The 55,953-nt window shown below is 62.2% G+C and carries 58 protein-coding genes and 4 pseudogenes (1 of these 62 only partly in view); 28 read left to right on the top strand and 34 right to left on the bottom strand.

All coding sequences use genetic code 11. The features are described 5' to 3' along the window. The 5 genes in view from ppk2 to PV375_RS02885 are tightly spaced (at most 38 nt apart) and all read right to left on the bottom strand, a layout consistent with a single transcriptional unit that may run on beyond the window. Positions 1-190: the beginning of a polyphosphate kinase 2 gene (gene ppk2 / locus PV375_RS02905; protein ID WP_201518369.1), read on the bottom strand. 710 nt of this gene lie to the left of the window's left edge; 190 of the gene's 900 nt are visible here — the first part of the coding sequence; its start codon is at positions 188-190; its stop codon lies off the left edge, out of view. Between the two features lie 38 nt (positions 191-228). Further along, positions 229-1,023, bottom strand: coding sequence for an alpha/beta fold hydrolase (locus PV375_RS02900; RefSeq protein WP_332106055.1), 795 nt, complete (start codon positions 1,021-1,023; stop codon positions 229-231). A 30-nt stretch (positions 1,024-1,053) separates the two neighbouring features. After that, on the bottom strand, positions 1,054-1,833 hold the full coding sequence (locus PV375_RS02895) for a class I SAM-dependent methyltransferase (protein WP_332106054.1): 780 nt from the start codon (positions 1,831-1,833) through the stop codon (positions 1,054-1,056). Between the two features lie 26 nt (positions 1,834-1,859). After that, positions 1,860-3,926, bottom strand: a complete 2,067-nt coding sequence (locus PV375_RS02890) for a chorismate-binding protein (RefSeq protein WP_332106053.1) — start codon at positions 3,924-3,926, stop codon at positions 1,860-1,862. Continuing rightward, positions 3,923-4,606, bottom strand: a complete 684-nt coding sequence (locus PV375_RS02885; protein ID WP_332106052.1) for a hypothetical protein — start codon at positions 4,604-4,606, stop codon at positions 3,923-3,925. The genes PV375_RS02890 and PV375_RS02885 overlap by 4 nt, the downstream gene beginning before the upstream one ends. Here PV375_RS02885 and PV375_RS02880 point away from each other — a divergent pair. Together PV375_RS02880 and PV375_RS02875 are read left to right on the top strand one after the other, a co-directional pair. Continuing rightward, entirely contained in the window at positions 4,581-4,817 is a 237-nt protein-coding gene (locus tag PV375_RS02880) for a hypothetical protein (RefSeq protein ID WP_332106051.1), read from the top strand. The genes PV375_RS02885 and PV375_RS02880 overlap by 26 nt on opposite strands. Before the next feature lie 169 nt (positions 4,818-4,986). Then, positions 4,987-5,427 carry a DUF6892 domain-containing protein gene (locus PV375_RS02875; protein WP_201518374.1) on the top strand — a complete coding sequence of 147 codons (441 nt, stop codon included), beginning with the start codon at positions 4,987-4,989 and terminating at the stop codon, positions 5,425-5,427. Between the two features lie 16 nt (positions 5,428-5,443). Here the strand turns inward: PV375_RS02875 and PV375_RS02870 are convergent, their stop codons facing one another. Then, complete coding sequence (locus PV375_RS02870; protein WP_332106050.1) at positions 5,444-6,139, bottom strand: MOSC domain-containing protein; 696 nt, start codon at positions 6,137-6,139, stop codon at positions 5,444-5,446. A gap of 49 nt (positions 6,140-6,188) precedes the next feature. Continuing rightward, positions 6,189-7,799 carry a polysaccharide deacetylase family protein gene (locus tag PV375_RS02865; RefSeq protein ID WP_332106049.1) on the bottom strand — a complete coding sequence of 537 codons (1,611 nt, stop codon included), beginning with the start codon at positions 7,797-7,799 and terminating at the stop codon, positions 6,189-6,191. A gap of 129 nt (positions 7,800-7,928) precedes the next feature. Here PV375_RS02865 and PV375_RS02860 point away from each other — a divergent pair, with 129 nt between their 5' ends. Then, positions 7,929-9,074, top strand: a complete 1,146-nt coding sequence (locus PV375_RS02860) for a serine/threonine-protein kinase (RefSeq protein ID WP_332106048.1) — start codon at positions 7,929-7,931, stop codon at positions 9,072-9,074. A gap of 26 nt (positions 9,075-9,100) precedes the next feature. Here PV375_RS02860 and PV375_RS02855 read toward each other — a convergent pair whose 3' ends face one another. Then, positions 9,101-10,954, bottom strand: a complete 1,854-nt coding sequence (locus PV375_RS02855; RefSeq protein ID WP_332106047.1) for a vWA domain-containing protein — start codon at positions 10,952-10,954, stop codon at positions 9,101-9,103. Positions 10,955-11,034: 80 nt separating this feature from the next. Between PV375_RS02855 and PV375_RS02850 the strand changes: the two genes are divergently transcribed. Then, entirely contained in the window at positions 11,035-11,583 is a 549-nt protein-coding gene (locus PV375_RS02850; RefSeq protein WP_332106046.1) for a hypothetical protein, read from the top strand. A 117-nt stretch (positions 11,584-11,700) separates the two neighbouring features. Then, positions 11,701-13,053 (top strand): magnesium transporter, encoded by a 1,353-nt coding sequence (gene mgtE / locus PV375_RS02845; RefSeq protein WP_332106045.1) that lies wholly within the window; start codon positions 11,701-11,703, stop codon positions 13,051-13,053. Here the strand turns inward: mgtE and PV375_RS02840 are convergent. Together PV375_RS02840 and PV375_RS02835 are read right to left on the bottom strand one after the other, a co-directional pair. After that, entirely contained in the window at positions 13,042-13,404 is a 363-nt protein-coding gene (locus PV375_RS02840; RefSeq protein ID WP_332106044.1) for a DUF488 domain-containing protein, read from the bottom strand. The two genes, mgtE and PV375_RS02840, sit on opposite strands and share 12 nt — an antisense overlap. A 189-nt stretch (positions 13,405-13,593) precedes the next feature. Further along, entirely contained in the window at positions 13,594-14,175 is a 582-nt protein-coding gene (locus tag PV375_RS02835; protein ID WP_332106043.1) for a GNAT family N-acetyltransferase, read from the bottom strand. A 170-nt stretch (positions 14,176-14,345) separates the two neighbouring features. On the opposite strand from PV375_RS02835, the gene PV375_RS02830 reads away from it, so the two are divergent. Next, the gene (locus PV375_RS02830) at positions 14,346-15,968 is read left to right on the top strand and encodes an ABC-F family ATP-binding cassette domain-containing protein (protein ID WP_332106042.1); all 1,623 of its coding nucleotides are present in this window, start codon (positions 14,346-14,348) and stop codon (positions 15,966-15,968) included. 58 nt (positions 15,969-16,026) lie between these two features. Continuing rightward, positions 16,027-16,350, top strand: a complete 324-nt coding sequence (locus PV375_RS02825) for a putative quinol monooxygenase (protein ID WP_332106041.1) — start codon at positions 16,027-16,029, stop codon at positions 16,348-16,350. Between the two features lie 63 nt (positions 16,351-16,413). On the opposite strand, the gene pcp is transcribed toward PV375_RS02825, so the two are convergent. Beyond that, on the bottom strand, positions 16,414-17,052 hold the full coding sequence (gene pcp, locus PV375_RS02820; RefSeq protein ID WP_332106040.1) for a pyroglutamyl-peptidase I: 639 nt from the start codon (positions 17,050-17,052) through the stop codon (positions 16,414-16,416). Positions 17,053-17,152: 100 nt separating this feature from the next. On the opposite strand from pcp, the gene relB reads away from it, so the two are divergent. Next, positions 17,153-17,365, top strand: a complete 213-nt coding sequence (relB, locus tag PV375_RS02815) for a type II toxin-antitoxin system RelB family antitoxin (protein ID WP_201518385.1) — start codon at positions 17,153-17,155, stop codon at positions 17,363-17,365. Positions 17,366-17,517: 152 nt separating this feature from the next. Here the strand turns inward: relB and PV375_RS02810 are convergent, their stop codons facing one another. The 3 genes from PV375_RS02810 to PV375_RS02800 all read right to left on the bottom strand — a co-directional run bounded on the left by PV375_RS02810 (position 17,518) and on the right by PV375_RS02800 (position 19,275). Next, entirely contained in the window at positions 17,518-18,042 is a 525-nt protein-coding gene (locus PV375_RS02810) for a GNAT family N-acetyltransferase (protein WP_201521282.1), read from the bottom strand. Between the two features lie 565 nt (positions 18,043-18,607). Further along, a complete protein-coding gene (locus tag PV375_RS02805) occupies positions 18,608-19,045 on the bottom strand; it encodes a type II toxin-antitoxin system VapC family toxin (protein WP_201518387.1) in 438 nt (145 codons plus the stop codon). After that, complete coding sequence (locus PV375_RS02800; RefSeq protein WP_201521284.1) at positions 19,042-19,275, bottom strand: FitA-like ribbon-helix-helix domain-containing protein; 234 nt, start codon at positions 19,273-19,275, stop codon at positions 19,042-19,044. Before PV375_RS02800 ends, PV375_RS02805 begins: the two co-directional genes overlap by 4 nt. A gap of 174 nt (positions 19,276-19,449) precedes the next feature. Between PV375_RS02800 and PV375_RS02795 the strand changes: the two genes are divergently transcribed. Then, on the top strand, positions 19,450-19,878 hold the full coding sequence (locus PV375_RS02795) for a GNAT family N-acetyltransferase (protein WP_201518389.1): 429 nt from the start codon (positions 19,450-19,452) through the stop codon (positions 19,876-19,878). 75 nt (positions 19,879-19,953) lie between these two features. Here the strand turns inward: PV375_RS02795 and PV375_RS02790 are convergent, their stop codons facing one another. Further along, entirely contained in the window at positions 19,954-20,328 is a 375-nt protein-coding gene (locus PV375_RS02790) for an SMI1/KNR4 family protein (protein WP_201518390.1), read from the bottom strand. Between the two features lie 197 nt (positions 20,329-20,525). Between PV375_RS02790 and PV375_RS02785 the strand changes: the two genes are divergently transcribed. Both PV375_RS02785 and PV375_RS02780 read left to right on the top strand, forming a co-directional pair. Next, positions 20,526-21,890, top strand: coding sequence for an SWIM zinc finger family protein (locus PV375_RS02785; protein ID WP_201518391.1), 1,365 nt, complete (start codon positions 20,526-20,528; stop codon positions 21,888-21,890). 47 nt (positions 21,891-21,937) lie between these two features. Then, the gene (locus PV375_RS02780; RefSeq protein ID WP_332106039.1) at positions 21,938-25,210 is read left to right on the top strand and encodes a hypothetical protein; all 3,273 of its coding nucleotides are present in this window, start codon (positions 21,938-21,940) and stop codon (positions 25,208-25,210) included. Positions 25,211-25,259: 49 nt separating this feature from the next. Here PV375_RS02780 and PV375_RS02775 read toward each other — a convergent pair whose 3' ends face one another. Both PV375_RS02775 and PV375_RS02770 read right to left on the bottom strand, forming a co-directional pair. Further along, positions 25,260-26,291: an LLM class flavin-dependent oxidoreductase gene (locus PV375_RS02775; RefSeq protein WP_201518393.1), complete on the bottom strand. Its 1,032-nt coding sequence runs from the start codon at positions 26,289-26,291 to the stop codon at positions 25,260-25,262. Positions 26,292-26,370: 79 nt separating this feature from the next. Then, positions 26,371-26,853 (bottom strand): hypothetical protein, encoded by a 483-nt coding sequence (locus PV375_RS02770; RefSeq protein ID WP_201518394.1) that lies wholly within the window; start codon positions 26,851-26,853, stop codon positions 26,371-26,373. A 218-nt stretch (positions 26,854-27,071) separates the two neighbouring features. Between PV375_RS02770 and PV375_RS02765 the strand changes: the two genes are divergently transcribed. Beyond that, complete coding sequence (locus PV375_RS02765) at positions 27,072-27,215, top strand: CopG family transcriptional regulator (RefSeq protein ID WP_201518395.1); 144 nt, start codon at positions 27,072-27,074, stop codon at positions 27,213-27,215. After that, complete coding sequence (locus PV375_RS02760; protein WP_201518396.1) at positions 27,212-27,784, top strand: hypothetical protein; 573 nt, start codon at positions 27,212-27,214, stop codon at positions 27,782-27,784. The genes PV375_RS02765 and PV375_RS02760 overlap by 4 nt, the downstream gene beginning before the upstream one ends. An 80-nt stretch (positions 27,785-27,864) precedes the next feature. Here the strand turns inward: PV375_RS02760 and PV375_RS02755 are convergent, their stop codons facing one another. Continuing rightward, positions 27,865-28,410, bottom strand: coding sequence for an alpha/beta fold hydrolase (locus PV375_RS02755; RefSeq protein ID WP_230972604.1), 546 nt, complete (start codon positions 28,408-28,410; stop codon positions 27,865-27,867). A gap of 272 nt (positions 28,411-28,682) precedes the next feature. On the opposite strand from PV375_RS02755, the gene PV375_RS02750 reads away from it, so the two are divergent. After that, positions 28,683-29,639, top strand: coding sequence for a DUF1963 domain-containing protein (locus PV375_RS02750; RefSeq protein ID WP_201518397.1), 957 nt, complete (start codon positions 28,683-28,685; stop codon positions 29,637-29,639). 26 nt (positions 29,640-29,665) lie between these two features. Here PV375_RS02750 and PV375_RS02745 read toward each other — a convergent pair whose 3' ends face one another. Then, a complete protein-coding gene (locus PV375_RS02745) occupies positions 29,666-31,363 on the bottom strand; it encodes a hypothetical protein (protein ID WP_201518398.1) in 1,698 nt (565 codons plus the stop codon). A gap of 306 nt (positions 31,364-31,669) precedes the next feature. Continuing rightward, positions 31,670-32,299, bottom strand: coding sequence for a DUF2625 family protein (locus tag PV375_RS02740; RefSeq protein ID WP_201518399.1), 630 nt, complete (start codon positions 32,297-32,299; stop codon positions 31,670-31,672). Positions 32,300-32,662: 363 nt separating this feature from the next. Here PV375_RS02740 and PV375_RS02735 point away from each other — a divergent pair, with 363 nt between their 5' ends. Continuing rightward, positions 32,663-33,082, top strand: coding sequence for an Imm44 family immunity protein (locus tag PV375_RS02735; RefSeq protein WP_201521296.1), 420 nt, complete (start codon positions 32,663-32,665; stop codon positions 33,080-33,082). A gap of 119 nt (positions 33,083-33,201) precedes the next feature. Here the strand turns inward: PV375_RS02735 and PV375_RS02730 are convergent, their stop codons facing one another. The 3 genes from PV375_RS02730 to PV375_RS02720 all read right to left on the bottom strand — a co-directional run bounded on the left by PV375_RS02730 (position 33,202) and on the right by PV375_RS02720 (position 34,623). After that, a complete protein-coding gene (locus PV375_RS02730; protein ID WP_230972874.1) occupies positions 33,202-33,510 on the bottom strand; it encodes a nucleotidyltransferase family protein in 309 nt (102 codons plus the stop codon). Positions 33,511-33,561: 51 nt separating this feature from the next. After that, the gene (locus tag PV375_RS02725) at positions 33,562-33,828 is read right to left on the bottom strand and encodes a HigA family addiction module antitoxin (RefSeq protein ID WP_201518426.1); all 267 of its coding nucleotides are present in this window, start codon (positions 33,826-33,828) and stop codon (positions 33,562-33,564) included. 288 nt (positions 33,829-34,116) lie between these two features. Then, positions 34,117-34,623: a hypothetical protein gene (locus tag PV375_RS02720; protein ID WP_332106038.1), complete on the bottom strand. Its 507-nt coding sequence runs from the start codon at positions 34,621-34,623 to the stop codon at positions 34,117-34,119. Between PV375_RS02720 and PV375_RS02715 the strand changes: the two genes are divergently transcribed. Further along, positions 34,622-35,038 (top strand): hypothetical protein, encoded by a 417-nt coding sequence (locus tag PV375_RS02715; RefSeq protein WP_332106037.1) that lies wholly within the window; start codon positions 34,622-34,624, stop codon positions 35,036-35,038. The genes PV375_RS02720 and PV375_RS02715 overlap by 2 nt on opposite strands. Here the strand turns inward: PV375_RS02715 and PV375_RS10525 are convergent. The 7 genes and pseudogenes from PV375_RS10525 to PV375_RS02685 form a co-directional block, all read right to left on the bottom strand. Next, on the bottom strand, positions 34,979-35,218 hold the full coding sequence (locus PV375_RS10525; protein WP_442903920.1) for a HepT-like ribonuclease domain-containing protein: 240 nt from the start codon (positions 35,216-35,218) through the stop codon (positions 34,979-34,981). The two genes, PV375_RS02715 and PV375_RS10525, sit on opposite strands and share 60 nt — an antisense overlap. Then, positions 35,215-35,544, bottom strand: coding sequence for a nucleotidyltransferase family protein (locus tag PV375_RS02710; protein WP_201518403.1), 330 nt, complete (start codon positions 35,542-35,544; stop codon positions 35,215-35,217). Before PV375_RS02710 ends, PV375_RS10525 begins: the two co-directional genes overlap by 4 nt. A gap of 352 nt (positions 35,545-35,896) precedes the next feature. Then, positions 35,897-36,582: pseudogene (locus tag PV375_RS02705) on the bottom strand (DUF305 domain-containing protein). 48 nt (positions 36,583-36,630) lie between these two features. Next, positions 36,631-38,660 (bottom strand): annotated as a pseudogene (locus tag PV375_RS02700) (copper-translocating P-type ATPase). A 261-nt stretch (positions 38,661-38,921) separates the two neighbouring features. After that, positions 38,922-39,248 carry a heavy-metal-associated domain-containing protein gene (locus PV375_RS02695; protein WP_332106036.1) on the bottom strand — a complete coding sequence of 109 codons (327 nt, stop codon included), beginning with the start codon at positions 39,246-39,248 and terminating at the stop codon, positions 38,922-38,924. Positions 39,249-39,350: 102 nt separating this feature from the next. Further along, positions 39,351-40,462: pseudogene (locus PV375_RS02690) on the bottom strand (sensor histidine kinase). Beyond that, complete coding sequence (locus PV375_RS02685) at positions 40,459-41,181, bottom strand: response regulator transcription factor (RefSeq protein WP_332106035.1); 723 nt, start codon at positions 41,179-41,181, stop codon at positions 40,459-40,461. The pseudogene PV375_RS02690 and the gene PV375_RS02685 overlap by 4 nt, the downstream one beginning before the upstream one ends. A gap of 403 nt (positions 41,182-41,584) precedes the next feature. Between PV375_RS02685 and PV375_RS02680 the strand changes: the two genes are divergently transcribed. From PV375_RS02680 to PV375_RS02660, 4 genes and pseudogenes are all read left to right on the top strand, one after another. After that, the gene (locus tag PV375_RS02680; RefSeq protein ID WP_230972875.1) at positions 41,585-42,160 is read left to right on the top strand and encodes a CueP family metal-binding protein; all 576 of its coding nucleotides are present in this window, start codon (positions 41,585-41,587) and stop codon (positions 42,158-42,160) included. Between the two features lie 70 nt (positions 42,161-42,230). Then, a pseudogene (locus PV375_RS02675) lies at positions 42,231-42,844 on the top strand (multicopper oxidase domain-containing protein); the annotation flags it as partial. A gap of 265 nt (positions 42,845-43,109) precedes the next feature. After that, positions 43,110-43,469 carry a Cd(II)/Pb(II)-sensing metalloregulatory transcriptional regulator CmtR gene (gene cmtR, locus PV375_RS02665; RefSeq protein ID WP_201518407.1) on the top strand — a complete coding sequence of 120 codons (360 nt, stop codon included), beginning with the start codon at positions 43,110-43,112 and terminating at the stop codon, positions 43,467-43,469. Next, the gene (locus PV375_RS02660; protein WP_332106034.1) at positions 43,466-45,358 is read left to right on the top strand and encodes a heavy metal translocating P-type ATPase; all 1,893 of its coding nucleotides are present in this window, start codon (positions 43,466-43,468) and stop codon (positions 45,356-45,358) included. Before cmtR ends, PV375_RS02660 begins: the two co-directional genes overlap by 4 nt. A gap of 350 nt (positions 45,359-45,708) precedes the next feature. Here the strand turns inward: PV375_RS02660 and PV375_RS02655 are convergent, their stop codons facing one another. Next, positions 45,709-46,197: an HXXEE domain-containing protein gene (locus PV375_RS02655; protein ID WP_070586044.1), complete on the bottom strand. Its 489-nt coding sequence runs from the start codon at positions 46,195-46,197 to the stop codon at positions 45,709-45,711. Positions 46,198-46,527: 330 nt separating this feature from the next. Here PV375_RS02655 and PV375_RS10520 point away from each other — a divergent pair, with 330 nt between their 5' ends. Beyond that, positions 46,528-46,656, top strand: a complete 129-nt coding sequence (locus tag PV375_RS10520) for a monooxygenase (protein WP_005293248.1) — start codon at positions 46,528-46,530, stop codon at positions 46,654-46,656. Between the two features lie 43 nt (positions 46,657-46,699). Here the strand turns inward: PV375_RS10520 and PV375_RS02645 are convergent, their stop codons facing one another. Then, positions 46,700-47,089 (bottom strand): heavy metal-responsive transcriptional regulator, encoded by a 390-nt coding sequence (locus PV375_RS02645; protein WP_005290994.1) that lies wholly within the window; start codon positions 47,087-47,089, stop codon positions 46,700-46,702. Between the two features lie 98 nt (positions 47,090-47,187). Here PV375_RS02645 and merA point away from each other — a divergent pair, with 98 nt between their 5' ends. Then, positions 47,188-48,609: a mercury(II) reductase gene (gene merA / locus PV375_RS02640; protein ID WP_332106033.1), complete on the top strand. Its 1,422-nt coding sequence runs from the start codon at positions 47,188-47,190 to the stop codon at positions 48,607-48,609. Continuing rightward, the gene (locus tag PV375_RS02635; protein WP_005291003.1) at positions 48,606-48,956 is read left to right on the top strand and encodes a hypothetical protein; all 351 of its coding nucleotides are present in this window, start codon (positions 48,606-48,608) and stop codon (positions 48,954-48,956) included. Before merA ends, PV375_RS02635 begins: the two co-directional genes overlap by 4 nt. A gap of 86 nt (positions 48,957-49,042) precedes the next feature. Here PV375_RS02635 and PV375_RS02630 read toward each other — a convergent pair whose 3' ends face one another. Continuing rightward, positions 49,043-49,357 carry a hypothetical protein gene (locus PV375_RS02630; protein ID WP_012359882.1) on the bottom strand — a complete coding sequence of 105 codons (315 nt, stop codon included), beginning with the start codon at positions 49,355-49,357 and terminating at the stop codon, positions 49,043-49,045. A gap of 183 nt (positions 49,358-49,540) precedes the next feature. Further along, positions 49,541-50,614: a redox-regulated ATPase YchF gene (gene ychF / locus PV375_RS02625; RefSeq protein ID WP_332106032.1), complete on the bottom strand. Its 1,074-nt coding sequence runs from the start codon at positions 50,612-50,614 to the stop codon at positions 49,541-49,543. A 73-nt stretch (positions 50,615-50,687) separates the two neighbouring features. On the opposite strand from ychF, the gene PV375_RS02620 reads away from it, so the two are divergent. The 5 genes from PV375_RS02620 (at position 50,688) to PV375_RS02600 (ending at position 55,709) form a co-directional block, all read left to right on the top strand. Continuing rightward, a complete protein-coding gene (locus tag PV375_RS02620) occupies positions 50,688-51,299 on the top strand; it encodes a 3'-5' exonuclease (protein ID WP_332106031.1) in 612 nt (203 codons plus the stop codon). An 87-nt stretch (positions 51,300-51,386) separates the two neighbouring features. Next, a complete protein-coding gene (locus PV375_RS02615) occupies positions 51,387-52,613 on the top strand; it encodes a hypothetical protein (RefSeq protein WP_332106030.1) in 1,227 nt (408 codons plus the stop codon). Positions 52,614-52,713: 100 nt separating this feature from the next. After that, positions 52,714-53,124, top strand: a complete 411-nt coding sequence (locus PV375_RS02610; RefSeq protein WP_332106029.1) for a DUF1648 domain-containing protein — start codon at positions 52,714-52,716, stop codon at positions 53,122-53,124. Positions 53,125-53,272: 148 nt separating this feature from the next. Further along, entirely contained in the window at positions 53,273-54,415 is a 1,143-nt protein-coding gene (locus PV375_RS02605) for a DNA recombination protein RmuC (protein ID WP_332106028.1), read from the top strand. A 595-nt stretch (positions 54,416-55,010) separates the two neighbouring features. Continuing rightward, positions 55,011-55,709: an endonuclease domain-containing protein gene (locus PV375_RS02600; protein ID WP_332106027.1), complete on the top strand. Its 699-nt coding sequence runs from the start codon at positions 55,011-55,013 to the stop codon at positions 55,707-55,709. Positions 55,710-55,953 lie beyond the last annotated feature (244 nt).

Below are 55,953 nucleotides of genomic sequence, written 5' to 3'. Positions count from 1 at the left end.
GCTGGTATTTTTCACGCTCGTAGGTTTCGCGGTCGAGCAGCTCATCGTAGGGATAGTTTTCACGCCAGGTTTCGACGGCGCTGCCATCGGGGGCGATCAGCACCGGGTCTTCTTCTTCGGCGCCGGAGACGCTATATCCCTCGGTGCGCAGCTTGTCGATATAGTCGCGGAGTTTCATTTTCTGAACCATGGCATCTTCTCCTTTTTCAAACGGTGATCGGCCACCTGCTAGCCGGCAAGGATGAGGAATTGTCGCAAAATCGAGACGAAGCGCTCGGGCTGATCGGCGTGCACCCAGTGCCCGGCATCGTGAAACGTCAAGCGGCGCACAGCCGGAAATAGTTCGCGCATCAGGGGAAGATCTTCGCGGCGCACATAGTGTGAATTACCGCCCGCGACCCAAAGCGTGGGGTTCGGGAAGGGCGGTTCGCTCAGCATCGGAAAACCAACCACCGCGCTGAGATCCCGCAGCAGCACGTGCACATTTGCTTGCCAGTAATAACCACCGTCGGCGCGCCGACGCAGATTTTGCATCAAAAAGCCGCGCATCTGCGGGTCGGGTACCGATTTGGCGAGTTCAGCATCCACTTCAGCGCGGCCGCTCGCTGCCGTCGGGTCGATTGCGGCCACACTGCCAATCAGGTGATTGAACTGGTTGCCGGTGGTTGCCGAGTTAACCGGGGCGATGTCTTCAATAACCAGCCCTTGCACGAGCTGCGGGTGCCGCAGCGCCAGCACCATCGCAATTTTTCCGCCCATCGAGTGCCCCACCAGGTGCACCGGGCCGCCGTAGGCAAAATCGCGGCTGAGGTATTCGGCGATCGTATCGGCAAGTTCGATATAGCTGAAGTGGTCAGTCCATCCCGATTCACCGTGGTTGGGCACGTCGATCAGCAGGCTCGAATATTCGTCACCGAGTCGATCCGCGATCGTATAAAAATTACGCCCACGCCCCATCAGACCGTGCAAAAAGACGACCCGTTGCGGGCCGCTGCCCACCTGTTGAGATGCAATCGCGACCATACTTCGAGACTACTTGAACCCGGCGCAAGATCACCTGCGTGCGGTGATGATCACATAGTCAGTTTCGGTTACGACTTCGCCGGTTTCCGGGCTGGCATATTCACGCAGGTGCTGCTCAAGTGCTTCCAGCAGCGCCGTCTGACGGTCGCCGGCAAGTTTCACCAGATAGGCCGTCGGTGGACTGCCTTCGAGGTAGTAGCGCATCCCGTCTGCCACCGAGTTGAAATTCCAAGTTGTCGAGTGCCGCTCAAATGCGATGTCGTCGAACCCGACCGATTGCAGGCGATCTCGTGCCACGGCTTCGTCACCCCAACGCATATGGGCAGGGAGTGCAGATCCAGGCATAAACACCCGCTGTGCCACGAGTGTCATCTCTGCCAAAAACCCGGTCACTCCCCAGGCACTCATGATGAGTGAGCCACCGGGCCGCAGAATCCGCCACCACTCGCGCGGGCCCGCTTCCGGGTCGCAAAACATCGACCCGAAATTGCTCGCAATAGCGCCGACGCTCTGGCCGGGAAGTGAAGTTGACTCACCCGTAGCGGCAACCCACTGGATGCGGTCGCCGAATCGTTTGATCCCGATGTCTCGCATCCGGGCAACGGGTTCGATGGCCACCACATGGCGAGAATCGGGTTGTAACTCGGCAGCGAGGTGTCCGTGTCCGGCACCGAGATCAACAACGGTGTCGTCCGGCGTGGTCGCGTTCAGGGCACGCCGCGCAATGTCGACAGCGATGGGTGCCAGCCGGTCGGCGGTCGGCGCGTAATCGCTGCTCGCCCACACCGCTTCGATTTCGTTCGACGCCACGAGACTCCCCTTCGCCAGTCAACAGATTAACGATATCCATTCTCATCAATTGCTGGCTGTGTATCGCCTTGGCGCGAAACAGGAATCGGCGCTGACAGCTTGAGCAGCATTTCGTCAAGCTCACCCTGCGGCGTTGAATCGAGAACAACCGCTCCCCCAGCACTCACCGACAGCGTGCCCTCGCTGAAGATGAGCGAGCGGATCACAATACTGAGATCGACATTGCCATTTCCACTGAAAAAGCCAAGCACTCCCGAATAGAGACCCCGCGGATGCCCTTCGAGCTGCGAGATCAGACTCATGGTGCGTTCTTTCGGCGCACCGGTCATCGAACCACCCGGGAACGTAGCCGCAAGCAGGTCGATACCGTCAACTCCACCAGCGAGCGTGCCAGTGATACGTGACATGAGCTGATGCACGGTAGCGAATGATTCCACTCGCATCACCTCGGGAGTGGCGACAGTGCCGGGAACGCAAACACGCGCGAGATCGTTGCGCAGCAGATCAGTGATCATGAGCAGTTCGGCACCGGTTTTCGCGTCGCTGAGTAACAGAGCTCGCTGTCTTGCATCCATTGCGGCATCCGAAGCTCGTGCCGTTGTGCCCTTGATGGGTTTTGTCTCGACCCGACCAGCCTCCACCCGCAAAAAACGTTCTGGTGAAGAGCTCAGTACGGCGGTGTCAAATACCCGAACGTAGGCCGCATACGGCGCCGGGTTTGCCTCGCGTTGACGCAAATACAGCTCGGTGAGTTCATCCGTGCTGGGCCTGATCTCGATCTCGGCACGGGTCGTCAGGCACACCTCATAGGTTTCGCCAGCTCGCAAATATTCGTGCACTTGGCGCACCCGGGCGCGGTACTCGTTGTCGCTGATGCGTCGATGGTCGGGCAGCGACGCGAGCGCAGTCTCAAGTTCGGTCGACAACGGCATGCGTTCATTTGGGCTTGCCTGAGCCAGCTGCGCGGAGGTTTCCCGCAACCAGTGAGATTCATGACCGTCGATTTCAGCAACCAGCCAGGCTCGGTCGGTGTGATGATCGATGGCAAGATAGCGTCCTGCGCGCATCCAGATTGCCTCTGGCTCGGCGACTTCCCACGGCACTTCGAAACCCAGTTCGCGGCGCGCTTCATAGCCGTGCACGCCAATCCAGCCGCCCTGCAATGGCAACGATACGGCGACCGGCTCGATCACTTCGGTGGTGAATGAGTGGGAACGCAGCGCAGCGAGCATGCCGCCCGGAAGATGCTCCTGGATGTTTCCGCAGTGGTCGTATCGGCGCACTTCACGCGCGTCCGCGATCAGCGCTTCAGTGCCAGCACCAAGGAATGACCACTGGCGCTCGCCGGCGGTGCCCACCACACTGTCAAGCCAGAACGCAAACGGAGCCCCATCACTGAGCAGCCGGAATGCGCCGGCCGCATCCGGCACTGCAATTTCTACGGCACGCAATTGCACGCGGGATTTTTCGAGGCGCGGAGGCTCGGATGCGTCACGAATCGGTTCAGGTGCCGAAACAATCGGCAAACCAACCAGCTGCGCCCACGACCGGATGATCGCGACACCGTTGTCGGTACGCACCGATTCGGGATGGAACTGCACACCCCACCAGGGCCGGTCGCTGGCATGGATGGCCTGAATCACGCCGTCTTCCGCGACCGCATCGATGATCAACCGATCACCGGGCTCGTTAATCGCCAGCGAGTGATAGCGCACCACCCGCATTCCGTTCGTTACCAGTGCGGGGCCACCATGCTGCAGCGCCAGTGTCGACAGCTGGCCGTGACACGGCTTAACTCGAGCCACCGTGGCACCGCTCAGCAGCGCCAAAATCTCATGCCCGAGACAGACGCCGAGCACCGGTACCGATGAGCGGGCTACGAGCTCGGGCACCGCGCCCACATCGCTCGCACGGTTCGGGTCACCGGGACCCGGCGACAGGATGAGCGCATCATATGCTGCGATGAGCTTGCCCCCCACATCGGGGTCGTCGTAGCGAACAACGTCCGGCAACACCCCGATCGCACGAAAGACCAGATCGCGCAGGTTGTAGGTGAATGAGTCGTGAAAATCGATGAGCAAAATGCGGGTCACAGAAGTGGCTCCGCATCCGTCAACCACCGTGCTCGCCACTGTGCTGCCTGCTGCACTGCGGCTCGGCTCGGTGCACTGCCGGCCACCACCATCGGTCGCACTCCGTGCAACGCATTGAGCGCAAACACGCTCCCCTCGGCCATAGCCCGGTAGAGCTCGACCGCTTCAATGCGGCGCGAATGAACTGGCCCGATCACCTGCGAAAACCAGTGGAGGGTGGTCGATCTCAGTGCCGGAGCATCCGGGCCAACGAAACCGGTTTCGGTGAGCAGCACGATCGCTGCGGTTGTGGTTTCGGCCACCGCACCTCGCCGCACAAGCACCACTTCACCGTCGCTGGCCGCATCCTGCAGCCAGTTGAGCTCGGGTCCCTTGAGCTCAGGCCATTGCCGCTCGTCAACAACCGGTTCGCGTTGCACTTCAAGCACCGTTCCCTGCGCGGGAGCTGGGCGATCGACCAGGGTCACACCGCTTACGGTCGCTTCAAGTCTGGGAAAACGCCGGCCCGAAGTCACTCGTGAACCCAGCTGCGCGTACAACCTTTCAGCTTCCGCGGCACGTGTCTCGTCATAGCAATTGCGCACGGCGGTAACGAAACGCTGTTGATGCACGGGAATATCGGTTGCGCGGCCGTCGACGACAAGGAACGAGTCGATGATTCGCGGCACCGAAATACACATAGCCGACAGCTTAGGGGTTCCCGGGTTTTCGGGCGACCCGGTCACTTTTGATTTTGCGGACGGCTGTCTGGTTGAAATCGAAGTGACTGACAAGCCCATTGCCAGTGGCGGGTTCGAGCGCGAGTTCGAGCTCGAAATCTCGCGGCGGGTTGATGAAACCGGTGCACCCGTTGAGGGTCAGACCCCGAAGTGTGGTTTCACCGTTTCCTAATCCCTGATTGGTTCGCTCGCTCCGGCTAGGAGCCTGGGCGCGCGAACTCGTTTACAGTCGGCGCAGGTCGAGAGCAGGGTGTTGGGCAAGCGCTCGGTGCCACGAATTATTCACGACGCGTTCATTGGAATACGTACTAGCTTGCTACTGAAACGCGAAGGGAATCACCATGGAATTTGTTGACTTTAACGTCAAGCTCTTGGTCCTCGAAGAACTCATTGCTGAAGACATCATCGACCCACCTCACGCCACCGGTCACGATTGGCTTATGGCGGCACGCAATATTGATTGGGATGCGGCAGAAGAGCTGCTGTATGACGATCTTTTCGAAAAGTTGATCCCGGAAGCCGCCGAATGGGCACGCAACATCGAACTCACACAGGAACAGCTCAACACCATTGAATATTTGGGATTCGATGGCGGCAACGAGATCTATGGCTTGCTTGCCCCGTCGTGGAGCGGTGAGGATGATCTATTCATCCCGGAAACCTGGGTTGATGTCACACCCGAACGTTTCCCAAACCTGAATGAACTGGTCTATGTCGGTGACATCGAGCCCGAGGTGCGCGAACGCCTCGAGGCTGCCGATGTCGAGATTGAAGAGTTCTAGCAGCTCACACAACCATTCACGTGCGTTTGTGTCCGGGCGACAAGCGGTCGCCAATTGTCACCGATCCCGGCGCAACCACATCGGCATAGATCGCGGCGCACATGTCGCGGTCTTGAGCCAGCGACTTCAACCATTTGTGTTCGGCAGCTGCACCGTCCTGCGGCACATCGACCATGCGGCAGCGGGGCACGCGTTTCACCGCCCGCAGTCGAACCCCGCCAACCACCAGTTCTGACCCAACCCAGCTTTCTTCTTCGAACGGTTCATCGGTCTCGACCACGATATTGGCCCGCAGCCGTCGCGGATCGGCATCGATCCCCCGCTGCCGCCACCACTCAAGCGTCGCAGTGCCGATCAGCGAAACCGATCCCTCATCGAAGTGGGATGCATCCGCATCCTCGACCACCCGCATCGGTTCGCCCATCAGCTCGGTTAGCCGACCAGCCAGTTCGGGGCTGGTGGCGGGCCAGGATGCATCCCCGTGCTGCACCCGCACCTCGCCACCCGTCGTTGTGGCTCGAAATTCAAAAATTTCATCGTGCCGTCGAAAACGTTTCGAGTTCTTTCCCGACACGAGGTGGTCACCCGCGTCGCGAACCGCATAGCGACGGTCGCCGACCAAACCGCGGGCGTTGAGTTCGATGCTCGTGAGCGCCTCGCCTCCCATGGATTTAACCGGGTAGCGGCGCAGCTGTTCAACGTTGAATGGCATTGCTGAAGCGTATCGGGCCGGGCACCGATAGCGCGAACCGGCAGCACCGCTAACAACTTGGCAGTGCCAGCACCACGTATCCCTCCGAGTCGAGCCGATTGAGAATCTTGTCGAGCGCGGCCACCGACTGCTCGCGCGAACCACCGCCGTCATGCATGAGCACCACCGAGCCGGGACCCACATCGCCCAGCACGCGGTCGACAATTTTGTCGACGCCGAGCCGTTTCCAGTCTTCAGAATCGACCGTCCACAGCGCCTGCGATTTTTCCATTGAGCTCAGCACATCGCGAACGCGCCCATCTGTGGCGCCGTAGGGCGGCCGCACACATCGCGCACCGCCAATTGCGTCATCGGTCTGCGTAATCTGTGCGCGCAGCTCGTTATCGTTCAGTTCGGTGAAATCGGGATGCGACCAGCTGTGGTTGCCAACCGTATGCCCGGCATCGCGCACGCGCTGCACCATGGCCGGCTGGTTGGCAGCCTGCGCGCCGATCATAAAAAACGTCGCGTGGGCATTGTGTTTGGCCAGCAACTCGAGCACCTGCGGGGTGTACTCGCTCGGGCCATCATCAAAAGTCAGGTACACAACCGGCCGGCCGCTGTCGTCGTAGCTCGCAAGATTGTCGAGCGCGCTCGGCATCGACGGCAGTGGATCGGGAATAACCGAAACAAGAACATCCATCATGGTGACCGGCGCGTGGTCGCTGCCAAGCCGCACCCGCGCATCCCCCATCACCGACACTTCACCAAACTCATCGGGATGCTGTAGCTGCCCCTGCTCGTCAACTACGGTGATCGCGGGATCGCTAATGGGTTCGCCCGATTTATTGGTGATGCTGAGGCTGTGGGTTTCGGGCACGTGCACACTGATTTCCACCGGCTGCCCAAATCGCAGCGGGCCGGTGGCATGAAACGTGGGCGCATCGGTGCGGCTTTCGGCGCGGGCCTGGCCGATCTCGGCGGCGCGATCAGCGGGCATTCCGGTGGCGCTCTCGCCGAGTTTTTCGAGCTGTACCTGCAGCTCGCCGGCTTCGTTGGTCAAAATCGTTTCTTCGAACGGCCGCGCTTCGCCGGGGTTATCGCCGGCGGCAGCCACTGAATTTGCGGTGGTGACCGCGCCGGTGATCCGCACCTGATCTCCGCTAGCTTTGGGCGCATCCAGTTGCAGGTCGGTGCCAATAAACGCGCCACCGGTTATCTGCGCGTCGCCTTCAGGCTGCGTGAGTGCCGCCACCGCAAAAAAGTCGCGCGAGTCGGCATCCTGCACCGAATAAATGCCGAGATAGTCGCCTCGGTCATCGCCGTTGAGATCGACTTCGACGCCCTGTTCGCGGCGCAGTGACCGGGCAGCCGCGAGTTCGCCATCGCTCGGGGATGCACCGATCTGGTCGAACACGGTTTTTACGACCGCGGCGGGGTCGGTGGAGAGGGCCTCAGTGAGCGTGTCTTGAGCTGACTTTGGCGCGAGCGCAAAAATCCCGCTGATTTTGCCGCTCCATAGCGCGTAGACGCCACCGGCGACCAGGGCGACCACTGCCAGCACCGCCGCGATCGCGTAGCTGCGGTTACGGCGGGAGCGCCGGGTGCGGCCTTCCTGGTGGCGTGCCGAAGTCATACTGAACGAATCCTTATTGCGGTGTGGTGTGACATTTGAGCTCATAGCCAGTCTGCTTGAACCCGGCCCTATCGAGCGTGAGCGGCGCCGAAGCGAAACCAAGGTGTTATGCGAGTGTTTATGGCCCTGGCGTGTATATTTCAGCGTTTTTAAAGCCATCTAGACTGTCCCCCGATGTTTCCCACCGATCCCGCCGCATCCCACTCGGCCGACGCTCGCCCATCCGGGCCGCGCGTGCTCGCTTCGCGTTTTGAGCTGCGCGAACAGATCGGTTCGGGTGGCGCCAGTTCGGTGTGGCGGGCGTTCGACCGCAAGACCGGCCGTGAGGTGGCAGTTAAACAGCTGCGCGCTCACGATGCGGGGATGCTGCTGCGCTTTGTGCGCGAGCAGGCGCTGCGTTTTCATCACCCGCATATTGCCGCGCCCAGCGGCTGGGCAGCCGACGACGACATCGTGGTGTTGAGCATGGATTTGGTGCGCGGCGGTTCGGTTGAAACGCTGGTGCGCGACCACGGCGCGCTGCCCGATTCGTTCGCCGCGGTGCTGCTGCAGCAGCTGCTGCTGGCGCTGGCTGAGATTCACGATCACGGAGTGGTGCATCGCGATATCAAGCCCGCGAACCTGCTGCTCGAGGCGACCGGATCGGGGCGCCCCGTGCTGAGGGTGGCTGATTTCGGAATCGCAGTGGTGCGCGATGAGCCGCGACTCACTGAGACCCGGATGAGCATCGGCACCCCCGGATATCTTGCCCCGGATGCGGCCGCTGGCGCCGAACCTGCCCCGCATCACGATCTTTACGCGGCCGGGGTGGTGGGTAAGCGGCTGATCACCGGGATGCGACCGAGCGAGTTCCCGGCAGAGCATGTTTCGCGACTGTGGCCGGTTTTGGAATGGCTCACCGACGCCGATCCGCAGCGGCGCCCGCACACCGTCCACGAGGTGCTGCAGCGGCTCGCAGCCGAACGCCTGGTTCCCGATAGTGCACCCTGGCAGGGTGAGGAAGACGCGCCGTTCGTGTTTGATCAGTTTGACAGCGGCGCGGCACCCGCAGGTTTGGATACGCGCGCCGGCGATGCCCAAATGGCCGGCTACGAAATGACCAAGCGTTTTGCTGCACCGGATGCGCAAACCGTGGCGTTCACCACAACCGAACCGGACACAACAGCACCGGCCACAACCGATGACGAGACCAACGATGGTCCCGCTGCGGATGCATCCACAACCACCGACCGCGAACGCAAGCTGCGCGTGGTCGCAATCGTTTCGATCACGATGGCGACGCTATTGGCAGCCGCGTCCGCGGTCGTAGCGCTGTTGTAGTTCTCGATTCGTTGCCGGGCTGACCGCTAGATTCCGGCGTTCCTTTTCCGCAGTAGGACGATTGCGATCACACCAACTGCCGCGCACAGCAGGGCACCGCCGCCCAGCCCGCCGATAAGCGGCCAGTTCGGCCCGTCTTCGGCTGCCTGAGTTTTTTTGTCGCGCTTATCGGTGTCGCCTGCCGCGGAGGTCTCGCTGGGCGCGTCGGTGGTTGGCGCGGTCATTTCGGCATATTCGGGTGCACCGTCGCCGGCCTCGCCAACAACGTTGATCTGCATCGTGCCCTTCCACTCTTCTTGCTTGGTGTCGATCGCGTCTGGATCGCCACCCGATACGAGGATGTAGTAGCGGCCGGGCAGCGCGTTTTCACCCGCCGCGCCGATCTTGCCGCGGTTGTTGTAGCGAATATCCGTCGTGGTGGCTTTCATCGATACCGACCCCTGGTTGGACGAGTTGTAGCTGTCGGTTTCGAGGGTGGCGGCTTCTACACCCAGGGGTGAGATCAGTTCGGTGCTCCAGTAGACGCTGCTGCGGTCGCCCAGTTTGAGGTCGGTTTGCACCTGCAGGCGCTGCCCCCAGTCGAGGTCAACCGCGTAGATTTGCGCTTCGCCCTCGGTGAGCGCCAACGAGTGGCTACCCGGCTCGAGCACCGGGGCATCGCCGAAATTGGCGGCGCCGTACTGTACCTCGCCCGTTGCCGAGGCGGGCGGCATCTCTTCCCACTTGGGGTCCTCTGCCGGCTCGGGCAGGCTGTCGGCGTTGAGTGCCGGGGCTTCTTCGATCAGCGTGAGCCGGAACGGCAGTTCTTTCGCGCTCTCGAGCTCGAGGTTGACGCTCAACAGCAGTTCAGACGCCGATTCACACTCGGTGCTGGCGAGGCTCACGGCGTGCAGCCTTACCGGGCTGATGCCGGCGGTCGAGCCGGCTTCGCTGGCACACTTTCCGCCCGTTGCTGGGTCAACAAAAGTCAGTTGCAGAGAATTAATGCTCGCGACGGCACGTTCGGCCTGAATCAGCGCGCCGGCCCAGATGGTTGAGTCGTCGGCTGTTTTCGGGATGCGGTACCAGCGGTCTTTGCCGTCCTGCAGGGTGTCGGTGTAAACGTCTGGTTTTGCCTCAGGTGCGCTTCCCTCCTGGTCTCCGCCGGTGATGGGTTTGCCGTCCTGCGCGAAGTGCTGGCCGCTGCGCATCGCCGCATCGTTGATCGCGTTTTCGAGTTCGTCAGCGTTTTCAGCGTCGAAGTAGGTGCCGTTACCGTGATCGGCGATGCACTGCAGCTGTTCACGGGCCTTGCCGTCGACGTTCAGGCCGACCACATTGATTTTTAGGTTGATGCCCTTTGCGGCAAGTTTGTCGGCAACCGGGCAGGGGTCGGGCACGCAGGTTTCTTCGCCGTCTGATACGAGCACGATGGTGTGCTCTTCGTTCTCCCCTGGGCTGCCGATATCTTCACCGGCCTGTTCGAGGGCGTACGAAATCGGGGTCCAGCCAACCGGCGTGTATTTGTCGATTTCTTTACGCAGTGCATCCCGGTTGCCGGTGCCGATCGGTACGACGAGTTTTGAGTCGCGGCACGACTCTTCGCTGCCTTCGGCGGTTGCGGAGCTGCCGTATACGCGCAGACCCAGCTGGGTGTCTTCGGGGGCGGTGTCGACCAGCGAATTCAGCGCGTCTTTTGCCGCGTCGATTCGGGTTTTGCCGCCGCCGGTGGGTTCGGCCATTGAACCCGACGAGTCCATGACGAGGTGCACCTTTTGCACCTTCTGTTGTTCGATTTGTGGCGCGGGTGGCGCGGCTGACGCAGCACCGACCGCGAGTGTCGGCGTGAAGCTCAGCGCTGAAATTGCTGCTGCTGCCAGCAGTGTTCGCAGATGTTTCATTTCCCCTCCTTGTGTTTACACATGGAAAGTTTGAGCTACTGATGGATGCATGTCAAGTGTTTGCAGCGTATTCTTTTGGTGTGAACACAGGCCCCATCGAATCGGAAAACAGCTCGCGGCAGCGGGAACTCTACGGCGCAAGCGTTGCCGAAATCGTCGCGCACATCACCCGGTATCTGGGGAACAACCAGTCGCAGGTGGCCCGCACCATCGGGCTATCGGTGCCGATGCTCTCGCACCTGGTAGCGGCCAGACGGGCGAAAATTGGTAACCCCAGCGCACTGGCACGCCTGCAGCAACTGCATCTGCTGGCCCAGCAGGTTGCCGATGGCGCGGTGACGCCGGGCGAGGTGGATGCGCGCGTCGCGGTTATTGCCGAAACCAATTTCGATATCCAAGACACCACCACCCAGACCATGCGCTCGGCCACGCGCGACAGTCAGGTCTCGGTGCGAGAAATGCAGGATGTGTTTCGCGCCACCGCAGATGCCGCCGAGTGGCTCGCCATCGTTACCCAATTGCGCGAGTCGCATCCGGCGGCCGCCGAACTCATCTATGCCTATAGCGTGGCCCGCACCTCCGAAGCCGTCAAACACTGGGAGCGAACCATGCGCGGCACCGAGCACTAACTCACGGTAGCCAGCGCAAACTGCGGTATTAGTTCACTGACCGGGCTATATTCGAGCCTGGCTGTGTTCAGTTTCAGCCCCAACCGGGTCTTGGCCCCGCGCAGAAAGGAGTTGTCGATGTCTTCGACACCCCACACGCTAATTAACGAAAAAGAGCTGTATGCGGCCCTGCGCGAGGGCGACGTGCCAAAACTCTCGGCCATGCTGAGCGACTGCCCCGCCAAGACCGCATCCGCGCTTATGGGGCGACTCCACCGCGAGCACCGCGCCCTGCTGTATCGCACGCTTCCCAAAGACACCGCCGTGGAAGCATTCGACGACCTCGATGCCACGCTAAAAGCCGACCTGCTCGGCGGGCTACTCGCCCCCGAAGTCACCGCGGTGTTTGAAGAGATGGACCCCGACGACCGGGCAGAGCTGCTCGACGAGCTGCCCGCATCGGTGGCAACGCGGCTGCTGGCGGGACTATCGGAGGATGAGCGCGAGCTCACCGGTATCGTGCTCGGCTATCCCGAGGGATCGATCGGCCGCCGGATGAGCCCCGAGCTGATTACGCTCCACCCAAATATGACCGTCCAGGCGGCACTCGAAGCGGTGACAAAGCACCTCGACAATGCCGAATCCATCTATACGCTGCCGGTTGTCGAATCTGATCGTCGCCTGGCGGGGGTGCTCAGCCTGCGCGATCTCATGCGCGCACCGGCCAATGAGCTGCTGGAAAATCTCATGCAGCCAGCCGACCTCGCGGTTGCTCACGAGTCGGCCGAAGCAGCCGCTCGACGCTGCGCCGACCGCAAACACCTGGCGCTGCCGATTGTCGACCGCGAGCACCGCCTGGTGGGGCTCCTCACCGTCGACGATGCGCTGCAAATTCTCGAAGACGCCAACGCCGAAGACCAGGCCCGCATGGGTGGTGCCGAGCCGCTGCGTCGCCCCTACCTCGCCACCCCGATTGTGGAAATTGTGCGATCGCGGGTGGTGTGGTTGCTCGTGCTCGCGGTGGGCGCGACCCTCACCGTTCAGGTGCTGCAGGCGTTTGAAGACACGATTTCGCAGATGGTGGTGCTCTCGATGTTTGTGCCGCTGCTGATCGGCACGGGTGGGAACACCGGTAATCAGGCCGCCACCACAGTAACCCGTGCCCTCGCCGTGGGCGATGTGCACAATCGAGACGTTGGCAAGGTGCTGCTGCGTGAAGTGCGGGTGGGCGCGCTTCTTGGAGTTCTACTCGGCACCCTCGGTTTTGCCATCGCCGGGCTGTTCTATGGCTGGGATGTGGGCGCGGTGATCGGGCTCACCCTCACCGCGATCTGCACGCTAGCGGCCACGGTCGGCGGCGGAATGCCGATGGTGGCTAAGAAGCTCGGCATCGACCCGGCGGTATTCGCCAACCCGTTCATCACCACGCTGGTGGATGCATCGGGCCTGATTGTGTATTTCCTCATCGCCAAGGCGGTGCTAGGTATCTAGCTGTTCCCGCAGCCATTCCGACAGAATCGGCATATGGCTCTCGTCCGGTTGTTTGGCGTCGGTGAGCAACACGATTTGCGTGTCAGCGGCGAGTTTTCGGATTGCGCTGATGTCTTCGGAAGTGTCGACATCGTCGAGCTCGGCTCGGTAGCGGGCCGCGAACTCTTCGTATCGCGCATCCCGATCGGCGTGAAACCAGCGCCGCAACTCCGTTGACGGGGTCAAGCTTTTGGCCCAGTAATCAATCCTCGCGCGTGCTTTGCTGACACCGCGCGGCCACAACCGATCGACAAGAATTCGGGCTCCTGCGGGAGCATCCTCGTCACGTACTCGTGCGCTGACAATCTTCATCTCACCGACGCTAGTTGGGCGCGCTGTGAGCCCGGTGCTAACAGGATGGCGGCGTCAACATTGTTATCGCCAAAGCCGAGCTGGGCATTTCGTTCGAGCGCAATGTGCCAGATGTGGATGTGATCGCGACGACCCGGCCCGAAGGTGCCGTTCGCTCTCACTCAGCGAGAGCGGTTCTGGCTAGTCATTTCACTCCTCAAGTGTCACCCAGTGCTCGTCGATCACGAACCCGAGCGCTTCATTAGTGCGAATGATTGCGGTGTTGCGCATCGATCCGCCCGTACGCACCCGCTCGACGCCGGCATTTGCGAGCGCAACAATGGCAGCAGCTTTGAGAGCGGTAGCAACTCCCCGACCGCGCCAACGCGGCGCAACGACGGTGAAGTCGATCTCGGCGAAAGTGCCCGATGCATCCATGTCGAACCACGTCATCGCCACAAGTTCACTGTCGCGAAAAGCGCCCCAGGCTCGCCGGGTCGGCGTCGGGCAGGCGGTTTTTCGAGTGAGTGGCGCGTGCGCAGTGGCAACACCACCCGGATAGTCGCCGAGCGTCAGTGCGTCGAGGTCCAGGACGCACGACATATCGTCGGCGACAAGCGGCCGGGTGCAGAGATCTGGTGTGTCGATGCGCGCAAGTTGCTGCCGCACCCCGGGGGTGATCCGCAGCTCGGCACCAAACGATTCTTCGGTGATCCTCCAGCCGCGAGCGCACAGCTGCGCCACCTGCGGGTCTGCCGCTGGCAATACCTTCGGCGAGGGCTGGATTGTCATGGCTGCTGCTTCGTTTTCCTCGAGTCTGTAGGTCGTTGTTGAAACCGCGAACATGCTAGGGTCGCATGAGTTCGTTGTTATTCAACACCAAGGATGTGCTGTTCCGATGAGCCTGTGATCTCTACTCGGCCGTGCCGAGACGTCGTATCTGCTCGACACATCTGGAGATCATGTTGTCTGCCATCGAAATCAACGACCTGTGTTTTTCCCACACTTCTGCACCGCTACTTGAAAGCATTACGTTCAGCGTCGACGACGGTGAACGTGCCTGTCTCATCGGCCCAAACGGCTGCGGCAAATCAACCCTGCTCGATCTCGTGCGCGGCACACTCGATCCAGAGTCGGGCAGCGTCCAAATTCGAGGGACTCAGCTCGCGACACTCTCGCCACCGGTCAATAGCAACCAGACTGTCGGCAGCTATCTCGATATCGCTCTGCATAATCTGCGCAAAATCGAGTCGCGATTCTCCACGGTAACTGCCGCACTCGCCGAGACAACCGATTCGCCACAGCTTGCGGTTGAGTATGATGCTCTTCTTGCCGCGATGACCACGCACGATATTTGGTCGCTGGATGCACGCATCAATGAGACCCTTGCTGGGCTCGGTATCGACCAGCTCACCGGGGACGGGCAGAACCGCTCACTGTCAACGCTCTCTCCCGGCCAGGTTGGACGCCTCGAGCTTGCCGCAACACTGCTCGCGAATCCCGAGGTGCTGATCCTCGACGAACCGACAAACCATCTCGACCAGGAAGCCGTCGAGTTCCTCACCGAACTGCTCCTGGCGCATCCTGGCCCGCTGTTAATGGCGAGCCATGACCGCAAGTTCGTCGACGCGGTGGCGACCGTCATCTACGACCTCGATATCGCACCCTGGCAGGCCATCGCGACCGCGACGGGCACCGGTGCGCTCCACGGGATATATCGATGCTCGGGGACTTACAGCGACTATTTGGTCGCGAAACAGCATGCCCGAGCCACCCACCAACAGCTGCACGGCGAACAGCAGACCACAAAACGAAACCTGAAGTTGCACCGTCGCGAGAGCTCGTCAATCGCCCACGGTGGGGTGCGACTTGCGGAAGCCCAGGGCATGGCACGCAAGTTCTTCGCCGATCGAGCGGCGGCCACCGCCACTCGCCGCACCCGCAGCGATGATCACCGGCTCCGCGAACTCGAGGCACACGAGGTGAGGCGGCCCCGAGAGTACGAACTTCAACTCTCACTGCATGCCGTAAGATCCCGAACCGGGCTGGCGGTGATGGCGCGAGCTGCCGAAGTGCGCGGCAGATTGTCTTCGACGACATTCGACCTGGCGCACGGTGAGAGCCTGCTCGTGACTGGCACGAACGGTTCGGGGAAATCGACCCTACTCACGTGGCTGGCGCAGGGCACAGCCCCCGGCGAAGCCAGTGGCACACTCACTGTGGCCGGGCATCTGGCGGCTGTGCCACAGCGGCTCCCGCAGCTGGGCGACGTAGGCTTCGGCCGCACCGTGTGGCGAAACGGAATCGGTGAGCTTGGGGCAGGCGTACTGCATCCGTCAATGTGGAACACCCCGATCTCCAGCCTTTCGGAGGGGAATCAGCGCCGCGCCCAACTCGCCGTTGCGATCTCGCAACAACCAGAGATACTCATCGTCGATGAACCAACCAACTATCTCGATCTCGACACTATCGAGGCGCTGGAAGCTGCCTTCTTCGAGTGGAACGGAACTCTGGTGGTCGCCACTCACGACCGCTGGTTGATCGAAAAATGGGCCGGGATGCGCATCGATTTGCAGCTGCCATGAGTGCGATCATCAGCGGCGCGGGTTACGCTCAGCACACGCTTCGTGAAAGGACAGTTCCATGATCATCATCAACGTGAAATTCAACGTCAAGCCCGAGTTTGTTGACCGCTGGCCCGAGATCATCCGCCCCTTCACCGAGGCGACCCGGGCAGAACCCGGCAACCGCTGGTTTGAGTGGTCGCGCAGCCTGGAAGAACCTTCGACGTTCGTGCTCATCGAGGCGTTCGATGATGACGGTGCCGCACCGCACGTGCAGTCAGAGCATTTCCGCCAGATGCAGCAGGAGTTTCCGCAGTATCTCGCCGCAACCCCGCAGATTATCTCGCGCCAGGTCGAGGGTGATGAGGGCTGGGGCCCGATGGCAGAGCTCGCCGTCGAATAACCCCGGTTGCGCTTTCGGCGCCGGTTGCATTTCGGTGCAGCTGGCGCCTGGCAACGCCCAGCCCTAATGCGTGGTGCCGGCGACAAGCGCAATATCTTCGTCGTTTTTGACAATCGCCTCGATTGCCGCAGTGAGTGCGGTAACGATGCTGTCAAGCGGTAGCGACGGGGTATCCGCGCGACCGACAACCTGCTCGGATGCATATGGCACATGCACAAATCCGCCGCGCGTGTGCGAATCACGAAGGTGGTGGAGGATGCCGTACATGAGGTGGTTACACACGTAGGTGCCCGCGGTGTGTGAAAGTTCGGCGGGAACGCCCGCAGCGCGGATTGCCTGCACCATCGCTTTGACCGGCAGGGTCGAAAAATATGCGGCGGGCCCCTCGGCAACGATCGGCTGATCGAGCGGTTGCGCTCCAGCATTGTCGGGGATGCGCGCATCATCAAGGTTGATGGCGACACGTTCTGGGGTTACCGCTGCCCGCCCGCCTGCCTGACCGATCGCGAGCACGGCGGCCGGCTGTGTTTTTTCGATGGCTTCGGTGACTACCCGGATGGACCGGTTGAACTCGGTTGGCACGACGCAGGTGGCGATGCGGGCGCCGGCGATAGTTTCGGGCAGGGCCCGCATTGCGTCGAGCGCTGGGTTTCGGTCTTCGCCACCGAAGGGTTCAAATGCGGTCACGAGAATCGTTGCCATGCCGGTACGCTACCGAAATTGGCTGGCCCGGGGGAGGGGCGCTTGCCGGCAGCCCACGACCGTGAATACCTTGTATTCAGCGCGGTGAAACGGAGAAACGATGAGCACAGTGACAGTGCGCATGAGCGAAGAAGACGCTGCGCTCGTGCGCAAATTCGCACAGTTCGAGGGCGTCACGATCTCTGATTTCGCTCGCACCGCCATCCTGGAAAAGATCGAAGATTCCTACGACCTCCAAGAACTACGCGAAGCAATCGCACGCGACTCCGGCGAACGCTTCAGCATCGACGAAGTGTTCGCCGAGCTCGACTAATGTCACCCCGGTCCGGCAGCTACCGCGTTGAGCTCGCCGCGCGAGCACGCAAGCAGCTCAAGAGGGCGTTATTCCGAAGCTCACTCGTGTTCGGAATCTGTTTCGAGCATGCGCGCGTCCTCTCTTGCGACACGCGAATCTCGACGGTGCTGTCAGTGGGAAGGTTGCGGCCGCAACGCACACATTTTGACGCTATCCCAGCGGCGACCATCCCAGGCGCGTGCCTCAGGAACCCGGCCACACTCAACAAAACCGCAGCGCTTCGCCGACGCGATCATCCGCTCATTACCCGACCACGTCTGCAACGTGACAACATGCGCATCCGTCTCATCGAACGTCGCCGCCAGCCACTGTGTCAGCGCCGTCCGACCGACTCCCCTACCCCACCAGCGCGGATCGAAAATGGTAATGCCGATCTCCCACCAACCGCCGCCAGCAGGTGCCTCTTCGAAACGCGTGACCACACCAACAGGCTCACCGTCAACCTCGATGATGCGACGGTCTTGACTTTCGAAACTGGCCGATTCTTGCCGGTCGAACTCATCCCTGCTGGGGCTTGCGGATGCCTCAAAATAGGGGCCATCCCAGCGCTTCCATTCCGCATCCGGGGTGCCGTGCATCCAAGTCCACAAGAAATCAAGATCGGCGGGCACCATCGGCCTGAGCGTCAAATTCATCACATCAGAATGCCACGGCCTACTCAGGCCGCACAAACAAGCACCGGCAGTACGTCGGCAGGGGGCAAGCCCCGTGGACTGCACCTCTAGACCCTAACCACGGGATGAAACGAGACTGACCCGAATCTCACGCTCTTTGCTGTCACTGAGCCCGGCTTGCTTCGGGCCACCGCGCTGCACTTCATATTTGAGCGCAGCAGCGAGTGTGTCGTGCAACGGACGCGCCACCAGGCCATTTGCAGTCTGGGCGAGAGACTCTCACCGGCCTCGCGGTGACCTTCATTGGAGTCATCCGATGCTCAGGCTGCCGGGAGCGGAGTGTGACCCTAGGCCCCCAACCAGGACGCAGACTGCAACTCAGACTCCAAAATTTGAAGTGTGAGTTGCAGTCTGAAGTCATGATGTGGACGCTGGACGATCTATCGTGGGCCCTCGATCAGATACGAACGCGGCGCGGATCCCCAGCGGGCTGGACATACGAATCATGCAACCCGCTTTTCACATGCACTGCAATCATGACCAACCACACCTAGTTGTAGTTCCTCGTCAGGTGCAGTCGTGTCGACTAGGAAGCGGGATGCGAAGCCCCTGTCCAGGGGTCAACTAGCGAGACACCAGTTCCCAGAAAATCCTTGATATTACGAGTCGCACAGACTGCGCCTCGGGCGCGACAGATCGCTGCTACTTGCGCATCTCTCATCGAAATCGGCAGCCCGGCAGATCCTCGTTCGGCAAAGATGCTGGCATAGTGCGATGCCGCCAAGTCATCAAAGGCGAGGATCGCATCCGTATCGCGATACAGCCGCAGGACACCTTCGACCTGTTCAGTGAGGACAGCCTTGCGTTTGCCACTCGGGAGCCGGCGCAGTCCGGCCAGCAGCTCCGCAAGAGTGATGGCAGTGATGGCCACGTCATCGGTTACCGATTCCAGCCAAGCTACGACCTGGGCACTTGGATGAGGTCGGAGCACCTCTGAGACCACGCTGGCGTCGAGGACAATCACGAGAACTCCACTGCGCGGGCGCGGTCGGATCGCTCAGTAACCGGCAGCTCCTCAACCCCACCAACCGACTGGCCTGCACGCAACAGCGCCAAACCAATGTTCGGCTGCGTCGCAGCCCGGGTCAGAATCTCTCGAACTTCAGCTTCCATGGAGCGCCCACGCTTTTTTGCCTGAGCAGCAAGCCGAGCCTTGACCGACTCGTCAAGACCCCTGACGACAATCGATGCCATAGTGCCCACCTCCAGAAACGATTGCACACATGCAATCACTGCGAACGGCGTTGGAACTGAGGGCATCAGCAGGGGCGACGCCGTCTGAGCCGCTGTGCAGAGCTAAGACTCTAAAAGTTCCCGTGTGTGCGACCAGCCGGGGTCTTCATTGATTTCTGCATTAGGCTCGCGGACATGGAACTCGTGACTTACATGCACGATGACGTGCCCACGCGAGAAGAACTGGTTTCGCTCTACGATTCCGTCGGTTGGACGGTCTACACCCGCACCCCCGAACGACTCGAAGCAGCAATTGGCGCCTCGCTTCGGGTCGTCACCGCGCGAGCTGGCCGCGAACTCGTGGGGCTTGCCCGCATCGTCGGCGATGGGCTCACGATCGCCTATTTGCAGGACATCCTCGTGCGACCGAGCCACCATCGCCGCGGGATTGGCCGCGAGCTATTTTCACGCGCATTCGAGCCCTACGCCAAGGTGCGCCAAAAAGTGCTCATGACCGACTGCGGGCAGGCCACGCGGTCGTTTTACGAAGCCATGGGCTTCACCGAAACCCGCGACCTCGGCGATCTCAGCGAACAGGTGCGCGTTTTTGTGCACTTCAGCTGAGCGGATGCTCAATAGCGGGAGCTTTGCTCACCAAAAAATCGAAGCACCAGGCGCCAGGGCTAGGGCCGACGAGCATCACTCGTCAAAAAGCAGCTCGATTGGTTCCGTTTCCCGCAGCTCGTGGTCCCAAACATAGAAGCGGTCGTCGCCGGGCAGCAGAACGATAGCGTTGCCTTCCTGGTCCTCGGCGACAGCAACGGCATCCTGCGGGAATCCGTCGGCCTGGGTGCGCCACGTTTCGGTTTCTTTCACCACGTGATTCGCCGAGCGGCCAAGCCGGCGCCGGTCGGAATCGTCATACACCGGGTAGAGGAACCAGTATCCCTCCTCGGCGTCGTCGATTTCACCGCCGTTCTCTGACATCAGGCGCTGACGCAAAACGTCCGGGAAGGTGCGCCCCAATGCTTCCTCAGCAGCGAGGATGCGTGATTCATCAACAGGAAAAGCCACACGCCCAGGCTACTCGAAGCCCCTGTCCCCTGGCGACAATTATCAATACTCAGATGCCGGACACAACAGCACGCCGCTCCACATACCTCACCGCTAAGCGGTCTCCTTGCCACCCTCCGGCAACCCACGCGAGGTCAAGTAGGCTGAGCGTCAAATACGGCTTGCTAGCGACGAAAGGCACCGGCTTGGAGGCGTAGATGGAAAGGATCTTCTCCGCAGAAACCACTCTCGTGGACAACCGGCTCAGGCTCGCACTCGCGCCCGGGCTGGATCCTGATGGACTCAACGCATCCCCCAGTTTTTTCCACGGCTTCGCAACCCACCCGCAGGTGCTCGCCCGCGGGCTCGTGACACTGGCCGACATCACCGCCACCCGCTATTACAACTTCACTCCGATGTCGGAGCGCGACCCGATCCTTTCCGCACACGGCGATCGACTGCGAGCCGAGTGTTTTTCGGGATGCAACGCCGTCTACGCATGCTTCGAGTTGATGGGCTCGGGCCTTGACGGCGGCGACATCGGACGCGGCACCACCAACGTCGACATCGGCCCCGCGTCCAGGGCGATGCTGTCCAATCTGCCGCGCCATGAACTCCTGCATCTCGACGTCGGCGCAGAGGGTCTGCGGGCGGCGACGCTGACGACGTCCACGGTTGAGCGTCCCGTGACGATGCCGTCACGCTGGCTGCCCGCGCTGGGCAACGCGGCGCAGTCGCAGCAAGGTTTCGTCGAGGCGTTCCGGGTGCCGGCCTCGGGTGCGCGCCGGTTCCTTGCCGGATTACCTCCTGCGAGCGCGTCCGGGCATTCTGCCTGGCTGTCCTCGTCTCGCGGCGCGGTCAACGCCAGTGCGGTGGCGACGCCAGGGGCGGTACTGGTCAGTGGTCTGCAGCGGCTGAGCGCACTGAAACGGCTGATGCCGCACGTGCAAGGACTCATTGTCCACGGTCCCGCCGACGAGCACATCGTTGGCGCGATGATCACTCTGCTGCTTCCGGACGCCCGGCTCACCCTCGGGCTCACCGATAAGGAATGGCGCGGCTACTCCGGCGAAGGCTCCCTACTGGCCTCGCTGGCAGAACCGAACGTCACGGAGGACGCCAACTTGGTGAGCGCCATGTTGGCCTTTGAGCCGGTTATCGATGTGCACCGCCTTTCCAATGACACCGCGCTACCCGAGGCCCGGGTAAAGTCCGCGCTGGCGCTGCTCGCGGCCTCGGGCCGTGTGGGTTGGGACGTCAACGACCAGGCCTACTTCCATCGCGAACTGCCTGACTCGCCCGAACGGGTCGAAAAGGACAACCCACGGTTGACTGCAGCGCAGAAGCTCGTGTCCGCCGGCGCCGTGCGGAACGCCGGTTCGGATGCCTGGATCGTCACATCAGGCGACGCCGAATATGGCGTGCGGCTCGGCTCCGATGCTGCCATCCCAGAGAAGGGCGCCACCTGCAGCTGCACCTGGTACCTCTCACACGGCGGCGACCGTGGGCCGTGCAAGCACGTTCTCGCAGTTATGCTGACCCGCAGCCAATCGGCGACGAACCAGCAGTCAGTGAATGCGTAGGCAAAAGAAGCGACCAGCCCCACCGAACGACAGGGACTCGAACGGCAGTGAATCCGAGGCTGAATGAGGCCGTTGAAATCTTCCGTGAATTAGGTTGGGACACGGCTGATGTTGCCGATGCGCCAACGCTGCCGCTCGGCACGAAAGAACAACAGAAGGTGGCCTTAGCCGGTCTGAGAACCGGCGACTGGGGCGAGTACGGGAAGGTCGGGCCGGACACTTACGGCTGGATCAGCGCGGTGGACGTCGATGAAACCATGCTGGCGCTGTTTGAGTTGCGGCTCGGTGTGATCCCGCACAGGGCATTGTGGCTGCTGCAGCATGCCGACGATGTTGTTTTGGCCAGGTGTGTCGCCCAACGCGGCGAGGCTTACGCCGCCGAGTTCATTGATGAAGTGTGCCTGCCGCTCCTGAGGGCGTCTGAGCACTCCCTGTCCGCCCATGGGGAGGCGGCCGTCCGGTTGGTGTGCGACCTCGGGCTAGCCGTCCCAGAAAAAATCGACTACCTCAAAGACTGGGCAGTGGTGGCGCTTGCGGCGCTTACCGGTGACGTCGCCGAAATCCCATGGCCTGAAAAACATGCGCTCCCGACCTTTGAAGAACTGCGCCCTTCATTTGACGAGCACTGGCGGGCAGCACTGCATTCAGGTGTACCCATGACGGGGCCTTTGGGCAAGCTTCTTTCCGCTGCGGTCAAAGCAGGGCTAATCGAGCGCAGCGCGGGGATGGAGCAGCTCTTTGCGTCTTTGGATGCGGCGGTGCGTCCTGGTGATCGTAAAGCACTCACGTCGTTGATCGTGAACGACATCGCGGTGACCGACGATGAACTGGTGACCCGCGTCGATGCGCTGATCCCCGTCCTGAGTCACGGCGAAGGGCCGATCGTCGAGAGCTTCGGCCCTCGACTGATCGCGAACGTAGCCGACGACCTGGTGGGAGAAGTGGCTCTGGCTTGCCTGTACGTGAAGACACAGAAGGCAGTGCGACAAGTGTTGACTGCTTTGAAGCAGCGCGACTTTCCGGGGCAGGCGAGTGCAGAACTGCTATACGACAGACTGAGTGAACTTGCCCAGTCCCGCGACAAAGCCACGGCGAAGCTGGCCGAGGCGGTGCTGGCGAATTGGAACGTGACCCCCGCGGTCGCAAGCGAAGAGCCCGAGGTCACCGGGCTGTGGCAGCCAACTCCAGAGCTGTGGAGCGTCCCGAGGTTTGAGCTGGGTGAGGTCACCCCGGAGGCGTTGACCGAAGCGCTTCGAGTGTTGACATCTCGCGGTGACATTGCTGTGCTCGACTTGGACGCAGAACGATTCCTGGCGCTGGCGGTCGCACTGGCTAACCACAGCCTGGACGACACCCGAAGGGCGCTCAGTGGGATCTCGTCGGCGCTCTGGGCACAGGTCGTCCGTAACTGGTTGGCGGGGGACCCGGCGCGTCCCCGTTGGCAAGCGGGAAGTTTCTTGTGGTACATGCGTGTTGAAAGCACGTTTGACCACCTCGGGCAGATCCCCTGTCTGTTATCGCAACCATCGCGGGTTGATCTGAGTGTCGAGTTCGACGATCTGGTTGCGTCCTTGGAAAAGTACGCCGCCGCAAACGTCCCGGTGCTGCAGGCTGACCTGGTTATGGCGCTGGCTCGCCTCGACGTGACGAAGGCGGACGCTAAAGCCAGCCTGCCCGAGGTTCCGGTGAAGCTGGCAAACGGCAGGCTGCTACTTCGAAACACAGCCCAAGTAATCATGTCCTACCTGAAGAGACCATTCGTCGATATGGAGGCGCCTTTTGCCTTGTCAGACCGCAATGGCAACTTGGCCTGGCCCAAGTCGTTGGTTGGGTTGGACTGCAATATGATCGTCAATAACCGGATCAAGAACTGCTTCGGGGTATTCCCCAACTGGGGTGATGCCCTGAATATCGACCTTGATCGACGACTCTACCCGGACTATGCATCGGTCATGGCTCGGCAGTTAGCTCACAGCGCCAAGCCGCTTGGGCCGGGCGGGGCGGTGAATTTGCTGGCCGTGCAACGTCACGGACGCCCGCAGTATGCCACCGAGTCAGCGTTAGCGCTACAAGAAGCCTGGGAGCGCGGGCTTTTAGTGCCCGGCGTTGCTGACATCGACTACCTCGACTGGGATGCTCAGCTGAGCAACATCGCATCATTTGTTGAGTCGTTGCGCGACGCAGCGGATCGTGGCATGTTGTCGGTTGTCTGGCCGGTGTTGGACGACGTGCTCTTCGCCTCTCTCAAAGCCCCGCGGATGTTGGCAGGCACCGCCGAGGCAGCGCAGGCGATGCAAGACTATGTTGGCGAGGTGCTGGCTGCGGTCACCTCGGGTGTTGCACCGGCGTCAGCGTTGGAGGTGCCGGGGGTACGTGCGTTGGCGGCTCGGAGCGGGTCGTCGAAGGCGGTTGTCGCTGCCAAGGCCGTCGTCGAGCAATTGCCCGACCGGCAGGTGGAACCTCCGCAGCCTGCTACGCCTACGTTCGACGTAGCGCGGTTCGAACGGATCTGGCCGGCGACGGCCGGGACCAAACCGAACATCCCAGATGGGGCGACGTACTCGCTGCGCGAGTCGAGTTCGAACACAAAGCAGCCCCACCTGCAACTCGACATGGTTGTTCCCAGCTACCCGGCGTCCGTATTCGAAATTGAAAGCCCGACCAGACTGTTCCACGACATCGCGGAGAAGAGGCAGCCCATTGCCAAGCGCGTGAGCCAGGACGAGCCGGAAGGCACGAAATGCTGGCTGCACTGGGACGGCAAAGCCTGGGTGACCAACGATTTCAAGAACCGGAGCGTGGGCACGAAGAACCGACAGAGCGGGGCTACACCCGAGCTTTCCGACGCGCTGGTTGCGGTATTGATCGCTTACCTGGCGGTGCGCGCCGACGACGCACACCAGAAGCGGGAATGGCCGGCGGAACGACTGCAAGAATTGGCCGAGAAAGGGGCCTACGGCTCCGCAGCAGTAAAAGCCGCCACGATCGGTTTGCTGACGTACCACGAGGTGTGGAGCCCGGCGCGAGTGGTGTACATCCTGGAGAAGCAGCCTGAACTGCTGCCGTTCCTGTGGCCAACGTTGAGCGAACCCCTGCGGTTCGCCGCGAACCAGGAGGCGGTACCGAAGTGGGTGAACCGTGTCCTCGACGTTGTGACGCTGCACGCCGAGTTCCTGCTCGAAGCCACCCGCCGAGGTTACGTCCCGGCTGACGCGTGGGACGGAATCGGCGTGCTGGCAGCTAAGAAGGGTTCGTCCGCGGCGTTGAAGAAGGCCCGGGCGCTGGCCGCAGACTTTGGCACAGCCAAGTCGCGGAGCTGACTGAAGACGTCCACGAGGCGACCATCGAGGAGGTCAAACGCGGGCGGCGTCAAGGATTCGACGACGCGTTCGCCGGCTCCCAGCCGAGTTCGGGCGCAACGTACTTCGCGAACGATTCGAGCACGTGCAGGTTGTACTGGGTGCCGACCTGGTTGGGAATCGTCAACATGAGTGTGTCCGCCGACATCACCGCTGCGTCCGCCCGCAACTGTTCGACGAGCTTGTCCGGCTCGTCCGCGTAGGTACGGCCAAACGTCGACGTGTAGCCGTCAATGACACCCACCTGGTCACGGCCTTGGCCGCCCCTGCCGAAGTAACGACGGTCAAGGTCGCTCACGATCGGGAACACCGAACGGCTGACCGACACGCGCGGCTCCCACCCGTGCCCGGCCTCGGCCCAAGCGTCGCGGTACTGCTGGATCTGCTCAGCCTGCAGGTCGCCCAGGCTCGCGCCGGTCGCCTCGGTAAGCAGCGTCGAGCTCATGAGGTTGACCCCCTGCTGCGCACTCCACACGGCGGTGTCCCGGCTTCCGGCACCCCACCAGATGCGACGATCCAAGCCCGGCGAATGCGGCTGGATGCCGAGCCGGCTACCGACGGGGAACTGCTTCGGATCGGCATCGACCACCTTCTCGCCGCGGATCGCCGCCATGAACAGCGGGAACTTCTCGCGCGCAATGTCCGCCCCGCGCGGGTCGGTCGAGCCGGTGTAGCCGAATGCCTCCCAACCACGATCGGCGGGCTCCGGCGACCCGCGACTCACGCCCAGGGCGACGCGGCCGTCGGCGATGAGATCGAGTGCGGCAGCCTCCTCGGCCAAGTAGAGCGGATTCTCGTAGCGCAGGTCGATCACGCCGGTGCCGACCTCGATGTGCGTGGTGCGCGCCGCGATCGCCGAGAGCAGTGGCATCGGCGAGGCCGCCTGCCTGGCGAAGTGGTGCACGCGGAAGTAGGCGCCGTTGACACCCAGCTCATCGGCGGCGACGGACAACTCAATGGCGCTGTGCAACGACGCTCGAGCGTCAAACGAGTCACCTTCCGGACCGTGATGACCAAAACTCAGGAATCCAAAGCGCTTCACGATCCTCCTAATTGAATGCTCAACAGCATAGCGAGTACGCTTCACCAGACCGCACGTAGCGAATCCACGCCAAGCAGCGTTAATCGGCAGACCCAGAAAGCGACGTCCGTTCTTTAGCGGCATCCCTGCGTCCTATCACCGCGACAACAACGCCCACGATGTAGGACACAATCACCCCAAGGCCACACAGCAAAAACAATATTGAGGAAAGCTCTAGCGCCTCCCGCCCCACAAACACAGTGAAGGCGGATTTCACGCTCTCCTGGGTGTCACCGCCATCAACGATGAAGAATCCAGCAAGGAAGAGAAACACGGTCATCGCGATGAAGGCCCAGGACTCGCGCCACCCGAAGGTCTTATACGGCCTTTCCTTTACGCTGCGCACGGGGATACACCACAGACCAATAAGCGAAACTGCAACGATTAGCCCTACTGGAAGTGAGAAGAGCACCATCCAGCCGCCCGCCCCGAACATAATCCGCCCCATGGCAAAGAACGCCGTCCCTAACAGACTCAGGACAAGCGCCGCAGCAGAGCTGATGTGGACATTCCTGTAGCTCATGCACCACATCCTATTTACTAAACCAGGCGTAACCCTTCCCCACTCCAACAGCACTCCCACCGAGCATGGTTCGGACCGGACCTCGGTGGCCGGGCACCACGAGGATGGCGTCGCGGGTCCGAAGAGCCTGCGACCCCGTGGCGAGCGTTAGCCCAGCAGCCGAGGCGCCACTTCAGTGCAGCGCCCACCCCAAAACCTAGTGTGCTAGCATCCTATCCATGACCGAGAAGTCCCAGTTCAACGTCTATCTGCCGCGCGAGCTCGTCACACAGGTGAAGCACCGCGCCGTAGATGAGAACACCAGCCTGTCCGCGCTCGTCGAGAAGGCACTGACCGAGTACCTGCAGAAGGAGCAGTCATGATCGTGCACCCCGTCATCACCACCCCGAACCCGGAGCGGTGGATCGCACTGCTGAAGGCGCTCGGCGCCTCGGTGTCCACTCACGACGACGGCACTCACCTGGCCGAGTTCGCCGGCGGTCGGCTCTCGGTCACCTCCGGAGACTCCCCCGGCGTGGAGTTCGGCCTCGAAGAGGTCCGAGGCGAGCTACCGGTGAAAAGCGGTGCCGTGCAGGTGGCCCCGCTGCTGTGCACACCGCAGGTCGAGAAGACCGCGCAGATGCTCGCGGGCCAGGGGCTGCAGAGGCGGCTAACCTCGGACAGCGGCGACTGGGCAGATCTGGTCGGCGACGGGATCGTGGGTGTGCATATCGGCCGGGAGGAGTCCACGGTGATAGCCTTTGAGGCCGCGGATGTGGAGGCCTTGAAGGAGCCGCTGGAAGGGGCCGGGTTCCGCGTGGCCCTGGTGGATGAGGCCTACGGCCGGACCCTGCACGTGGAGCATCCGGACGATCCCCGCCAGGAGGCTGAGATCTGGATCAACGAGACTCAGACCGACACCTACGGGTACACGCGACACGATGAGGACTGAGTCGGCCATCGTCGAGAAGCCCTCAGGGGCAGGGACTCACACGTTAACGCGGAACTCGACCGAGCTCCGGCTGGGAACCATCAGCGCCCGTGGTCGTGCGTGGCATCGGTTCGCTGGCGGTCCAGCCAGCGACTGAGCGCGTCGATCCACATGTCGAAGGCGTCGAGGTGCGCGTCATGGCTACCGCCATCGAGATCAATCCTGTCGGTCTGGGACCTGCGCCGAATCAAAGCTTCCCGATCACCGCTGCCTTTCACATGCCCTTCCAGCATCACGAGCCATTTGACCAGGTCTGGTCGTGCCACCGCGACGAGGAACGCGGTATGGGCTCCCATCGACTGCCCGACGAGCACCGCGCGCTGCCGAGGGACGAGCTCCTCGAGCACTGCGACGACGTCTCCGACGAAGGCATCGCGCGACAAGTCATTGGGAAGCCGTGTACTCGCACCGTGCCCCCGCTGGTCCACGAGTAGCACCCGATATCCCGGTAACGCTTGCGCCGTTGGCAGCAGCTCGCGCGAGCTCCCCGCGAGATATGCGCCCATGCAGATTCCGAGGTAGCTTCCACCGGTAGCAAAATAGTCACGTAGCCCGCGGATGTCGCGGCCAAGGCCGTCGTCAAGCAATTGCCCGACCTGGATGCGGCACTGCCACGAGTGCCCCGGCCCGAACGGTGCGGATTATAACCATCCGACCACCCCAGACACAGCCCGCCCAGAGCAAAGAACGCCGCCTCTAACAGACTCAGGACAGGCACCACGACGGGGTGGATAGGGACATTCCAGTAGCTCATCCACCGCATCCCACTTACAACCCTGGCTATCTACTGCAGCGTTCTTTCTTTTAAGTACAATCCCTGATCAACCACCTTGTTTCCCTAGAGGAAGAACCAGCCACCATGCCAGAGTTCTCAGCACAGGTTCAAGCGCTACGGTCACTGATCGAGTCGGGAGAGCTCATCTCCGAAGACGCTGATGGCCTAATCCAACTTGCTAAACCAGCCGTAACCCTTCCCTACTCCAACAGCACTCCTACCGAGCATGGTTCGTACTTCGGTGGCAGGCCGTATCTTCCGGAAGGTTCGGCCTGGCCCGTCGCAAAGAGCGGTCAGCCATTGCTCCATGTCATTCAGCTAAATTTTGCCGATATTGTCCGTCATGTGCGTGCGGAGGGAGCATCGGAAAGCGAAGCAACTCTCGGCGGATTGATTCCGGGGTCAGGAATTTTTCAACTCTTTGTCGGTGCTGATCCGCTCTATGGCGGATTTGATTCGAATTCGTCTGGCGACGGCATGGAAATTCGCTACATCCCTGAGCCTGCGGAAGGGTTTGGCAACCACAGCTTTCCTGGACCTCATACCGCGGAGCCTGCCGCATTCGATGAACAGGACGAGGATTATTGCTCCCCGTTTAGCAAGGATCTTGGGGAGGTTATGAACTCGCCGATTTCTTTGTCGAGCGCAGTGGCAATGATCCCTCCCACTGACCAAGCAGTGTACGAGGCTTGGGAGTCCGAAAAGGACGATGACTTTTTTGATAACGATGACTACTTTGACGAGCTAGTTGAGTTGCGAGCCGCAGCCAGTAACCAAAGCAACATTATGCTTGGCGGTTTCCCAGCCTTCGCACAAGACCCTACGCAGCCTGATGGGTACGTTCACTTCCTGGAGATTGATTCCACATATCTGGAAGAAGAAGAGCTTCCCTTCGAAGCGATGTGGGGCGATCTAGGTGTGGCCCACGTATTTCTGCACCCGGACGCATTGCAGAAAATGCACGAGGGCGAGGCCGTGGTGTACCGCTCCGAAAATACTGGCACGACGGATGGTGCTGTTTTTTACTGGGATTGCGGCTAATTTCCAGTGGGTGACCTATAAGAACGTCACAAGTGCGAGTGGAGTGCATCGCTGAGAGTTCTCGCTTTTTTGAGTGCAGCACTCGAACCTTTCTGCGAGGCAAAGGCGTGCAGACCATCCCACGCGTCCGCGGGAATGTAACCACGGCGGGTAGCTTCAGCAAGGATTTGGTGGTGCACAGTTACCACGTCGAGCACCCGGTTAACCCACCTGGGCACAGGCGTGTGCTCGGCAGCAAAAACCAGCGGTTCGGTGACCATCGGCCACAACGCGGGCAGGAGTTCCGGTTTCGTCTCAAGATCGTGAATGGCGCGTGCGGGGCTCCACGCCCCACCCGGTATCAGTTGGGGTACCACGGCTCGGACGGTGGCCCATCCGAGCTTTCCCGAGACGACCAACTGCTCTACGTCGTTGCGCGGGATAGTCACGTCACCGTCGGTCGCAAGATCGGTCAAGCACACACCAAACAATGAGTCTGAACGCGTTTTTTGCTCGGTAATTCGCTTGTTCTTCCGGCGTTGCCACGCATTGCGTTCCTTATTGCCGAACGGTTCAGCAACCATCTGTTTGCCGTCAAAGAACACTCGCTCATTCTCGGTAGACAGCACCCATCCTTCACTCAGGAATGCACCCGTGAAGGTGCTGAGTTTCACTGTCTGGCCCGTGGGGAGTGTGAGGTGGCACATCAACCTGCGGTGACTCGCATGAGGATCGTCCCAGTGTGCACTGATCTGGGCGCCGTCATCGATGCGGGAAGCGGTTCCCGCATCAGGTGGCCACACGCGGTGAAATTCCTCTGCGTCAAGTTCTTCGGCGTTGAACTCTTCGGATTTAGAATCCGAAGCCTTGCGCGTGGGGAGTTCTTCAGCAGCGGGTTCGGGGGCCGCTACTCCCCAGGCGTCTAGTACCCGTTGTGCCTGCTTCGCTAGCGCCGCATTCTTCTCCACGGCTAGCTCGCCCACCCGGTCTGCCAGCAGGTGAATCTGTTCAGACTCCAAGTCTTTCCTGCCTGCCAGCGCCTCAACTACCGCGCGCTTTGCCTTCACTGTTTTGGCGTACAGAGCAGGTAGAGCCACTTCAGCAACCACCTCGGGAGGGGCGAATGAAATGAGCCGAGGTGCGAGCGCCTCCACCACCGGCCCCTCACCCACGCTGATCGCGGGAACCAACACCGCCACCCGGTCCAACAGCTCGGAATCGCGGACGCTCAACTCCTCCTTGATAATCCGCACCAGTTCCTTGCGGTCCCCGGGCTTGGGGGCGGTGTCCAGTCCGGTGATGGCGAGTTGCAGGGCGTCATCACGGCTGATGAGGCCCTGTTGAACCCCCATGAGGAGCACTGCGCCCAACGGGCCATCCACGGAGCCGCCCAGCTCCAGTGCGGCGCGCAGGTGAGTGGCAAATGATGGGCGCAGGTCGTCGAGGGACGGAATCCATGAGCCGCGCCCAGGTGTTTGACCTGTGAGTCCTTGGTGAGCCGTCACGGTCCAGGCTTCGAGGCACGGAAGTGTGTAGGGCATCTCCAAGCCGTGTTTGAGGATCAGACCCACGGCCACGTTTTCGCTCATTGCATCCGCATTCGCCCACAGCCAGCACGCGCGTTCAGCAAATGCGAGCGCAAAGTCCTCATCACGTTGTAGAAGGCAGTCCAAGAGCGCTTGGTCTGACCCCTTAGCCAGTTCTGCTGCCCGCCGCCCGTTCACTCCCAACCGAATGGCGAACATGCCGAGCATCCCAGGGTCAACGTCCACGCTTGGAGCTCCCTTTTGCAGGCCCGCGAGCGCGGCACGCTGTTGGTCATTTGTCCCCAGCGAAAGGATGGGGGCATCTTCGCGAGCGGCTGTGTCCCAGCCGAGGTCTTTAAAAATCTGTACCGAGCGGTCAATGGGCCTCATGTGTGTTCCTCAGATCAGGGCCGTCACCTAATCATGGCACGCGGTTATGCCACCCGGTTTGCCCGGTCGATCGTGCCCTGTTCCAGCACGCGGGGTGACGTACTTAAGTTCGAACACGAAGCGCCGCCCCTCGTGTCACGCAGTACCCAGCAACTCCTGGATGCTGACAACCGACCTTGACGCCTTGCTCACGTCACTGCCCTCAACGGTGGAGGGCGGAGGATAGAGGGCAATGCCCTGTGACAACGCCAACGGCGCCACCTCGCCTTGCCAACCGGGCCAGCGCAGCCCCTCGAACACCACGTCGAGCGCACCGCTCAGCGCAGCCTGTAGGAATGCCGAGTAACCGCCACCGAGTCCATCCCATGCGAGGGTGTCCGGACCGAAGTAACACACTTCACCGGGCGCAACACCCAGCGCACCGCCGTCGATGGCGAACAGGCCACCCAAGACGTCATGCCCGACAACGAGCGCACCGGGCGGTTCTGGAACGGGGCCGCTCAGCCCGTTCGCTTCAGCGATGCTCAGCAGATGCTCGCTGCCGCCGCCGTACAAACGAACCCAACCGTGGTCGGCGACGATGCCCCCGGTGTGCAGCGCGACGGCCCCCATCGTCGACGCGGCACTGACCTGCAACCCCCACAGCGAACGCTGCCCTCGCTCCGGGTCGACGGGAAGCGCGATGACGTCGGATTCGGCTAACGCCTGCTGAAGATGGGGCCAGGCCGGATCGTCGACGGCGATGAGGCGTTCGATGTCGAGCATGGCGATTCCTTCACTTAGCAGGCTCATCTTCAAGGACGAGCGGTGAGCACCAGCTGCATACTACAGCAAGACTCCACAAAGTTTCACCGCAAATTCATTTGCTACATTGCCACCAATCAACTGACGGCAACGCTGCTTGGAACACTTATAGGACACTACTACGCACGTGGAGTAAATACCCCTACGCTGCTACGCGTGACAACCATATGACGCACGCCAGGGATGCTTGTGAAGTTTTCAAGTGTAACGAACATATCAATGGCAACATAACGCAACACCTAATCAAAACGAATACCCATCGTTTTCGACCAATATTAAACAATTCACGTCAGCATGACACAAAGACACCAGAGGCAACGCTAAATGAGATTGTGGAATTCCGCTGAAGCAGAGCATACCGTAGGGCACGTATATAGCAAGATCGCAAATGAGATTGAGAGAATAGTTAACTCATATATTGAGGGCAAACAATTTTCTGATGCATATAAAGATTGGTACTGGTCATACATCGCAATGCTTGAGGGGCCAGTTATGAAGACGATGAAACTCCCCGAGATTGCACGACGCAACAATAAACAACAGGATCTTGAGTTTCGACTGAAAATCGATTATCAGTCTTTCCTCGATGGTGATTACAATCAACGACTTGAACTGATCATCGAGTCCTTGAATCGCTGCTTAGATCATCCAAAGATGACGAACACTTGGAAAGTTCCGGAAAGTGACATAACCATTCTGAAACAAGCTTTGCAAGCGGCAGAGCAACAGTTGAAGAATAATTAAAAGTTGCCCATTAGCGACTCGACACAATGCATACAGCGAGCTTGCGCTACATAATGACGATCCCCTCGACGAAGGATAGCGCAGCCAAGCATGCCGGATGGGCATCCCATAAGTGGGCCTTAGACGTCGGCAACATAGACAGTCTCTGCCTGGCCGAGGGCCGACTCACGAAAGTAGGGATTGCGGATTGCTCGCTTCACAACCAGATCGACATCGCGCTTAACGATGGCACGAAGATCGTCATGCAGCGCGCAGAAGTCTTCAAACGGATCCGGCCGTCCGGGAAGGAAGTCGACGAGGAAGTCGATGTCGCTGTCGGTGCCAAAGTCTCCGGTGACGACGGATCCAAACAGTGCTAATTCTGCCACGCCGTGGCGCTCAGCGGCGCGACGGATGGCGTCGAGATCCATGCCTGCAGTGACAGTCATGGGGCCAGTATACGAACGTCACCTACCAGCAGAACGGTGAGCCAGGCTCGGTCACGACAGGTTTACTGTCAAGTCCGACCGATGTCTCGCATCGACCGAGATCAATACACCGTCGGGGCAAAGAACTGCGCGGTTGGTGACGCCGCCAGCAGTGATGGCGCGCTTGCCATGCACGATCTCGTTGACCCGACGGGGCGGCACCCCGATCGAAACGGCGAGCTTGTGCTGGGTGATGCCGAGCCCCTCGATGAAGTCCTCCATCAGGATCTCTCCCGGGTGGACCGGCTCGATCAGGTCGGCCTTCGACGAGTTCGGCATCGTCTGCACCTCCATCCCTCCCGGCGAAGCACATACACCATTGTGCGTGCACGCGGATGTTGCACTGCCCGCGCCGGTCGCCGACGAGACGCTCCAAGATCGCTAAACGTTAAACCGGAGCTCGACGACGTTCCCAAGCTGATTAACGTCTTTTCGGCGCCACAGATCCCGAGCACCGCGATACTTCTGTTTTGGTCGATGCCGTCAAGGACGCCCACACCCGCGCACTTGCCACAGGCGTCGACATCGTGTCTCCGCTAACGACCGTGAACTGAGACCAAGGTGCAATCATTCAAAATAGTTGAAGGGATACCTCTCACTCAGTTGCGAATGGATGCTGTTCAGAAGGTCCGAAACTTCCTGCTCGTATTCATTGATCTCCTGCCCCTCATCAAGCTTCTCTTCCAGCTCCGACAACAAGAACCCCATCCTGAGAAAACCAGTGAAGTCGATTTTCAGATCGAGGAAGCTCTCTGGCCCTCCGTACTCCCCCTGGTCGTGGTCGAAAAAGAACACTGTCTTGTGCAGTGCACTCAAGAACCACTCATCGCCCTGCCCCGACTGCCCGATAAGCCACAGATTTTCGGGCAAACCGTCGCCACATGCTCGCCGATTCCACTCGAGCACCTTCTGATAGCCATACAGAACAATGTCCGGCGTGATACTTACCCCGTCATAACGATGAATGAACTCGGTGTACGTTGCATCGATGTCAGGGATCTTGGCTTTGTTTTTGATGGCGGGATCAAGCTGCTCAAGAGAACTGAAAAGCTCGTTCGGATCAATCAACCTCATGATTTTTCCCCTACTCATCCGTGACCGGAGACTGGTCGTCGAAAACCAGTTCGACGGGCTGAGCCCCAGTGAGTTAGTGGTTCCAAAGATGGATGGCATCGTCGCCCGGCAGTATAACAAGGGCGGTGCCGGAGAACTCCGGGGCCGCCCTCAAGCGGCCATTCAGCCGATCAGCCAGAGGCTGAACGACGCACTCGGCTACACGTTGAACCGGAACTCGACCACGTTCGGTAGCCGAAAAACCTTTGGGTCCGCGCTTTCAATCGGTGGCAATGTGCCCACGCAACGCCTCGGCCAGAGGCGGCAGATGAGTCTCGACGACATCGCGGACCACGTCGATGTCGACTCCGAAGTACTAGTGCACCAGGATGTTGCGAAAACCCCGAATCTGAGGCCAGGCGATCTCAGGGTGTGACCCGGTGATCTCATCGGGAAGGTGGTTCACCGCTTCGCCGGTGATCTGCAGATTCCGCTCGATCGCATCCTCTGCCATCTCCGCGATGTCACTCTCACGGTCCAGCGCAGCGACGTACCTCTGGCACCGCTCGACTGCCTCTAGCGCATCAGCGATAGGCTGCTCCGGACTGCGACTCACAGTGGCACTGCCTCGGCGAGCGCCGAGGCAGAGACCGGACGTTTGAGCAGTTGGGCAGGAAACACGTCGATGTCATCGCGCCCGAACAACGCGCGCGTCTCCTCGAGCAGACCGGATGCACGCATCAGAACGTTCCCGTCGGCAGGGTCCATCTCGACGAGGATGTCGATGTCCGATCCTGCAGTCGCGGTGCCGCGGGCGACGGACCCCAACAGCTTCGGGTTAGTCGCGCCGTAGCGGTCGAGGAGCATCTGGAACTCGTCACGACGCGCGGCGAGGAGCTCGCGCAGCGCGAGCGACTCGGGCGTCATGACGGTCTCAAACATGCTTCCAGGGTACCGGACCTGACAGTACGTCGACATGACGCGCTACACGTTGAAGCGGAACTCCACACCAACGCCGTGTCCACTACTCGGGGGACACCCCCAACAATCAATGCTGCCCTGCCGGCAGACCAGGGCGGCCGTGTGAGTATCGGACAATAATGCGTAGTCCTCCAAGGGTCTGGACACAGGAGCTTTCCCTTCCTCAGTGGTGCGACCAGAGGGAGAAAAAACATCCACCCCGGTGCACCCGCTGCGGTGACAACGACCCATCGCCCACAGCAGGTGGCAATCGTCACGCTTATCCCTCTTTTTCAGATGCCTGTCCTCGGGATCAGAAGAAGACGGGGACCTGTCATAGGGCGGTGAGCATCTGCTGCATCTGGGCGATCTCGGCCTCCTGGTCGTTGATAATTTGTTCGGCCAGGGTGATCGCATGGGGATTCTGGCCGTCAGCAACCTCGTCACGGGCCATGTCGACCGCACCTTCGTGGTGGGCGGTCATCTGCTCCAGGTATAGACGGGCAGCCTCGGTGCCCTGGGCCTCCTCAAGGGCTGTCATATCCTCCTGGCTCATCATCCCGCTCATGCCACCAATCTCGCTGTGATCCATTCCACCCATCTCGTCCATGGTGCCCATGCCCCAGAGTCGGTGACCGGCTGCTGGCCCCAGGCCTCGAGCATGGCGTTCATCCGGTCAATCTCCGGTCCCTGGGCGTCAGTAACCCCCTGGGCAAACTCCACGGCCTGGGCGGGGATACCTTCCTTGGCCAGGAGCATCTCACTCATCTCCACGGCCTGCTGGTGATGAGGGATCATCATCTGGGCAAACATGATGTCCGCGTCGTTGTGATCGTCGGAGATCTCCCCGTCCGCCTCAGTCTTCGCCGTGGTGGTCTCGGTCGTCTCAGCGTTAGTCGTCGCAGTGCTGGTGGTCGAGGTGGTGGCGTCGGTGTTGCCTGACTCGGTGGCCTCACCGCAGGCGGCCAGCGCCAGGGTGGAGGCCACGGCGATAGCGGAAAGAACAAGGGTGCGCTTCATGGTCGAGCCGTTCAGGGTCATATGGGGGCAGTGGAGAGAAGTGGTGGATCAGTGGACAGCGGTGGATGCCGGAGTAGGCGTGGTGTGTTCCTCCTTCGACTCGGTCGGAGCCAGGTGAGCCGGATCCAGATCAATGCGGCGCAACAGCTGGGCGTTCAGGGCCACCACGATGGTCGAGGCAGACATCAAGATCGCGCCCACGGCCGGGGACAGCACGAACCCGATTGAGGCGAGCACTCCGGCGGCCAGCGGCACGGCGAGGATGTTGTAGCCAGAGGCCCAGATGAGGTTCTGGATCATCTTGCGGTAGCTGGCCTGGGACAGCTCAATCATCGACAGCACCGCCCGCGGGTCATCACTGGCTAGGACCACTCCGGCGGATTCCATGGCCACATCCGTGCCGGCCCCGATGGCGATACCGACCTCCGCGCGGGTCAGAGCGGGGGCGTCGTTGACACCGTCGCCGACCATGGCCACGCTCAGGCCACGCTCCTGTAACTGGGTGACCTTGGTGTCCTTGTCCTGGGGCAGGACCTCGGCGAAGACCTCATCGATCCCCAGGTCCTGGCCAACTGCCTGGGCCACCTGCTGCGCGTCACCGGTGATCATCGCGACCTTCACCCCGCGGTCCTGCAGGGCTTTCACGGCGGCGCGGGATTCGGGGCGGATCTTGTCCTCGACGGCCACCGCACCGATGATCTGACCGTCGCGGACAATATGGAGCACACCGGCCCCACGCCCGGTCCAGGCGCTGGTGGTGTCGGTGAGCTCGGCCGGGGTGGTGAGGTTGAACTCGCGCAGCATGTTCGGCCCGCCCACGAGGATCTCAGCGCCATCGACAGTGGCCCGGACTCCCCTGCCGGAGGCGGCGCTGAAACCAGTTGCACGGATTTGCCGACGGGAGGCCTCGGGATGGGCGGCCGCGGCCGCCACGATGGCGCGGGCCACGGGGTGCTCGCTGTCGGCCTCCGCAGCGGCAGCCAGGGCCAGCAGCTCGCCCTCGGTGACGCCGACAGCTGCCGCGACATCGGTGACCGCGTGCGCACCCGCGGTCAGGGTGCCGGTTTTGTCGAAGAGCACCACGTCGATGGTGCGCATCCGCTCGAGCGCCATCCGGTCCTTGATGAGCACCCCGGATTTCGCGGCCCGCTCGGTGGAGATCGCAATGACCAGCGGAATCGCCAGGCCCAGGGCGTGCGGGCAGGCGATGACCAGCACCGTGACCGTGCGCACCACGGCATCGTCCGGGCTGCCGATGATGGTCCACACCACCGCGGTGATCAGAGCGGAGATCAGCGCGAACCAGAACAACAACGCCGCCGCCCGATCCGCCGGGGCCTGGGCCCGGGAGGAGGACTCCTGAGCGTCGGCAACCATGCGTTGGATCCCGGCCAGGGCGGTGTCCCTGCCGGTAGCCTCCACCCGGATGCGGACGGTGTTGTCGGTGGCCACGGTACCGGCGACCACCTTGTCACCAGTGTCGCGGAAGACGGGACGGGATTCGCCGGTGATCATCGCCTCATCGAATTCGGCGGCTCCGTCGAGGATGGTACCGTCGGCCGGCACCCGGGCACCGGCCCTCACCTCACCAGCACGACGTCGTCGACGACCAGCTCGGAGATGGCCACGGTGCGGGTGGTCCCGTCGATGACTTTCTCGGCCTCATCCGGCAGCAGGGCAGCCAGCGCGTCAAGCGCGGAGGACGCGGCCCCGAGAGCGCGCATCTCCAGCCAGTGGCCCAGCAGCATGATGGTCACCAGCAGAGCCAGCTCCCACCAGAAGTCCAGCTCAAAACCGCCCAGCCCCAGAGTGGTGACCCAGGAGGCGACAAACGCCACGGTGATGGCCATGGCGATCAGGAGCATCATCCCGGGTTGGCGGGATTTCAATTCTTTCCATCCGCCCTTGAGGAAAGGCGTTCCGCCGTAGACGAAGATGATCGTGCCCAGCACCGGGGGGATCCAGGTGGATCCGGGGAATGCCGGGAGGTGGTAGCCGAGCAGCTGGGCGACCATGGGGCTGAAAATAATGACGGGAATGGACAGAATCAGCGACCACCAGAAGCGGTCCCGAAACATTGCGGTGCTGTGTCCGGCGTGTTCGCCGTGACTATGAACTTGGTGGTCTTCGTCCATGGCGGAGTGCGGGTGATCGTGGGGCATCGCCTGGCCGTGGGTGTCGGCATCTGCGTGGTGTTCGTGGCTGGCATGATCCGGGTGGTGGGTGTGGCCTGTTTCCGGAGCGGGGTGATCACCATGGTGCTTGCTGGAATGGTGGGGAGTGCTCATGACGTTCCTTTCGCTCAACCCGGTCGGGGTCGAGATGATGGGTAAAACTGATCAGGATAAGACGGTGTAGCCGGCCTCCTCGATGGCCCGGCGAACCATCTCCGGAGGTACGACACCGGTGACCGTGACGGTGGAAACACCACCAGCAGCGAGATCAACCTGGACGTCGTCGACCTGGGGGAGGGCCTGAAGGGCCTGGGTCACGCTTTTCGCGCAGTGGCCGCAGGTCAGGCCGGTGACCTGGTAGCTAGGGGTAGACCCTCCTGCTGACGAGTCGCTGGCGGCAGGGATGGAGGCGGTGTCGGCACGTGAGGCAGGTCCGCAACAGCTGCAGCCGTGGGAGGCCATCGGCAAGAGGCGGGGCGGGGAGGTGATCATGGGAAAGCTCCTTCGGTTCGGTGGGGTGCGGCGATGCCGCTCTTTGGCATATACCCCTTTCAAGGAGTGGACGGCACGGCTCTCACGCGGGGCAGGGTGTGGTCACTGAGCAGCCTCCTCACTGTCGGGAGGGGACAGCGGGAGGCGGAGGACAAACACCGCTCCGCGACCGGGTCCGGGGGAGGTGGCGGTGAGAGTGCCGCCGTGGGCCTCGATCAATGCCTTGGAGATGGTCAGACCGATACCGGACCCGCCGTTGTCCCGGCTGCGGGCGGCATCCCCCCGGTAGAAGCGTTCGAAGATGTGTCCGAGCTGGCCAGGTGGGATGCCCTCGCCGTCATCGGCGACGTGGATGAGCGCGGTGGACGCCCCCTGTCGGTGGACGCTGATCCGGACCTGCCCGCCGGCCGGGGTGTGCCGTAGCGCGTTCGACAGGAGATTGCTCATCACCTGGCCGAAGCGTTGCCGGTCCACGACCACCCGGGCGGTGTCCGTAATGGTCTCGACCTGTAAATCGACGCCTTTGTCAGCATAAGCTTCCCCCGTGGCAGCAGCGGCGGTATGGAGCAGATCCCCGAGCCCTTCCTCTGCCAGGTCCAAATCGATCCGGTGTTCCTGGGCCCGGGAGACATCGTCAATGTCTCCCATCAACCGGGTCAGGCGGGTGAGTTGGTCAGCCATGATCGTGTGGTTGGCATTATTCCAGTCCACGACCCCGTCCTGGAGACCATCGAGGTAGACCGTGAGCACCGATAAGGGGGTGCCCATTTCGTGGGCCAGATCAGAGAGCATCTGGCGGCGGACCTGTTCGGTGTGTTCCAGCCGGTCGGCCATGGTGTTGAAGGCATGCGCCAGGGTGGCGACCTCGGGGCCTGCTTCTCCGGCGGGCACGCGGATACGGGAGTTACCGGCCGCCAGGCTGCTAGCGGCGCGGGTGAGATCCTGCAGGGGGGTGCGCAGGCGACGCGATAACCACAGGCTGGCCAGTAGGGCGCTGATCAAGGCAGTGGGCAGATCAGGTTGGCGTCCCGGTAGGCCTGCTCGGCATGGAACAGCTCTAGCGAGGGGTCCTTCCGGCCGGCCATCAACATATGATCATGGAACAGGGTCGGGCCCACCGTCGTGGCCACGGCCGCGGCCACCAGCAGGCTAATCACCACGACCAACACCTGGGCGGCCAGGAAGCGGAAGGTCAGGCCGGGTCCGTGATTCATGGCTGCCCCACCCGGTAGCCCACGCCACGCACGGTGTCGATAAACCCCCGGCCTCGGGTGTCGGTGCCGAGCTTGCGACGCAAGTTGCCTATGTGGACATCGACGATGCGTTCATCACCGACCCAGGTGGTGTCCCAGACCTCGGTGACCAGGTCGTGGCGGGTCAGCGCCTGACCGGGGCGCAGGGCCAGGGCAACCAGCAGCTCGAACTCCGTGCGGGTGAGCTCCACGGTCGTCTCCCCCACCCGCACCTGATGGGCGACGGGGTCAAGGATGAGGTCACCAACGATCAAGGGGGTGGTCACCTGCGGTGGGGTGGTGCTGGTGCGCGGGCGGCGCAGCACTGCATGCACCCGGGTCACCAGTTCCCGGATGCTAAAAGGTTTGGTGATGTAGTCATCCGCCCCCAGGGTCAAACCGCTGATCTTGTCGTCCTCGCTGCCACGCGCGGTGAGAATGAGGATGTAGCAGTCCGAGAAGGTGCGGATCCGTCGGCAGACCTCCAGACCGTCGAGTTCGGGCAGCCCCAGATCCAGCACCACAACATCGGGGGAAAAGCGACGGGCCTCGTCCACGGCCTGGGTGCCGGTGTGCGCCTGGCGGGTGTCGAAGCCTGCCCGGATGAGGTAGGAGGCCACCATCTGAGCCAGGGGTTGTTCATCATCGACGACCAGCACCCGCCCCAAGGGCGTGGCGGTGGTCGGTGTGTGGTCAGCCATAGACCCCAGTATCGCTCCGGGCAGGGGGAATACCACCCTCGCTCAGTGCCCGGCGGGGAAGTCTTCATCAAATCTTCAAATATCGCCCTTCGACCGCCGTCACCCCTGTGCCCCACCCCGGGCCGGCGGCATCGCCTTCCCTGGTCGGTTCAGCAGGCGCCACCAGGGATTTCACTGCCTACACCGCATACCCGGGGCGGGTGGAAGGACATCGCCCACGGCTGTGGGGTGGTGTTCCGGTGGTGACCCAGCCCACCGAATTCACCCCCTTTTCGCCCTGTTATAAGGCTGTGAGCAGGGTTTTTGATTTCTAGTCCGTCCGGCACCCGTGCTAGATAAAGGTATGGCATCGACCTTGAGGCGGTGTCTTCTCACAGTGTTGCCACGATCCAAGGAGATTGACGTGAAACGAGCAGCGATCGCAGCCGCCGCCCTTGCCCTCGCTCTCACGGGGTGTTCGGCCGCCGACCCGGAACCCACGGCCGACGGGACGGTGTCCCAGGATACATTCCTGACTGCCCATGGCCTGGCCGACATGGACGCGGTGGAGATCATTGATCACCTCGACCGGCAGAAGGTCACTGAGCGTCCCACGGATCTGATCGCCTCAGTGCGTGCCGATGAACTGCTGCTCTCGAGCGGTGACCAGGAAGTCGTGGTCGATCTTCCCGACAATCAGACGTATGTCTCGATCGCACCCTATCTCACCTCCACCCACGACTGCTTCTACCACAGCCTCACGACCTGCCTGGGGGAACTCAGCAATGAGGATATCCAGGTCACGATCACCGATGAGGCGACCAGTGAGGTGCTGGTGGACGAGGCGACAACCACCTTCGACAACGGATTTATTGGCTTCTGGCTTCCCGATGCTATCACCGGCCTGATTGAGGTCAGCTACCAGGGGCGTACCGGCACCACGGAGTTTTCCACCACCGACGACGGTGCCACCTGTGTCACAGACCTGCGCCTGACGTGATGGCTCAGCAGGGTCCTCACCTGCGCCTGTCTCCCGTGTCACTGAGTTCTTACACCAGGAAGGTTAAATCATGACGAACGCGTTTTCCCGACGACAGTTTCTGCTCGGCGGGCTCGTCCTCGCCGGCACCGGGGCCGTGGCCGCCTGCACCAGCGACCCTGGACCCGCTGCCTCGGCACCAGGTCCCTCCCTTCGCCCCACTCCCGCCCCCACTGCGCTCGGTGAGCCGACGGTGCGCCGGACATTGACCGCCCGGCCCCTCTCCCTGGATATCGGGGGGGCATTGAAGCCAACGCGTGGGGATACGTCTCTGACACTGGGGATGCGGCCATTGAGGCCACCGCCGGCGACGTCCTGCAGGTCGATTTCACCAATGAACTGCCTGAGAGCACCTCCATCCACTGGCATGGCATCGCACTCCACAACGCAGCCGACGGGGTGCCCGACATGACCCAGGACCCCATTGAACCTGGCGAGTCTTTCTCCTATGTTTTTGAAGTCCCCCACGGCGGCACCTACTTCTACCATTCCCACACCGGCCTGCAGCTTGATCGCGGCCTCCACGCCCCACTGATCATCCGTGACCCGCAAGACGCTGGGGACCAGGACGTCGAGTGGACCATCGTGCTCGACGACTGGGTCGATGGCATTCAGGACACTCCCGCCGCTGAGCCCGGCAAGCTCATTGAGCAGCTCAAAGCCGACGCCGCCGTCATGTCCGCTGACTCCCTGCTCATCACCATCCCCACCGGGATGGGCGTGGACGTCAACGTAAAGATCGTGACCAATTTCGCCACGCACGTCGCCCTCGCGTTGGGTTGGCAGCCGAACCGCGAAAGCCCAGTTACCGGCTATCCGATCGACTAATTTCTGCAAGTCGCAAGCTCTTCACTCCAATCTCAGTTCAGTGCGTGCTGAATAGTTCAGTGAATACTGTATAGTTCAGCATATGCTAACTATTGCTTCACGCCTCGACGTCATGAACCGGCTCGGCCGAGCTATGGCCGATCCGACGCGCTCCCGAATCCTGATGGCCCTACTTGACGGCCCGAGCTACCCGGCCGTGCTCTCGGACAGCTTGGATCTGACCCGCTCGAACGTCTCGAACCACCTGACCTGCCTGCGCGACTGCGGCATCGTCGTCGCCGAGCCAGAGGGCCGCAAGACTCGCTACGAACTCGCCGATCCGCACCTCGCGGCAGCGCTCGACGCGCTGGTGAACGCGACGTTGGCTGTCGACGAAAACGCCCCGTGCATCGACCCTGAGTGCTCGGTGCCCGGCTGCAGCGTGAAAGGAGCGGACGCATGAGCACGGCGTGTGGATGCGAACACGAACCCGTCAAAGAGATCGAAGAGCGCGATCGACCATGGTGGAAGGACCCCGAGCTGCTGCTGCCGATCTTCTCCGGCGTAGCCCTCGGCATAGGCCTAGCGCTGGACTGGTCTGGGCAGGAGACGCCCGCGACGGTACTGTTTTGGGTTGGCCTGCTGCTGGGCGCATACACGTTCGCACCTGGAGCGATCCGGAACCTTGTCACGAAGCGCAAGCTCGGCATTGGTTTGCTGATGACAATCAGCGCGGTTGGCGCGGTAATCCTCGGCTTCGTCGGAGAGGCCGCGGCGCTAGCGTTCCTATACTCGATCGCCGAGGCACTGGAAGACAAGGCAATGGACAGGGCCCAGAGCGGGCTGCGGGCACTGTTGAAGTTGGTACCGCAGACCGCGACGGTGCTGCGCGACGGCACGGCGGTCGAGGTCGCAGCGAAGGACCTCGTGGTTGGCGAGTTGATGCTCGTGCGCCCAGGGGAGCGGATCGCCACGGATGGCATCATTCGGTCTGGACGTTCCAGCCTTGACACCTCAGCGATCACCGGAGAATCCATTCCGGAGGAGGTCGCGCCCGGCGACGAGGTGCCCGCGGGAGCGATCAACTCCGCCGGTGTGCTGGAGGTCGAGACGACCGCAGCTGGAACGGACAACTCACTGACCACACTCGTGGACCTGGTCGAGCAGGCGCAGGCGGAAAAGGGCGACCGCGCCCGGATCGCCGACCGGATTGCCCGTCCCCTCGTGCCCGGAGTGATGATCCTCGCGGTACTGGTCGGCGTGATCGGCTCGCTGCTCGGCGACCCCGAGACGTGGATCACCCGTGCACTGGTGGTCCTGGTCGCAGCGTCGCCGTGCGCGCTGGCAATCTCCGTGCCGCTGACGGTCGTGGCCGCGATCGGCGCGGCCAGCCAGTTTGGCGTGGTCATCAAATCCGGCGCGGCGTTCGAGCGGCTCGGCGGCATCCGTCACCTGGCGGTGGACAAGACCGGAACCCTCACCCGCAACCAGCCCGAGGTTACCGGCGTGGTCCCGGCAGTGGGATTCGATCGGGCCCAGGTGCTTGCCTTCGCGGCGGCAGTTGAGCAGCAATCGACGCACCCCCTCGCCGCGGCGATCGCGGCAGCGGTGCCCGAAGCGCCCGCCGCCCAGGACATCAGCGAGGAAGCCGGACATGGCATCGGCGGCACCGTCGACGGTCGACGGGTGCTGGTGGGCAGCCCCCGGTGGATCGACGCCGGGCCACTAAAGGCAGACGTTGAGCGCATGGAGTCCGAGGGCCAGACCTGCGTCCTTGTCACCGTCGATGATGCCCTCTCCGGGGCTATCGGGGTGCGCGACGAGCTGCGGCCCGAAGTGCCCGAAGCCGTGCAGACCCTGCACGCCCACGACGTGGAAGTGAGCATGCTCACCGGCGACAACACCCGCACTGCCCGGGCCCTGGCTGAAATCGCCGGAATCGACGACGTGCGCGCCGAGCTTCGCCCGGAGGACAAGGCAAGCATCGTCGCCGAACTCTCTTCCAAGACGCCGACGGCGATGATCGGTGACGGCATCAACGACGCGCCGGCGTTGGCGGGCGCGACGGTGGGCATAGCGATGGGAGCGACCGGCTCTGACGCCGCGATCGAGTCCGCTGACGTCGCCTTCACCGGCCACGACCTCCGGCTGATCCCGCAGGCGCTGCAGCATGCCCGCCGAGGCAGCAGGATTATTAACCAGAACATCGTTCTGTCTTTGGCCATCATCATCGTGTTGATGCCGCTGGCGATCAGCGGTGTGCTGGGCCTGGCCGCCGTCGTGTTGGTTCACGAGGTCGCCGAGGTCATCGTGATCTTGAACGGCCTGCGGGCTGCACGAGCGAAACGCTGAGGCTGTGACCGGCAAGTCTTATAAGGGTTAAACCACGCGCCGAGCACACACACGTTGGACCAGGCGAGTCATTCGAGTTCACCACCTGGTCCTTCTCGATGCGTGCAGGCACGGGAACTGTGGGTGAACCTAATAGTTCAACGGCCCGATACCACTTGCAAATTCTTCACACGAGGTAGCGGAATGGACCGAGGCCGAACGAAAACCGGAGTTAGAGACAGCGCTCTTCAACCTCCTCCCCCCAATAACGCGAAACGTCATTAACGCCTCGCGTTAAACGTTGAACTTGAACTCGACCACGTCGCCGCGGATACCAACCTCACACGACATGCCGTTTCTTGCTTTTCCGGTCAGTTCTTTACCGCGGACACCCGACGGATCAGTCGTGCTACCACCTGGCATACTAGGGCGGCGGGCAGGAGCAACGCGACGCCGTTGACCGTGTCACGGAACCGCAGCTCGCACCCGTCCCGCTGGAGTTCTCGACGCGCCATGAGTGCCCCTGGAAGCATGATCGGCAACGCCGTCGCAACACCGGCGGTGTAACCACGCTGCGCGACTGAACCGCCGAGGTGAGTCACGACGTGGGCTTCCAGCCCGGCGACGACTGCCCGATAGGTCGCCGACTTACCGGTAGAGCGCACGCCGCGGCCACACGCCGCCGCCACCAGAATTCCCATCAGCCCCACGGCGATCCACGATTGCTGCGGCGTGATTCTGAGCTGTTCTATACCAGTGCGATCCGCGAGACGATCGCAGGATGCAGAAAACGCGAACGCCTCTTCGAAGTCGTGGATTACCCACGCCGCAAACAGTGCAGTCGGCCCCTTCCAACTCACAATTCAGCCTTTCCCTCACGAATGCAACTCCGATGAATCTGCTGGCAGACGCACACGCCCACCAGCATCATTTCACAGCCGACAGAGTGTTTGAGGCCATGCTACCGTGAGGTTCAACCGGAACTCGACTAGACGTTAAACTTAAACTCGACGGTATCTCGTTGCAAAGTTACTCCCTCTCGTTAACACCATCAAAAGGAGTGTTATCCAATGAAAGCGTTCGGCTTCTTAAGCTTCGGGCATTACGCCTTCGGCAGCTAGTGCGGGCCATCTGCGGAAAAGATCGCCAAGACTCGTCTGGAGATCACCCAGGCTGCGGACGAAATCGGCGTGAACAACGCGTCCTTCCGAGTCCACCACTTCGCGCTGCAGGCCTCCGCCCCGATGCCGCTGCTGTGTGCTATCGCTGCCACCACCAAAATCATCGAGGTGGGCACCGGCGGCATCGACATGCGCTAGCGCATATCGGGGTTGTAGCGTTTGAGTCATTGACTCCCGCCGTCTACAAGTACCTACACACTTGATCGGTGCTGCACGTTTCAGGATCCGGGTGCGCGGCGTCCTGGCTAAGGTCCGCGATAGTGTCGCGCAGCACGGAGAGCTGCGCGATCTGCTGCTCGATCTCAGCGAGGCGCACGTCAAGCAGGTCGCGCACGTGCTCGCAGGGCGCATGGCCGCCGTCGCGGATGTCGAGGATCTGGCGGATCTGGGCGAGGGTGAGGCCCGCGGCCTGGCCGCGGTGGATGAAGTCGATCCGAGCGACCGTCTCGGGCGCGTAGTCGCGGTATCCGGACGGCGTGCGCTCGGTCGGGGGCAGAAGGCCCTGTTCCTCGTAGAAGCGAAGGGTCTTCGCGGTAGTGCCCGCCCTCTCGGCGAGTTCTCCGATCCACATTACTGTCTCCCTCCGTGGCCGCGCTTGACCTTCCCCTGCACTGGAAGGTCCAGTATGGCTGAGACAGAGCAGAAAGCCAAGAGTTGACAGGAGCAGCGATGCCTACGAAGTACGATCTCGCCATCATCGGATCGGGAGGCGGCGCGTTCGCCGCTGCGATCCGCGCCAGCACGCTCGGGAAGTCGGTGGTGATGATCGAGCGCGGGACGCTCGGCGGCACCTGCGTGAACACGGGCTGCGTCCCGTCGAAGGCGCTCATTGCCGCGGCCGGCGCGCGGCACGTCGCGGTCGACGCCGCAACCCGGTTCCCCGGGATCGCGACGACGGCGGATCCCGTCGACATGCCCGCGCTGATCGCTGGGAAGCAAGCGTTGGTGGAGTCGCTGCGCGGCGAGAAGTACGCCGACGTCGCCGACTCCTACGGCTGGCAGGTCCTCCGCGGCGACGCCTCGTTCGTGGGCACCCCTGATGCGCCGGTTCTCGATGTTGCCGGATCCGACGGAAGCGTCGAGACCATCGAGGCCCACCACTACCTGGTCGCGACTGGTTCTCGCCCGTGGGCACCGCCGATCGACGGCCTGGAGGAGACCGGATACCTGACCTCGACCACGGCGATGGAGCTGACGGAGGTCCCCGAGTCGCTGCTGGTGCTCGGCGGCGGCTACGTCGCCCTGGAGCAGGCGCAGCTGTTCGCCCGCCTCGGCTCGCAGGTCACGCTGCTCGTGCGGTCCCGGCTCGCGTCGAAGGAGGAGCCGGAGGTGTCGAAGGCGCTCCAGGAGGTGTTCGCCGGCGAGGGCATCCGCGTCGTCAGCCGCGCAGTGCCCACCCGGGTCTCCCGCGGCACGGGAGGCGAGGCCGTCGTGACCGCCGCCTTGTCCGGCGGCTCGCAGGAGTTCCGCGCCGACCAGGTCCTGGTCGCCCTCGGACGCCGTCCCGTCACCGATGGCCTGAACCTCGATGCGGTCGGGGTGAATACCGGAGACTCCGGCGAGGTGGTCGTCTCCGACCGGCTGCAGTCCTCGAATCCGCGGGTCTGGGCCGCGGGCGACGTGACCGGGCACCCCGAGTTCGTCTACGTCGCCGCCCACCACGGCACCCTCGTCGCCGAGAACGCGTTCGCCGACGCCGACCGGTCCGTCGACTACGCCCGCCTGCCGCGGGTGACGTTCACCGGGCCCGCGATCGGCGCGGTCGGGATGACCGAGAAGGACGTCCTCGCCGCGGGGATCCGCTGCGACTGCCGCGTCCTGCCCCTGCACCACGTGCCCCGCGCCTTGGTGAACCGCGACACCCGCGGGTTCATCAAGATCGTCGTGAACGCCGAGACGAACGAGATCCTCGGCCTGACCGCCGTCGCCAAGGACGCCGGGGAGCTCGCCGCCGCAGGCGTCCACGTGCTCGGCAGGACCGTCGCCGAGGTCGCCAACGCCTGGGCCCCCTACCTGACCATGGCCGAGGGCATCCGGATCGCCACGAAGGCCTTCACCACCGACCCGTCGCTGCTGTCGTGCTGCGCATGAACGGCAACACAGGCAATCGGGGAGATCTCATCCTGAAGCAGACGATGAGCGCCGATCAGGACCGCGACGAATGGCGCGCCGGTCCCGTCGTCGCTGCAGTGACCGGGCTGCTCTTGCTGGCATGCTGCGCGCTTCCGTCGCTGCTCTGCTGCGGCCTGCCGTTCATCGCGGCGGGCGGAGCACTTGCAGGCGTCGGTGGGCTCCTCGGTAATCCCTGGATCATCGGTGCCGGGACCGCCGTCGTGATGGCCGTCATGGCGGGGATGCTCGTCAGGCTACGGCGGCGGCACCGGCGCCGCAGGTCCGGCTGCTGCGAAAATCCTTCGACCGCTGATCGGAACCGGTAGTTCGAGGGATCCAGCGATCACTGCCACCTACGGAGGCCGCTGAAATCGAAGCACGACGGGAGAAGGAGGAGCAAAAAGCGTTCGAATCAACCGGTGACGAGGATAATACTGAGGCTGGATCCCGGCCGTCGCGACGCGGTCTCCGCTTCCGCCGAGACGAGAAAGGGTTGTGGGCACCTAGGCTGGGCGGCATGAACGACCTGACCATAGCGCCCGGCCCGGGGATCCCCGACGGTGCGGTCATCGCCGCCGATCTCGCGGAGCGTTTCGCGAAATCGTCGACTCCAGGCGGCCAGGGCGTCAACACGACGGACGGCAAAGTCCAGCTTTCCATCGATGTCGCCGAATGCGCATCGCTTACCGACGCCCAGCGTCACCGTATCTCGCGCAACCTCGAGCACCGCCTAGACGGCTCCGTCTTTACCGTGACTGCGTCGACTCAGCGGTCTGTGTTTCGCTCCTGGTCCTCTCGCTTGCACCTGCGACACAGCCTCGTGTCCCCGGGCCGTAGCGTTCGGGGGAGCACAATAGCCCCAGTCCTCATCACGTCCCGGGATCAAAGAGTTCATCGCAGAGGTTAAGCACTACACGTTAAATTTGAACTCGACCACATCACCATCCTGCATGACGTAGTCCTTGCCCTCCATACGCACCTTGCCGGCGGCCTTCGCATCCGTCATTGAACCGGCCGCATCCAGGTCGTCAAACGACACGACCTCAGCCTTAATGAACCCGCGCTCGAAATCGGTGTGGATCACACCCGCAGCCTGCGGCGCCTTCCACCCCTTGCGAATCGTCCACGCGCGCGACTCCTTCGGCCCGGCAGTCAAATACGTCTGCAAGCCCAGCGTGTCGAAACCGACGCGCGCCAGCTGGTCAAGCCCCGACTCTTCCTGCCCCAACGACGCGAGCAGCTCAGCCGCCTCATCGGCCGGCAGATCAATTAGCTCCGACTCGGTCTTCGCATCCAAAAACACCGCCTTCGCCGGCGCCACCAACGCGGCAAGCTCCGCAAGCTTCGCCTCATCGCCAAGCGCATCCTCATCCACGTTAAACACGTAAATAAACGGCTTCGCGCTCAACAGCCCCAGCTCACGAATTGGCTCAAGATCAAGATCACTCATCGACAGCAGCTTGCCTTCTTCAAGCACCGCGAGCGCCTCCTTCGCAGTGCTGTACATCTGCGGGTCAAGCGTCTTGTGCTTCGCGCCCTTCTCATAGCGCGGCAGCGCCTTCTCGATCGTCTGCAGATCGGCAAGAATCAGCTCGGTATTAATCGTCTCCATATCGCTCGCCGGCGACACCTTGCCATCCACGTGCACCACATCCGGGTCACTGAACCCGCGCACCACCTGGCAAATCGCATCCGCCTCGCGAATATTCGCGAGGAACTGGTTACCCAAACCCTCGCCCTCCGAAGCACCCTTCACAATGCCGGCAATATCCACAAACGACACGGTCGCAGGCAGGATGCGTTCAGAACCGAAAATCTCGGCGAGCCGTCCGAGACGTTCATCGGACAGCTCAACCACACCCACATTCGGCTCAATCGTCGCGAACGGATAGTTCGCCGCGAGCACGGTGTTCTTGGTCAGAGCATTGAACAGCGTCGACTTACCGACATTGGGCAGACCGACAATTCCGAGAGTAAGAGCCATAGGCACCGATTCTACCCGCCGCAAGCCCCGCCTAGCTCGGCGAGAGTCGGTGGCACCTGCAAGGATGGTTGCTATGCCCGATTTCGTCGCGCTCGACTTTGAAACCGCAAACCGCTCCCCCGCATCAGCCTGCGCCGTCGGGATGGTTCGGGTGCGCGGCAGTGAGATCACCGACCGCGAACACTTCCTCATCCGCCCGCCGGCCGGGCACGACGAATTCACCCCCTTCAACGTGCAGCTGCACGGCATCTCACGCGAGCGGGTATCCCGCGCCCCCGAATGGCCCGAAGCGCTCGAACGCATCCTCAACTTTGTCGGTGACGACATCATCGTCGCCCACAATGCCGGATTCGACGCCGGAGTGCTCGTTGCCGCCACCCGAGCCTGCACACTTCCCGTGCCCGCAGCGCGATACTTTTGTTCGCTGCGGCTCGCCCGGCGCGGCTACCAGCTGCAGTCATACCGCCTGCCCAACGCCGCCCGCGAAGCCGGATACGAACTGCAAAACCATCACGACCCGCTCGAAGACGCCGAAGCCTGCGCGGCAATCGTCATCGACATCGCTCGCCGTATGGAAACCGCAACGCTCGCCGAGCTGTCAAAACAAACCGCGGTGTTCATCCGCGAAATCCCCGCCGAGGATGCTGACGCACTCACCGCACTCGAACGAAAAGCGACCTTCTAGCACCGGCCTTTGGCGCGCATCCCGGCCCTGCCGCACTGACACCGCGGCACTGAGTTTGCCGCAAGATTGGCCCCCTACTATGACGACATGACCGCAGCGCAAACTCCGCTCTGGAAATACGCCCTCGATCACGCCGAACAGGCCGACCCCAACGGCGTATACGCTGCCATTGTCGCCGACGGCGGCGAAAAAGCCTACCGGGCACTGCTCGACAAATGGGTGCGGATGCGCGACAGCGGCAAACGTGACCTGGTTGCCGGACTCGCGCTCATGCTGGCACACAGCTTCGACGACCACCGTGCCGTCGAATACATCGCCCAAAACTGGTCAGCACCCTTCCCCGACGAATTCGCCTGGCGCTGTTACCTGCAGCCAGCAAGCGAACCGGTGCGCCGGGCCTTCAGCCCCAAAGTGATCGACGAGCTACGCACCTGGCTCGTCGCACACGATACCGACGCACTCCCCCTCGACCTGGCACGATCGGCAAGGGCCCTGCGCGCCGACGACCGCGGTGAGGTATACCTGCAGCTGCGACGCGACCTCACCGAGGCCGCGCCACAGCCCAACGACCCGGCCGTTGAGCGAGTCACCGACGAGCTCCTCGTTGCAGCCGCATCCGCCACCCCCGACCGGCCCGACGTGCGCAACACCGTGCTGTCGTACTGGGGGCTTGAGCGGCCCCTGGATGCGGTGCCCAGTGGCGAACCGCAACCGGGCGAACAGCCCGCATCCTGGACCGCCACCTGCGAACTCATCCACCACACCCGCGATGCCGCTTTCGCCGACCGGATTATCGAAGTCGCCCACGGTCACCGCGAAGCGTGGACGGGCTCAAGCATGGCCGCCGAACAGTATCTGCGCGCATTAGAAGCAACCGTCGGCAACACCGCCGAAACGCACCTGCTCGAAATAGCCCGCGCCGAGGTGCCCGCCTCGGGCCTTGCAGTGCAGCTACTCGCTGCACGGCGGCGGCGACTGGCAGGTGTGCGGCCGCCGCTGCTGAAACGCGTCGAACTCGTGCTCGACGGGATGCACGTGTCGGGCCTGCTCGCCAGATACGAAGGCCGGGGCCCCGGCAGCCAAACCCGCGCAGCACTCGCCAAAGTCGTCGACGAGGCCGACGACACGATGACTATCGCGCACCGCATCGCAGAATCGCTCGATATCCCCAACGACGATACCCTCGCGCTCGAGTGGGCAAGTTTCGCGAGCTGGGCGCTCGAGAACGAACTGCCCGAAATCGACCCCGTGCCGGCAGCGCAGCCGCCCACCCGCCGCGGCCGCGGACTTCTCGGCAGGCTCTTCGGCAACTAGCGCCGCTTGGATGCGGCCCGCTGCTGAGATCACTATGGAATCCCGACCCCGTATTACACCCGCTATTGGCCCCGTCTGGCGGATCTTGCGGTGGGCATCAGTGATTTCGGCAATCGCGATTTCGGTAACGTTGCTCGCCGTCTATCCCTCGATGTCGGAAATCGTGCCAATCCACTTCGATGTCAACGGTGAACCCGACAGTTTCGGACCGAAAACGAGCGTGTTTGTGCTCATCGCAATCATGCTTGCGATAACGGTGCTCATCTTCTGGTTCGCGGCGCGGCCACGCATCGTGAATTACCCGGTGCCGGTGACTGCCGACAACGCCGCCCGCCTCTACGCGCTGAGCTACCAGCTGCTGGTGCTCGTTGGGGTTGGGATGCAGCTGATCTACGCCGGAATCACGGCAGCGCTGCTCGCATCGCCGATTACGTGGCTGCTGTGGGTTGGCTTGGCGGTGCTGTTGGTTTCGCCCGTGATCGCGATCGTGCTGATGGTGCGGCAGGGATAGTTTTTGGCTTTTGGCCGGTGTTGTTTCGGTTTTTGATCGGTGTTGTTTTGGCCTTTGGCCGGTGTTGTTTCGCTTTTTGGTCGGTGTTGTTTTGGCCTTTGGCCAGTGTTGAGCCGAAAATGTCGGAGGCTCGTGCGAGAGTTCACCCATGCATCCCATTTGGCTCATCCTCTGCTTGATCGTCGGCGTCGCGCTCGGCATCGCCATCGGATTGCTCGTCAACCGCGCCCGCGCGGCCGCTGCTGAAGCGCGGGTCGCTGAACTGCGCAGCGCGCTCGAAACGCAGGACGCGCGGCACCGCGGCGACACTGCGGTGCTTCGCGAACTGGCACCAGTGCGCGGAGAGCTGCAGCAGCTGCGTGCCGTGGTGCAAGAGCTTGAAGGCGAACGGCTCGAGCTTCACGGGCGGTTGAGTGAGCAGCTGCGAGTACAGGCACGATCCGATGCTGAACTTCGGGCCGCCACTGAACAGCTGGCCACATCGATGCGGTCGAGTAGTGCCCGTGGCAACTGGGGTGAAGCGCAGCTGCGCAATCTTCTCGAGGCAACCGGGATGCTCGAGCATGTCGACTTCAATACCCAGGTGACGGTGGCATCAGGTTCTGGCGGGGCGCGACCGGATGCACTCGTGCACCTTCCTGGCGAACACGAACTGATTATCGATGCCAAGGCGCCGATGGCGCGGTATTTGGAGGCGCTGGCGGTGCCAGTCCCAGGGGATGCGGCGGATGAAAAACAGCGGCAGCGCCTCTTGCTCGAGCACGCGCGCGCGGTGCGGGGCCACGTGGATGCGCTGCGCACCCGCGACTACCCGGCTGCGGTTTCCGGGGCGGCGCCACTGGTGATCGCGTATCTGCCGAGTGAGGCGGCGCTATCGGCGGCGGTTGGTGCCGACCCGGCGCTGCTCGACTACGCGTTCAACCGCGATGTGGCGCTCGCCTCACCCACTACGCTCTGGGCGATTCTGCGAGCCGTCGCGGCAGCCTGGCAGCAGGAGCGAGTGAGCGATTCGGTTGCCGAGGTGCTTGAACTGTCAGCCGAGCTGTACCGCCGACTTGCCACCGCATCCGGGCACCTCGCCAAACTTGGCCGGCAGCTGCAGGGATCGGTGGAGGCCTACGACCAGCTGATCGGGTCGCTTGAAGCGCGAGTGCTGCCCACCGCGCGGCGCCTCGCCGATTTTGATGCCGCCGCCAAACAGCTGCCCAGCACGCCGCCGCTCGGCGTCGCGCCGCGCACCCTCACCGCCCCCGAGTTCACCGAGCCCGCGCGCACCGAGCCCGGGGCCTAGCGCGCAGCCTCGCCGCCCCCGCAGAATTTTGTTTCCTGACCTCAGAATTTTGTTTCCTGTTTTTTGATTTTTGGCTGCATCCACGCAGAAATAGGGCCAAATCAGGCCGCTTTAGCCTCAACTGCAGGCATTCTGCAGCCAGGAAACAAAACTCCCCCGCCGGGATGCAGCCAGGAAACAAAATTCAACAGCGAGGATGCAGTCAGGAAACAAATCTCGCACCAAGCAGGTGGCGACGGTAGTGCGGCGCTACCTAACCGGGAGGCGGCGGCACCAAAGCACGCAGCGGCGTTAGCTGAGCAGGAGCGGTTGGCCGGTTAGACGCCGAGACACCGAGTTGAACGCCGCAACCCAGCCCGGAGGGGCTGTGGATAGTGAGTTATTCCCAGAGACCACCCTGGGCCCGGAACAAAACGCGATTTCTTACCAACCTGACACCGTGAAATCAATCCAAGAACTGCTTGAAGCAAATTTCGGAGTCGTCGCAAGGTTTCAGCTACTGAACGCCGGCTACCGATCACACGATGTCGACCGCGGCCTACGACGCGGCGTCTTGCAACGCATCCGCCATGGTTGGTTTCAAGCACCAGGATTCATGACTCCCAATCCCGACGTGGTTACGGCGGTCGCTGCCGGAGGCGTGCTCACTGGCGCACGAGCGCTCGCCCTGCGCGGAGCCTGGGATCCGGGAGGCCCCGAGATCCCGGTGCGCGCCGCTTATGTCCACCGCATTCAGCAGCGCGATGGAGTGCATCCTGTCGCCCTCCCGCAACGCAAAAATGCGCCGATCATCCAGTCGGTGGATTCGCTACAGGTCGCCTTTCAAATCATGGTGTTGACGAGCGACCGAGCAACCTGCACGGTCGTCGGCGATTCTCTCGTTCAGCGCCAGTTGCTTTCCCGCGATGAGATGCAAGATCTTGTTCAGGATTATCCGCAGTCGGTGCGCAGCCGCATCGCCCTGGTGGATGGCAGAGCTGAATCGGGCGCCGAAACTCTCGTTCGCATGTGGCTCGAAGCCGAAAACCTTCGTTTTGTGCCGCAGTTCGTGGTGGAGCAGCTGAACGCGCGCGTGGATTTTCTCGTCGAAGACGACGTGGTCATCGAAGTGGACAGTCGCGCGCATCACACCGGCGAACTGCACTACCAGCGCGACCGCACACGCGACCAGCAACTGTCCGCGCTCGGGTATCGAGTCATTCGTGTCACCTATGAGGATGTGTATTTCAACTGGCCTGCGGTGTCGCAAACCGTTCTTGCGGCGCTCGGGCAGCGGCACATCGTGCCAGCCTGAGACGCGCAAGCAACGCAACGCATCCTGCTGGTCTGCGACACGACGCATCCCCCTACCTGCGAAGCGCGCATCCCCTACCTGGGATGCACAGACCAGCCGCCCAACCTGCTGCCCCCGCTCACATGCAGATTTTTGTTTCCTGGCCTCAGAATTTTGGCTGCAAATTGCCCGCATCCAACCCAAATGGCACCTAAAACTCGAGTTTTGCAGCCAGGAAACAAAAATCATCACCGGGATGAAGTCA

It is taken from the genome of Gulosibacter sp. GYB002 (assembly GCF_036577665.1).
Lineage (GTDB): Bacteria > Actinomycetota > Actinomycetes > Actinomycetales > Microbacteriaceae > Gulosibacter > Gulosibacter hominis.
The sequence above is the reverse complement of the archived record's forward strand: the minus strand, read 5'-3'. Positions and strand labels throughout refer to the sequence as shown.

Bases quoted from the DNA above. Each gene is read 5' to 3' on its own strand.
- PV375_RS02760 (WP_201518396.1), top strand. From the start codon at position 27,212: ATGATCGTGCACCCCGTCATCACCACCCCGAACCCGGAGCGGTGGATC.
- mgtE (WP_332106045.1), top strand. From the start codon at position 11,701: ATGTCTTCGACACCCCACACGCTAATTAACGAAAAAGAGCTGTATGCG.
- PV375_RS02840 (WP_332106044.1), bottom strand. From the start codon at position 13,404: ATGAAGATTGTCAGCGCACGAGTACGTGACGAGGATGCTCCCGCAGGA.
- PV375_RS02615 (WP_332106030.1), top strand. From the start codon at position 51,387: ATGACCGCAGCGCAAACTCCGCTCTGGAAATACGCCCTCGATCACGCC.
- PV375_RS02830 (WP_332106042.1), top strand. From the start codon at position 14,346: ATGTTGTCTGCCATCGAAATCAACGACCTGTGTTTTTCCCACACTTCT.
- PV375_RS02800 (WP_201521284.1), bottom strand. From the start codon at position 19,275: ATGGCATCGATTGTCGTCAGGGGTCTTGACGAGTCGGTCAAGGCTCGG.
- PV375_RS02695 (WP_332106036.1), bottom strand. From the start codon at position 39,248: ATGATCACCTCCCCGCCCCGCCTCTTGCCGATGGCCTCCCACGGCTGC.
- merA (WP_332106033.1), top strand. From the start codon at position 47,188: ATGCCTACGAAGTACGATCTCGCCATCATCGGATCGGGAGGCGGCGCG.
- PV375_RS02745 (WP_201518398.1), bottom strand. From the start codon at position 31,363: ATGTTCGCCATTCGGTTGGGAGTGAACGGGCGGCGGGCAGCAGAACTG.
- PV375_RS02810 (WP_201521282.1), bottom strand. From the start codon at position 18,042: ATGAATTTGACGCTCAGGCCGATGGTGCCCGCCGATCTTGATTTCTTG.
- PV375_RS02835 (WP_332106043.1), bottom strand. From the start codon at position 14,175: ATGACAATCCAGCCCTCGCCGAAGGTATTGCCAGCGGCAGACCCGCAG.
- pcp (WP_332106040.1), bottom strand. From the start codon at position 17,052: ATGGCAACGATTCTCGTGACCGCATTTGAACCCTTCGGTGGCGAAGAC.
- PV375_RS02860 (WP_332106048.1), top strand. From the start codon at position 7,929: ATGTTTCCCACCGATCCCGCCGCATCCCACTCGGCCGACGCTCGCCCA.
- PV375_RS02735 (WP_201521296.1), top strand. From the start codon at position 32,663: ATGAGATTGTGGAATTCCGCTGAAGCAGAGCATACCGTAGGGCACGTA.
- PV375_RS02645 (WP_005290994.1), bottom strand. From the start codon at position 47,089: ATGTGGATCGGAGAACTCGCCGAGAGGGCGGGCACTACCGCGAAGACC.
- PV375_RS02785 (WP_201518391.1), top strand. From the start codon at position 20,526: ATGGAAAGGATCTTCTCCGCAGAAACCACTCTCGTGGACAACCGGCTC.
- PV375_RS02885 (WP_332106052.1), bottom strand. From the start codon at position 4,606: ATGTGTATTTCGGTGCCGCGAATCATCGACTCGTTCCTTGTCGTCGAC.
- PV375_RS02900 (WP_332106055.1), bottom strand. From the start codon at position 1,023: ATGGTCGCGATTGCATCTCAACAGGTGGGCAGCGGCCCGCAACGGGTC.
- PV375_RS02875 (WP_201518374.1), top strand. From the start codon at position 4,987: ATGGAATTTGTTGACTTTAACGTCAAGCTCTTGGTCCTCGAAGAACTC.
- PV375_RS02635 (WP_005291003.1), top strand. From the start codon at position 48,606: ATGAACGGCAACACAGGCAATCGGGGAGATCTCATCCTGAAGCAGACG.
- PV375_RS02620 (WP_332106031.1), top strand. From the start codon at position 50,688: ATGCCCGATTTCGTCGCGCTCGACTTTGAAACCGCAAACCGCTCCCCC.
- PV375_RS02605 (WP_332106028.1), top strand. From the start codon at position 53,273: ATGCATCCCATTTGGCTCATCCTCTGCTTGATCGTCGGCGTCGCGCTC.
- PV375_RS02710 (WP_201518403.1), bottom strand. From the start codon at position 35,544: ATGTTTGAGACCGTCATGACGCCCGAGTCGCTCGCGCTGCGCGAGCTC.
- PV375_RS02660 (WP_332106034.1), top strand. From the start codon at position 43,466: ATGAGCACGGCGTGTGGATGCGAACACGAACCCGTCAAAGAGATCGAA.
- PV375_RS02765 (WP_201518395.1), top strand. From the start codon at position 27,072: ATGACCGAGAAGTCCCAGTTCAACGTCTATCTGCCGCGCGAGCTCGTC.
- PV375_RS02855 (WP_332106047.1), bottom strand. From the start codon at position 10,954: ATGAAACATCTGCGAACACTGCTGGCAGCAGCAGCAATTTCAGCGCTG.
- PV375_RS02600 (WP_332106027.1), top strand. From the start codon at position 55,011: ATGACTCCCAATCCCGACGTGGTTACGGCGGTCGCTGCCGGAGGCGTG.
- cmtR (WP_201518407.1), top strand. From the start codon at position 43,110: ATGCTAACTATTGCTTCACGCCTCGACGTCATGAACCGGCTCGGCCGA.
- ychF (WP_332106032.1), bottom strand. From the start codon at position 50,614: ATGGCTCTTACTCTCGGAATTGTCGGTCTGCCCAATGTCGGTAAGTCG.
- PV375_RS02715 (WP_332106037.1), top strand. From the start codon at position 34,622: ATGATTTTTCCCCTACTCATCCGTGACCGGAGACTGGTCGTCGAAAAC.
- PV375_RS02880 (WP_332106051.1), top strand. From the start codon at position 4,581: ATGATTCGCGGCACCGAAATACACATAGCCGACAGCTTAGGGGTTCCC.
- PV375_RS02685 (WP_332106035.1), bottom strand. From the start codon at position 41,181: ATGGCTGACCACACACCGACCACCGCCACGCCCTTGGGGCGGGTGCTG.
- PV375_RS02825 (WP_332106041.1), top strand. From the start codon at position 16,027: ATGATCATCATCAACGTGAAATTCAACGTCAAGCCCGAGTTTGTTGAC.
- PV375_RS02750 (WP_201518397.1), top strand. From the start codon at position 28,683: ATGCCAGAGTTCTCAGCACAGGTTCAAGCGCTACGGTCACTGATCGAG.
- PV375_RS02865 (WP_332106049.1), bottom strand. From the start codon at position 7,799: ATGAGCTCAAATGTCACACCACACCGCAATAAGGATTCGTTCAGTATG.
- PV375_RS02870 (WP_332106050.1), bottom strand. From the start codon at position 6,139: ATGCCATTCAACGTTGAACAGCTGCGCCGCTACCCGGTTAAATCCATG.
- PV375_RS02795 (WP_201518389.1), top strand. From the start codon at position 19,450: ATGGAACTCGTGACTTACATGCACGATGACGTGCCCACGCGAGAAGAA.
- PV375_RS02740 (WP_201518399.1), bottom strand. From the start codon at position 32,299: ATGCTCGACATCGAACGCCTCATCGCCGTCGACGATCCGGCCTGGCCC.
- relB (WP_201518385.1), top strand. From the start codon at position 17,153: ATGAGCACAGTGACAGTGCGCATGAGCGAAGAAGACGCTGCGCTCGTG.
- PV375_RS02725 (WP_201518426.1), bottom strand. From the start codon at position 33,828: ATGCCGAACTCGTCGAAGGCCGACCTGATCGAGCCGGTCCACCCGGGA.
- PV375_RS02730 (WP_230972874.1), bottom strand. From the start codon at position 33,510: ATGACTGTCACTGCAGGCATGGATCTCGACGCCATCCGTCGCGCCGCT.
- PV375_RS02720 (WP_332106038.1), bottom strand. From the start codon at position 34,623: ATGAGGTTGATTGATCCGAACGAGCTTTTCAGTTCTCTTGAGCAGCTT.
- PV375_RS02770 (WP_201518394.1), bottom strand. From the start codon at position 26,853: ATGAGCTACAGGAATGTCCACATCAGCTCTGCTGCGGCGCTTGTCCTG.